Annotated in this window: 47 protein-coding genes (2 of these 47 cut by a window edge); 18 read left to right on the forward strand and 29 right to left on the reverse strand. The window is 73.7% G+C overall.

Translation table 11 applies throughout. The annotated features are described in order from the left end of the window. Positions 1 to 78, reverse strand: partial view of a cellulose binding domain-containing protein gene (locus WN71_RS10885; protein WP_079177800.1) — the beginning only. 1,404 nt of this gene lie to the left of the window's left edge; 78 of the gene's 1,482 nt are visible here — the first part of the coding sequence; the start codon lies at positions 76 to 78; the stop codon falls past the left edge of the window. A gap of 284 nt (positions 79 to 362) precedes the next feature. On the opposite strand from WN71_RS10885, the gene WN71_RS10890 reads away from it, so the two are divergent. Further along, positions 363 to 3,290 (forward strand): glycoside hydrolase family 48 protein, encoded by a 2,928-nt coding sequence (locus WN71_RS10890; protein WP_046586484.1) that lies wholly within the window; start codon positions 363 to 365, stop codon positions 3,288 to 3,290. 122 nt (positions 3,291 to 3,412) lie between these two features. Here the strand turns inward: WN71_RS10890 and WN71_RS10895 are convergent, their stop codons facing one another. Both WN71_RS10895 and WN71_RS10900 read right to left on the reverse strand, forming a co-directional pair. Beyond that, entirely contained in the window at positions 3,413 to 4,174 is a 762-nt protein-coding gene (locus WN71_RS10895) for a class I SAM-dependent methyltransferase (protein WP_046586482.1), read from the reverse strand. Between the two features lie 43 nt (positions 4,175 to 4,217). Further along, a complete protein-coding gene (locus WN71_RS10900) occupies positions 4,218 to 4,523 on the reverse strand; it encodes a 4a-hydroxytetrahydrobiopterin dehydratase (protein ID WP_046586479.1) in 306 nt (101 codons plus the stop codon). A 181-nt stretch (positions 4,524 to 4,704) separates the two neighbouring features. Here WN71_RS10900 and WN71_RS10905 point away from each other — a divergent pair, with 181 nt between their 5' ends. From WN71_RS10905 to WN71_RS10920, 4 genes are all read left to right on the forward strand, one after another. Further along, positions 4,705 to 5,529: a helix-turn-helix domain-containing protein gene (locus tag WN71_RS10905; RefSeq protein WP_046586478.1), complete on the forward strand. Its 825-nt coding sequence runs from the start codon at positions 4,705 to 4,707 to the stop codon at positions 5,527 to 5,529. A gap of 98 nt (positions 5,530 to 5,627) precedes the next feature. After that, on the forward strand, positions 5,628 to 6,488 hold the full coding sequence (locus WN71_RS10910) for a helix-turn-helix domain-containing protein (protein WP_046586477.1): 861 nt from the start codon (positions 5,628 to 5,630) through the stop codon (positions 6,486 to 6,488). 46 nt (positions 6,489 to 6,534) lie between these two features. Continuing rightward, on the forward strand, positions 6,535 to 7,350 hold the full coding sequence (locus WN71_RS10915) for an SAM-dependent methyltransferase (RefSeq protein ID WP_046586474.1): 816 nt from the start codon (positions 6,535 to 6,537) through the stop codon (positions 7,348 to 7,350). A 190-nt stretch (positions 7,351 to 7,540) separates the two neighbouring features. Continuing rightward, positions 7,541 to 8,023, forward strand: coding sequence for a nitrate reductase molybdenum cofactor assembly chaperone (locus WN71_RS10920; RefSeq protein WP_046586472.1), 483 nt, complete (start codon positions 7,541 to 7,543; stop codon positions 8,021 to 8,023). A gap of 9 nt (positions 8,024 to 8,032) precedes the next feature. Here WN71_RS10920 and dnaK read toward each other — a convergent pair whose 3' ends face one another. The 6 genes from dnaK to WN71_RS10950 all read right to left on the reverse strand — a co-directional run bounded on the left by dnaK (position 8,033) and on the right by WN71_RS10950 (position 16,644). After that, on the reverse strand, positions 8,033 to 9,904 hold the full coding sequence (dnaK, locus tag WN71_RS10925) for a molecular chaperone DnaK (RefSeq protein ID WP_046586469.1): 1,872 nt from the start codon (positions 9,902 to 9,904) through the stop codon (positions 8,033 to 8,035). A gap of 153 nt (positions 9,905 to 10,057) precedes the next feature. Then, on the reverse strand, positions 10,058 to 10,486 hold the full coding sequence (locus tag WN71_RS10930; RefSeq protein ID WP_046586467.1) for an OsmC family protein: 429 nt from the start codon (positions 10,484 to 10,486) through the stop codon (positions 10,058 to 10,060). A gap of 73 nt (positions 10,487 to 10,559) precedes the next feature. After that, entirely contained in the window at positions 10,560 to 12,380 is a 1,821-nt protein-coding gene (locus tag WN71_RS10935) for a vWA domain-containing protein (RefSeq protein WP_046586465.1), read from the reverse strand. Beyond that, on the reverse strand, positions 12,377 to 13,438 hold the full coding sequence (locus tag WN71_RS10940; RefSeq protein WP_046586462.1) for an ATP-binding protein: 1,062 nt from the start codon (positions 13,436 to 13,438) through the stop codon (positions 12,377 to 12,379). Before WN71_RS10940 ends, WN71_RS10935 begins: the two co-directional genes overlap by 4 nt. A gap of 195 nt (positions 13,439 to 13,633) precedes the next feature. Beyond that, the gene (locus WN71_RS10945; RefSeq protein ID WP_107469619.1) at positions 13,634 to 15,871 is read right to left on the reverse strand and encodes a phage holin family protein; all 2,238 of its coding nucleotides are present in this window, start codon (positions 15,869 to 15,871) and stop codon (positions 13,634 to 13,636) included. 371 nt (positions 15,872 to 16,242) lie between these two features. Beyond that, positions 16,243 to 16,644 carry a hypothetical protein gene (locus WN71_RS10950; RefSeq protein ID WP_046586460.1) on the reverse strand — a complete coding sequence of 134 codons (402 nt, stop codon included), beginning with the start codon at positions 16,642 to 16,644 and terminating at the stop codon, positions 16,243 to 16,245. A gap of 84 nt (positions 16,645 to 16,728) precedes the next feature. Between WN71_RS10950 and WN71_RS10955 the strand changes: the two genes are divergently transcribed. Then, entirely contained in the window at positions 16,729 to 17,502 is a 774-nt protein-coding gene (locus WN71_RS10955) for an MBL fold metallo-hydrolase (RefSeq protein ID WP_046586458.1), read from the forward strand. Further along, positions 17,502 to 18,137, forward strand: coding sequence for a DedA family protein (locus WN71_RS10960; protein WP_107469620.1), 636 nt, complete (start codon positions 17,502 to 17,504; stop codon positions 18,135 to 18,137). The genes WN71_RS10955 and WN71_RS10960 overlap by 1 nt, the downstream gene beginning before the upstream one ends. Positions 18,138 to 18,227: 90 nt before the next feature. Here WN71_RS10960 and WN71_RS10965 read toward each other — a convergent pair whose 3' ends face one another. The 6 genes from WN71_RS10965 to WN71_RS10990 all read right to left on the reverse strand — a co-directional run bounded on the left by WN71_RS10965 (position 18,228) and on the right by WN71_RS10990 (position 25,712). Continuing rightward, positions 18,228 to 19,292, reverse strand: a complete 1,065-nt coding sequence (locus WN71_RS10965; protein WP_046586455.1) for an MBL fold metallo-hydrolase — start codon at positions 19,290 to 19,292, stop codon at positions 18,228 to 18,230. Next, positions 19,289 to 20,599, reverse strand: a complete 1,311-nt coding sequence (locus WN71_RS10970) for an aminotransferase class I/II-fold pyridoxal phosphate-dependent enzyme (protein WP_107469623.1) — start codon at positions 20,597 to 20,599, stop codon at positions 19,289 to 19,291. Before WN71_RS10970 ends, WN71_RS10965 begins: the two co-directional genes overlap by 4 nt. Positions 20,600 to 21,062: 463 nt before the next feature. After that, a complete protein-coding gene (locus WN71_RS10975; protein WP_052743063.1) occupies positions 21,063 to 22,223 on the reverse strand; it encodes a hypothetical protein in 1,161 nt (386 codons plus the stop codon). 714 nt (positions 22,224 to 22,937) lie between these two features. Then, a complete protein-coding gene (locus WN71_RS10980; protein WP_046586453.1) occupies positions 22,938 to 23,186 on the reverse strand; it encodes a DUF6158 family protein in 249 nt (82 codons plus the stop codon). Between the two features lie 160 nt (positions 23,187 to 23,346). Next, the gene (locus tag WN71_RS10985; protein ID WP_046586451.1) at positions 23,347 to 24,966 is read right to left on the reverse strand and encodes an ATP-binding cassette domain-containing protein; all 1,620 of its coding nucleotides are present in this window, start codon (positions 24,964 to 24,966) and stop codon (positions 23,347 to 23,349) included. A 65-nt stretch (positions 24,967 to 25,031) separates the two neighbouring features. After that, positions 25,032 to 25,712: a histidine phosphatase family protein gene (locus tag WN71_RS10990; RefSeq protein WP_046586449.1), complete on the reverse strand. Its 681-nt coding sequence runs from the start codon at positions 25,710 to 25,712 to the stop codon at positions 25,032 to 25,034. A gap of 68 nt (positions 25,713 to 25,780) precedes the next feature. Here WN71_RS10990 and WN71_RS10995 point away from each other — a divergent pair, with 68 nt between their 5' ends. Both WN71_RS10995 and WN71_RS11000 read left to right on the forward strand, forming a co-directional pair. Beyond that, on the forward strand, positions 25,781 to 27,268 hold the full coding sequence (locus tag WN71_RS10995; RefSeq protein ID WP_046586447.1) for a bifunctional phosphatase PAP2/diacylglycerol kinase family protein: 1,488 nt from the start codon (positions 25,781 to 25,783) through the stop codon (positions 27,266 to 27,268). A 141-nt stretch (positions 27,269 to 27,409) separates the two neighbouring features. Beyond that, positions 27,410 to 28,237 (forward strand): class I SAM-dependent methyltransferase, encoded by an 828-nt coding sequence (locus tag WN71_RS11000; protein WP_046586446.1) that lies wholly within the window; start codon positions 27,410 to 27,412, stop codon positions 28,235 to 28,237. Positions 28,238 to 28,274: 37 nt separating this feature from the next. On the opposite strand, the gene WN71_RS11005 is transcribed toward WN71_RS11000, so the two are convergent. Both WN71_RS11005 and WN71_RS11010 read right to left on the reverse strand, forming a co-directional pair. Then, positions 28,275 to 28,937 carry a GvpL/GvpF family gas vesicle protein gene (locus WN71_RS11005; protein ID WP_046586444.1) on the reverse strand — a complete coding sequence of 221 codons (663 nt, stop codon included), beginning with the start codon at positions 28,935 to 28,937 and terminating at the stop codon, positions 28,275 to 28,277. A gap of 86 nt (positions 28,938 to 29,023) precedes the next feature. Then, positions 29,024 to 29,536, reverse strand: coding sequence for a phage holin family protein (locus WN71_RS11010; RefSeq protein ID WP_046586441.1), 513 nt, complete (start codon positions 29,534 to 29,536; stop codon positions 29,024 to 29,026). Between the two features lie 87 nt (positions 29,537 to 29,623). Between WN71_RS11010 and WN71_RS11015 the strand changes: the two genes are divergently transcribed. Beyond that, positions 29,624 to 29,971, forward strand: coding sequence for a VOC family protein (locus WN71_RS11015; RefSeq protein ID WP_046586439.1), 348 nt, complete (start codon positions 29,624 to 29,626; stop codon positions 29,969 to 29,971). A 7-nt stretch (positions 29,972 to 29,978) separates the two neighbouring features. Here the strand turns inward: WN71_RS11015 and WN71_RS11020 are convergent, their stop codons facing one another. The 11 genes from WN71_RS11020 to WN71_RS11070 all read right to left on the reverse strand — a co-directional run bounded on the left by WN71_RS11020 (position 29,979) and on the right by WN71_RS11070 (position 45,274). Beyond that, complete coding sequence (locus WN71_RS11020; protein ID WP_046586436.1) at positions 29,979 to 31,946, reverse strand: DUF5107 domain-containing protein; 1,968 nt, start codon at positions 31,944 to 31,946, stop codon at positions 29,979 to 29,981. A 405-nt stretch (positions 31,947 to 32,351) separates the two neighbouring features. After that, positions 32,352 to 32,900: a GNAT family N-acetyltransferase gene (locus tag WN71_RS11025; protein WP_046586434.1), complete on the reverse strand. Its 549-nt coding sequence runs from the start codon at positions 32,898 to 32,900 to the stop codon at positions 32,352 to 32,354. A gap of 39 nt (positions 32,901 to 32,939) precedes the next feature. Beyond that, positions 32,940 to 33,185, reverse strand: coding sequence for a LapA family protein (locus WN71_RS11030; RefSeq protein ID WP_046586432.1), 246 nt, complete (start codon positions 33,183 to 33,185; stop codon positions 32,940 to 32,942). 148 nt (positions 33,186 to 33,333) lie between these two features. Beyond that, positions 33,334 to 34,263 carry a S66 peptidase family protein gene (locus tag WN71_RS11035; RefSeq protein ID WP_107469621.1) on the reverse strand — a complete coding sequence of 310 codons (930 nt, stop codon included), beginning with the start codon at positions 34,261 to 34,263 and terminating at the stop codon, positions 33,334 to 33,336. Beyond that, positions 34,260 to 36,215, reverse strand: a complete 1,956-nt coding sequence (locus WN71_RS11040; RefSeq protein ID WP_046586429.1) for a S9 family peptidase — start codon at positions 36,213 to 36,215, stop codon at positions 34,260 to 34,262. The genes WN71_RS11035 and WN71_RS11040 overlap by 4 nt, the downstream gene beginning before the upstream one ends. An 18-nt stretch (positions 36,216 to 36,233) precedes the next feature. Further along, on the reverse strand, positions 36,234 to 37,538 hold the full coding sequence (locus WN71_RS11045) for a M20/M25/M40 family metallo-hydrolase (RefSeq protein WP_071369817.1): 1,305 nt from the start codon (positions 37,536 to 37,538) through the stop codon (positions 36,234 to 36,236). Further along, positions 37,531 to 38,364 carry a M55 family metallopeptidase gene (locus WN71_RS11050; RefSeq protein WP_046582213.1) on the reverse strand — a complete coding sequence of 278 codons (834 nt, stop codon included), beginning with the start codon at positions 38,362 to 38,364 and terminating at the stop codon, positions 37,531 to 37,533. Before WN71_RS11050 ends, WN71_RS11045 begins: the two co-directional genes overlap by 8 nt. A 196-nt stretch (positions 38,365 to 38,560) precedes the next feature. Further along, positions 38,561 to 39,286, reverse strand: a complete 726-nt coding sequence (locus tag WN71_RS11055) for a class I SAM-dependent methyltransferase (RefSeq protein ID WP_046582211.1) — start codon at positions 39,284 to 39,286, stop codon at positions 38,561 to 38,563. Positions 39,287 to 39,483: 197 nt separating this feature from the next. Next, a complete protein-coding gene (locus WN71_RS11060) occupies positions 39,484 to 41,958 on the reverse strand; it encodes an ATP-binding SpoIIE family protein phosphatase (protein WP_046582209.1) in 2,475 nt (824 codons plus the stop codon). A 210-nt stretch (positions 41,959 to 42,168) separates the two neighbouring features. Continuing rightward, entirely contained in the window at positions 42,169 to 44,571 is a 2,403-nt protein-coding gene (locus tag WN71_RS11065) for an MFS transporter (protein ID WP_046582207.1), read from the reverse strand. Positions 44,572 to 44,830: 259 nt separating this feature from the next. Beyond that, positions 44,831 to 45,274, reverse strand: coding sequence for an SRPBCC family protein (locus tag WN71_RS11070; protein ID WP_046582204.1), 444 nt, complete (start codon positions 45,272 to 45,274; stop codon positions 44,831 to 44,833). A gap of 178 nt (positions 45,275 to 45,452) precedes the next feature. Here WN71_RS11070 and WN71_RS11075 point away from each other — a divergent pair, with 178 nt between their 5' ends. From WN71_RS11075 to WN71_RS11085, 3 genes are all read left to right on the forward strand, one after another. Continuing rightward, positions 45,453 to 46,529, forward strand: a complete 1,077-nt coding sequence (locus WN71_RS11075; protein ID WP_046582202.1) for an Rv2578c family radical SAM protein — start codon at positions 45,453 to 45,455, stop codon at positions 46,527 to 46,529. Between the two features lie 148 nt (positions 46,530 to 46,677). Beyond that, on the forward strand, positions 46,678 to 48,261 hold the full coding sequence (locus tag WN71_RS11080; protein ID WP_046582200.1) for an alpha/beta hydrolase: 1,584 nt from the start codon (positions 46,678 to 46,680) through the stop codon (positions 48,259 to 48,261). Between the two features lie 190 nt (positions 48,262 to 48,451). Then, complete coding sequence (locus WN71_RS11085; protein WP_046582309.1) at positions 48,452 to 48,961, forward strand: GNAT family N-acetyltransferase; 510 nt, start codon at positions 48,452 to 48,454, stop codon at positions 48,959 to 48,961. Between the two features lie 21 nt (positions 48,962 to 48,982). Here WN71_RS11085 and WN71_RS11090 read toward each other — a convergent pair whose 3' ends face one another. Beyond that, positions 48,983 to 49,558 carry an adenylosuccinate lyase gene (locus WN71_RS11090; RefSeq protein ID WP_046582198.1) on the reverse strand — a complete coding sequence of 192 codons (576 nt, stop codon included), beginning with the start codon at positions 49,556 to 49,558 and terminating at the stop codon, positions 48,983 to 48,985. A 406-nt stretch (positions 49,559 to 49,964) separates the two neighbouring features. Here WN71_RS11090 and WN71_RS11095 point away from each other — a divergent pair, with 406 nt between their 5' ends. The 5 genes from WN71_RS11095 to WN71_RS11115 all read left to right on the forward strand — a co-directional run. Beyond that, positions 49,965 to 51,770: a 3-hydroxyacyl-CoA dehydrogenase family protein gene (locus tag WN71_RS11095; RefSeq protein WP_046582196.1), complete on the forward strand. Its 1,806-nt coding sequence runs from the start codon at positions 49,965 to 49,967 to the stop codon at positions 51,768 to 51,770. Between the two features lie 157 nt (positions 51,771 to 51,927). Further along, the gene (locus WN71_RS11100; RefSeq protein WP_046582308.1) at positions 51,928 to 52,743 is read left to right on the forward strand and encodes a TetR family transcriptional regulator; all 816 of its coding nucleotides are present in this window, start codon (positions 51,928 to 51,930) and stop codon (positions 52,741 to 52,743) included. Between the two features lie 546 nt (positions 52,744 to 53,289). Beyond that, the gene (gene ccrA, locus WN71_RS11105) at positions 53,290 to 54,633 is read left to right on the forward strand and encodes a crotonyl-CoA carboxylase/reductase (RefSeq protein ID WP_046582195.1); all 1,344 of its coding nucleotides are present in this window, start codon (positions 53,290 to 53,292) and stop codon (positions 54,631 to 54,633) included. A gap of 114 nt (positions 54,634 to 54,747) precedes the next feature. Next, entirely contained in the window at positions 54,748 to 56,742 is a 1,995-nt protein-coding gene (locus WN71_RS11110) for a protein meaA (protein WP_046582194.1), read from the forward strand. Then, positions 56,739 to 57,671, forward strand: partial view of an HpcH/HpaI aldolase/citrate lyase family protein gene (locus tag WN71_RS11115; protein ID WP_046582193.1) — the 5' portion only. Its footprint extends 27 nt past the window's final position; the window shows 933 of its 960 coding nt (coding positions 1-933); it begins with the start codon at positions 56,739 to 56,741; the stop codon falls past the right edge of the window. The genes WN71_RS11110 and WN71_RS11115 overlap by 4 nt, the downstream gene beginning before the upstream one ends.

Raw genomic sequence — 57,671 nt, forward strand, 5'->3', positions numbered from 1 at the left:
CACCGGCACCAGCGCGGCCCCGACCAGGGCGACCGCACCGGTGACGGCTAAAAGCATTGAACGCGGGGGGTGTCGCATGAGCGACTCCTTGCAGCTCGGGCGCGCCGTGACCGGCGCGTCGACTGATGGAACCGCTCCCACTGGTGCGGAGGAAGGTAGCGCCGAGTGACGTCAATGAACAGGGGATGCGCCTGACTTTTCCTCGAAGGGCCGAACGACGCGCCTCGAAGGGCCGAACGGTGCACCTCGAATCATTTCGAGTCTTCAAGCATCTTGACCGCTCCGGCCCCCGTCCCCACTATGGGAGCGCTCCCACTGGGTTCGAGCCTTGACCTCGCCGAGCCGCAAGGAGGACCCGCACCATGCATCCCCCCACTCGGACAGCGCGCAGACGCAGAGCCTCACGGCGATGGTGGACCGCCGCCGTCGCGGCGCTCGCCCTTCCCCTGTCCATGCTGGCGACGGGCGCGACGACCGCACGCGCGGCGTCGCTCCAGTGCAGCGTCGACTACAGGACGAACGACTGGGGGTCCGGCTTCACCGCGGACCTCACCCTGACCAACCGCGGCACCGCCGCGATCGACGGCTGGACGCTGACGTACGCCTACACGGGCAACCAGAAGCTCGTCAGCGGCTGGAACGGCACCTGGTCGCAGTCCGGCCAGTCGGTGACGGTGCAGAACGCGTCCTACAACGGGACCGTCGCCGCGGGCGGCGCGGTCTCGACCGGGGCGCAGTTCGGCTACAGCGGCACCAACACCGCGCCCACGTCGTTCGCCGTGAACGGCACCACCTGTGCCGGCGCGCACCAGCCGCCGATCGCCGTGCTGACCAGCCCCGCCGCGGGCGCGGTCTACACCCAGGGCGACGCGGTGCCGCTCGCGGCGACCGCGGCCGCCGCCGACAACGCCACCGTCAGCAAGGTGGAGTTCTACGACGACACCACCCTGCTCGGCACCGACACGAGCGCGCCGTACGCGCTCTCGGCCTCCGGCTTGACCGTGGGCAGTCATTCCCTGGTCGCGAAGGCGTACGACAGCCTGGGCGCGTCCGCCGAGTCCACGCCGGTCGGCATCACGGTCGCGGCGGGCCCCGCCGTGGTCGCCACCCCCGCCCAACTGGGCGTACGGCAAGGCACGTCGGGAACCTTCGCGGTGAAGCTGTCGACCCAGCCGAGCGCGAACGTCACCGTCGCCGTGGCCCGTACGGACGGCAACACCGGCCTCACCGTCACCGGCGGCGCCTCGCTCACCTTCACCCCGGCGAACTGGAGCACGGCGCAGACGGTGACGGTCACCGCCGACTCCTCCGGCACCGGCGCGGCCACCTTCACCGCCTCGGCGGCCGGGCACGCCGGGGCCACGGTCACGGTGACGGAGCTGGCGGCGTCGAAGGCGTACGACGCCCGCTTCCTGGATCTCTACGGGAAGATCACCGACCCGGCGAACGGCTACTTCTCCCCGCAGGGCATCCCCTACCACTCGGTCGAGACGCTGATCGTCGAGGCGCCGGACTACGGCCACGAGACCACGTCCGAGGCGTACAGCTATCTGCTGTGGCTGCAGGCCATGTACGGCAAGGTGACGGGCGACTGGTCCAAGTTCAACGGCGCGTGGGCCCTGATGGAGAAGTACATGATCCCCACCCACGCCGACCAGCCCACCAACTCCTTCTACAACGCGGCCAAACCGGCCACGTACGCGCCGGAGCTGGACACGCCGAACGAGTATCCGGCGAAGCTCGACACCTCGGTGTCCGTCGGCTCGGACCCGATCGCCGGCGAGCTGAAGAGCACCTACGGCACGGACGACGTGTACGGCATGCACTGGCTGGAGGACGTCGACAACGTCTACGGCTACGGCGACGCGCCCGGCTCCTGCGAGGCGGGACCCACCGCTTCGGGCCCGTCGTACATCAACACCTTCCAGCGCGGTGCGCAGGAGTCGGTGTGGGAGACGGTTCCGCAGCCGACCTGCGACGCCTTCAAGTACGGCGGCAGGAACGGCTATCTGGACCTGTTCACCGGCGACTCGTCGTACGCGAAGCAGTGGAAGTACACCGACGCCCCGGACGCGGACGCGCGCGCGGTGCAGGCCGCCTACTGGGCGGACGTGTGGGCCAGACAGCAGGGCAAGGGCTCCGACGTGTCGGCCACCGTGGCCAAGGCCGCGAAGATGGGCGACTATCTGCGCTACGCGATGTACGACAAGTACTTCAAGAAGATCGGCAACTGTGTCGGCCCGTCCGCCTGTGCCGCCGGCACCGGCAAGGACTCCTCCGACTACCTGCTGTCCTGGTACTACGCGTGGGGCGGGGCCACGGACACCAGTGCCGGCTGGGCCTGGCGGATCGGCTCCAGCCATGTCCACGGCGGCTACCAGAACCCGCTGGCCGCCTACGCGCTCAGCTCGTACGCCGATCTGGAGCCCAAGTCGGCGACGGGGGCGGCGGACTGGGGCACCTCGCTCAAGCGCCAGCTGGAGTTCTACCAGTGGCTGCAGTCCAGCGAGGGCGCCATCGCGGGCGGCGCGACCAACAGCTGGCAGGGCCGTTACGCGACCCCGCCGAGCGGGACGTCCACCTTCTACGGGATGTACTACGACGAGGCGCCCGTCTACCACGACCCGCCGTCCAACCAGTGGTTCGGCTTCCAGGCGTGGTCGATGGAGCGGGTCGCCGAGTACTACCAGCAGACCGGGAACGCCACCGCGAAGACCGTCCTCGACAAGTGGGTGAAGTGGGCGCTGTCCAAGACCACGGTCAACCCGGACGGCACCTTCCTGATCCCCTCCACCCTCCAGTGGTCCGGGCAGCCGGACACCTGGAACGCGGCGAGCCCCGGCAGCAACAGCGGGCTGCACGTCACGGTCGCCGACTACACGAACGACGTCGGCGTGGCCGCCGCGTACGCCAAGACGCTCACCTACTACGGCGCCAAGTCCGGTGACGTCACCGCCAAGTCGACGGCGAAGGCGCTGCTGGACGGCATGTGGGACAACGACCAGGACGCCCTGGGCATCGCCGTCCCGGAGACCCGCACCGACTACAGCCGTTTCGACGACTCCGTGTATGTGCCGAGCACCTTCAGCGGCACCATGCCGAACGGCGACGCGGTCACCTCGTCCTCGACCTTCATCTCGCTCAGGTCCTTCTACAAGAACGACCCGGCCTGGTCGAAGATCGAGAGCTACCTCGCGGGCGGCGCCGCGCCCAGTTTCACCTATCACCGCTTCTGGGCCCAGGCGGACATAGCCCTGGCCATGGGTTCGTACGCGGAGCTTCTCGAATAACCCCGCCAGGGCTCCGCGTACGCGGCCCCGCCACCTGACGGCGGGGCCGACCACCGGGCGGCCCCGCCCTCACACGGGGCCGCCCGGTCCTCGGGCGTGTCGTCACCTTCCCGTCGGCAGGCTCAGCCGGGCGCGGGCCGCCCCGGCTCCCTGCGAAACGCGCACAGCGTGAAGTGCGGGTCCGGGCGCGGGCGTTCCTGGTCCGGGAGGGCCGCCAGGCGGTGTGCGAAGTGCTCGGCGCGCGGGTCGCCGGGGGGCAGTCCGGTGAACCAGCCGCGCCGCAGGTCCGCGATCGTGTCGCGGGGGCTGCGGCCCTGGCCGGCCCCCACGAACCGGGCCCGTCCGGACGGCCGCAGCCCGTGCGCGGCGGCGTACGCCTCGACGGCGAGCGCGGCGTCGCGGGGGTGGCGGCGCGGACGGCCCGCCAGTACGGCGTCGATGTCGCTGCCCACGTCGTGTGCGGCCGCCTTGTCGACGGTGGTGACATAGACGCCGCCGGGCCGCAGCACGCGGGCGCATTCGGCGACGACCGCGCGGGCGTCGGCCGGATCGTCGACGAGGTGCAGCAGCCAGACACTGGTGACGGCGTCGAACGCGGCGTCGGGGAAGGGCAGTCGGCGGCTGTCGGCGATCACCACCCGGCCGGGCAGCCGGGCGGCGGCCATCCGCGCCATGCCCGGGGCCAGGTCGGCGCCGGTGACCCGGGCTGCGGGGCGCCCCGCCGCGAGGCGCCGGGTGACGATGCCCGTGCCGCAGGCGAGGTCGAGCAGCGCGGTGGCCCGCTCGGGCAGCAGGCCGAGCACGGCGTCGGCGGCCGCGGCGGCGCGCGCCTCACCGCCGCGCGAGGCGTCGTAGACCTCCGCCTCTTTGTCGTAGTCGAGCACGTCCGCTCTCTCCCCCCGCCCGCCGCCCCGCTGCCGCCGGTGGTCAGCTCGCGCCGTGCGCGGGCGCCAACGCGGCGATCCGGCCGGCCAGTTCGAAGTCCTTCACGGTGAGCGCGCCGCCCGCGCTGTGGGTGCTCACGCTCACGGAGACCGTGTTGTAGCCGAGGGTCAGGTCGGAGTGGTGGTCCAGCTCCTCCTGCACCTGGGCGATGTGCACGACCATGGCGGTCGCGGCGAAGTGCGAGGCCAGCCGGTAGGACCGGCCGAGCAGTCCCCCGTCGGCCGACCAGCCGGGCAGCTCGGCGAGCCGCTCCTCGATCTCCTTCGGCGCCAGCGGTTCGACGGGCATGGACTGCTCCTTCCGGTCGCGCTCGGGGGTGCGCCCTCCCAGCCTGCCACAGGGGTGGCGCGAGGGCCCGGGGCACAGGGCCGGGCGGGGAGACGGCCGGGCAGGTGGACGGGCCGCGGCACAAGGCTGGAGCGGGGAAACACCCGCGGCCGTTCGCGGCGCCTGGACTACCGTCGTACCCATGACCGCGACCACGCCACCCCAGGCCACCGCCCCCGCCGGGGTGGGCCCGCTGCTGCGCGCCTGGCGGGAGCGGCGCCGGGTCAGCCAGCTGGAGCTGGCGCTGCGGGCCGACTCCTCCGCCCGGCACATCAGCTTCGTCGAGACCGGCCGCTCCCGGCCCAGCGAGGAGATGGTGCTGCGGCTCGCGGAGCATCTGGAGGTGCCGGTGCGGGAGCGCAACGCGCTGCTGCTGGCGGCCGGTTACGCACCCCGCTACCCCGAGACCCCGCTCGACGACCCGGCGCTGGACGCGCTGCGCGACGGCCTGGAACGGCTGATCCAGGGCTATGAGCCCTACCCGGCGCTGGTGGTCGACGCGGCGTACGACGTCGTCGCGGCGAACCGGGGCGTGACGATGCTGCTGGAGGGGGTGCCCGAGGCGCTGCTCGCACCGCCGCTGAACGCGATGCGGCTGACCCTGCACCCGGAGGGTCTCGCGCCGCGCATCCGCAATCTGCGGGCCTGGCGCGGGCACCTGCTGGCCCAGATGGAGCGGCAGATCGCGCTGCACCGCTCGGCGCCGCTGCGCGCCCTGTACGAGGAGGTGGCGGCCTACCCGCTGCCCGGGCGGGAGCGGGCGGGCGAGGAGGACGAGGACGACGGGCCCGTGCCGTACTTCGCGCTGCCGATGCGGATCGAGCACGCCGGTCGGGTGCTCTCGTTCATCTCGTCCATCGCCACGTTCAACACGCCGATGGACGTCACGGTCGCCGAACTGGCCGTCGAGACGTTCCTGCCCGCGGACCCCGCGACGGTCAAGTACCTTCACTCTCTGGTGAACTGACAAGGCGTCGACTGGCCATTTTTCGCTCGATCACGCGTGCGGTCGAGGGGCGCATGGCACACTGCACGCAGACTTCGGCGCGTTCGGGGAGGCGTGGCGTGAGTGAACGACGGGCCGCGCCCACCGTCGGCCAGGTGGTGCTGGGCAAGCGGCTTCAGGAACTGCGCGAGGCGGCGGGCGTCAGGCGCGAGGACGCCGCCCGCGTGCTGCGGGTCGCCCCGGCGACCGTGCGCCGCATGGAGATGGCCGAGGTATCCCTCAAAATCCCTTACGTCCAGGTGCTGTTGACCGAGTACGGCGTCTCCGACGAGGAGGCCGGCGCGTTCGTCGCGCTGGCCGAGGAGGCCAACCAGCCGGGCTGGTGGCAGCGGTTCCACGACGTGCTGCCGGACTGGTTCAGCATGTACGTCAGCCTGGAGGGCGCGGCCCGGCTCATCCGGTCCTACGAACCCCATTTCGTGCCGGGCCTGTTGCAGACGGAGGACTACGCGCGCGCCGTCATGGAGGCCGGCACGATCGGCACCTCCGGCGACTCCATCGAGCGGCACGTGTCGCTGCGGATGGAGCGGCAGCGACTCCTGGAGGGCGACGATCCGCCGCACCTGTGGGTGATCATGGACGAGACGGTGCTGCTGCGGCCGGTGAGCATCCGCGGCCATGTGATGGGCGAACAGCTGGACAAGCTGCTGGAGTTCGCCGAGCGGGACCGGGTGACGCTGCAGATCGCCGAGTTCCGCGAGGGCCCGCACCCGGGGACGTACGCGCCGTTCTCGCTGTTCCGGTTCGCCGAACCCGAGCTTCCCGACATGGTGTTCACCGAGTATCTGACCGGCGCCCTCTATCTGGACTCGCGGGGGGAGGTCTCCGCGCATCTGGAGGTCCTCGACCACATGACGGCGCGCGCCGCGTCCGCCCAGCGCACCAAGAAGCTCCTGCGCGAGTACCGCGAACGCTTCTGACCCCCGCCCACCCGCCTGCGACCGCACGCCGAGGAGCCCTGCCCGCATGAGCGCACCGGAATCCGCGCCCACCCACGTCGACACCAGCCGCCCGCACCCCGCGCGGGTCTACGACTGGTGGCTGGGCGGCAAGGACAACTACCCCGTGGACGAGGAGCTGGCCCGCCGGATCCTGGAGGTGGACGGCACGGTGGTGCGCGGCGCGCGTGCCAACCGCCGGTTCATGCACCGGGCCACCCGCACGGCCGCCGAGGCCGGGGTCCGCCAGTTCCTGGACATCGGCACCGGCATACCCACCGAGCCCAATCTGCACCAGGTCGTGCAGGCCGTCGCGCCGGAGAGCCGGGTGGTGTACGCCGACAACGACCCGATCGTGCTGCGGCACGCGCAGGCCCTGCTGCGCGGCACCGCCGAGGGCTCCACCGAGTACGTGCACGCCGACGTCCGCGACCCCGACACCATCCTGCGGCTGGCCGGGGCGAGCCTGGACTTCGCACGGCCCGTCGCGCTGTCCCTGGTGGCGCTCACCCACTACCTGGACGAGAAGCCGGACGGCGACGACGTGTACGGCCTGCTGGGGGGTTACGTCGACGTGCTCGCCCCGGGCAGCTACCTGATCCTCTCCCAGGTCACGCCGGACCTCAGCCCCGAGGCCATGGAGAAGGCGGCGGCCCTGTTCCGCCGCAGCGGCACCCCGTTCCACCCGCGCAGCCTCGCCGGGTTCACCCGGTTCTTCGAGGGCCTGGAACTGCTCGGACCCGGTGTGATCCCGGTCTACGGGTGGCGGCCGGACGCGGAGGACGTGGCCGCCCAGGCCGAGGGCATCGTCCCGGTGTACGCGGGGGTGGCCCGCAAGCCCTGACCCGCCCCGCCGTTCCCCGGCCCGCCGTCAACCCGGACGGGTGCGAAGAACGGGTGCGTCGTGCGGCCCGCCCCTAGCGTCGGAACAGGCCTGGTTCCGGCGCGGGGGCGAGCCAGGGCCCCTTCCTGGCCATGCCGGTCTGCCCCGCGCCGCGCAGACGCCGGCCCCCGGACGACGCGAAGGAGGCGGGATGCCCTCGGACACCGTGCTGTACCAGGCGGCCGCGCTCTGCCTGACCTACCCGGGCGAGGACTTCCACGCCCGGCTGCCGCTGCTGCGCGAGGCCGCCCCCCAGCTGCGGGGGTTCACCGACCACGCGGCGGTGACGGAACCCGCCGAGCTGGCCGCGCACTATCTGCGGGTGTTCGACATGGAGCGCGGGCACAGCCTCTATCTGAGCCGGTGGCAGAGCGGCGGCAGCGGCCCGGACGCCGCCTCGGCGGGCCGCTTCGAGGACGCCTACCGCGCGCACGGACTGGACGTCGGCGAGGAGCGGCCCGACTTCCTGCCCGCCGTTCTGGAGTTCACCGCCCGTACCGGCGAGACGGGGCTGCTCACCGAGCACCGCACGACGCTGGAGCGCCTGCGCGGCCGGCTCACCGAGGACGGCACGCCGTACGCCTGTGTCCTGGACGCGGTGTGCGCGGCCCTGCCCACGGTGCACCACCCCTGACGGGCCGCGCTACGCGGCTCCCCCGCGCGTGTCCCGGTCGTCGTCGACGATCTCCGCCTCGACCACGGTCTCGTCGTCGTCCTGCGGCACGTCGTGCTGCTCGGTGCCGCCGTTCGCCGGGGTGTCGGGCCGGGCCTGGGCGTACATGGCCTGGCCCATCCGCTGACTGACGGTGGCGAGTTTCTCGACGCCCGCGCGCAGGGCGGCGGTGTCGGTCTCCTGCTCCAGCAGGGTCTTCACCTCGGAGACGGCGGCCGCCACCTCGGCGCGGGTGTCGGCGGGGATGCGGTCCTCGTTGTCCCGGACGAACTTCTCGGTCTGGTAGACGAGTTGCTCGGCCTGGTTGCGGGTCTCGACGCCCTCGCGGCGCCTGCGGTCCTCCTCGGCGTACTGTTCGGCCTCGCGCATCATGCGGTCGATGTCGTCCTTCGGGAGGGCGGAGCCGCCGGTCACGGTCATCTTCTGCTCGCGGCCGGTGGCCAGGTCCTTCGCGGAGACGTGCATGATCCCGTTGGCGTCGATGTCGAACGCCACCTCGATCTGGGGCACCCCGCGCGGGGCGGGCGGCAGCCCGGTCAGGTCGAAGACGCCGAGCTTCTTGTTGTAGGCGGCGATCTCGCGTTCGCCCTGGTAGACCTGGATGCCGACCGAGGGCTGGTTGTCGGTGGCCGTGGTGAAGATCTCCGAACGCCGGGTCGGGATGGTCGTGTTGCGCTCGATCAGCCGGGTCATGATGCCGCCCTTGGTCTCGATGCCCAGGGACAGCGGGGTGACGTCGAGCAGCAGGACGTCCTTCACGTCGCCGCGGATCACGCCCGCCTGGAGGGCGGCGCCGACGGCCACCACCTCGTCCGGGTTGACGCCCTTGTGCGGGTCCTTGCCGGTGAGTTCGCGCACCAGGTCGGTCACCGCGGGCATCCGCGTGGAGCCGCCGACGAGGATCACGTGGTCGATCGCGGAGAGCTTCACCCCGGCGTCCTTGACCGCCTGGTGGAAGGGGGTCTTGCAGCGGTCCAGCAAGTCGGCGGTGAGTTCCTGGAACTGAGCGCGCGTCAGTTTCTGTTCGAGGTGCAGGGGTCCCTCGGCGGAGGCGGTGACATAGGGCAGGTTGATCGACGTCTCGGACGACGAGGACAGCTCGATCTTGGCCTTCTCGGCGCCTTCGCGCAGCCGTTGCAGCGCCATCCTGTCCTGGCCGAGGTCGATGCCGTACTGGCCCTTGAACGTCTTGACCAGGTGCTCGACGATCCGCTGGTCCCAGTCGTCGCCGCCGAGCCCGGTGTCGCCGTTGGTGGCCTTGACCTCGATGACGCCGTCGCCGATCTCCAGCAGCGACACGTCGAAGGTGCCGCCGCCGAGGTCGAAGACGAGCACGGTCTGCTCCTCGCCGCGGTCGAGGCCGTAGGCGAGGGCGGCGGCCGTCGGCTCGTTGATGATCCGCAGCACCTTCAGGCCCGCGATCTCCCCGGCCTCCTTGGTGGCCTGCCGCTGGGAGTCGTCGAAGTAGGCGGGCACGGTGATCACGGCGTCGGTGACGTCCTCGCCGAGATACGCCTCGGCGTCCCGCTTGAGTTTCTGGAGCACCCGTGCGGACAGTTCCTGCGCCCGGTAGCGGGTGCCGTCGACGGCGCCCTGGTCCGGGAACCGCCAGGAGGTGTCGCCCATGTGCCGCTTCACCGAGCGCGCGGTGCGGTCCACGTTGGTCACGGCCTGCCGCTTGGCGACCTCGCCGACCAGCACCTCGCCGTTCTTCGCGAAGGCCACCACCGACGGGGTGGTGCGCGCCCCCTCGGCGTTGGCCACGACCGTGGGGTCACCGCCCTCCAGGACGGCCACCACCGAGTTCGTCGTCCCGAGATCGATCCCGACCGCACGTGCCATCTGCGTCCCCTTCCGCCCGGCGGTGCCCGCACTCCAGGACAGAACGGGCGCGGCGCCTTGTCAATGCCGGGTACCCCGTCGATCGGGGTGAACGACGACGGCGCCGCGCTCCCCTCGCGGGGGCGCGGCGCCGGGGCCGGTCGGGACGCGGGCTCAGGCGAGCTTCGCCGACAGGGTGATCGTGGTGCCGGTCAGGGCCTGGCTGACCGGGCAGTTCTTCTTGGCGTCCTCGGCGGCGGCCACGAAGCCGTCGTCGTCCAGGCCGGGGACGGTGCCCTCCACGGTGAGGTGGATGCCGGTGATGCCCTCGCCGGGCTGGAACTTCACGTCGGCGGAGGTGGTGAGCCGGGTGGGCGGGGTGCCGGCGCCGGCCAGGGCGTGCGACAGCGCCATCGAGAAGCAGCTGGAGTGCGCGGCGGCGATCAGTTCCTCGGGGCTGGTCTTCCCGTTCGCGTCCTCGGCCCGGGAGGCCCAGGTGACCGGCTGGTCGGCGATGGCGCCGGAGGAGTCGAAGGAGACGACGCCGTTGCCCTCCAGCAGGCTGCCTTCCCAGACGGTGTGTGCGGTGCGCGTGGTGGCCACGGTTCTTCCTTTCGCATGGAATCACTGCTGGGCCCATCCGATCACATCCGGGCCCAGGGCGTGCGGACACGCCCTACTGCACCGTGAAGACGGGCCCACGCGGGGTGAACGGCAGCCGGGCGCCCCGCGGAACGAGATAGGCGTGCTCGCGCCGCACCCGCAGCACGTCGCACCAGCCGTCGGTGATGACCAGCACCGGCGCGCCCGGCGGGAAGTCGTCCGCCCGGTGCAGCAGGTCGACGCCCGGCTGGAGGACGGTGCCGCCGCGCCCGCGCACCCGCACCCGGCCGGCGATCTCGGTGACGGGCAGATACCCGGCGTCGTACGGCGCCGCGTCGCAGAACACCACGCGGGCCGCGGGCACGTCGCGGGCCTCGGCGTAGGAGGCGATCGCGCCGAGCGCCTTCCCGAGCAGGGTGCGGTCCATGGAGCCGGAGGTGTCGAGGACGACGCCGAAGGTGCAGCGGGCGACCTCCTCGGGCGGGAACCAGCGGCCCGCGCGCGGGATGTCCGGCGTGGACGCCTGGCGGCGCGAGGGGCGCGCGAAGGACCGTACGGCCTCGGGGCGGGGCACGAACTCGTCGAACCAGCGCGCGAGTTGCGCGTCCCAGGGCAGCGGCGGGTGGGTGAGGGCGCGGATCTCCTCGACCAGGCCGCCGGGCAGCAGGCCGCGCTCCTGGTGCTGGTGCAGGTCGAGACCGTGGCCGAGGCCCCGCCGGTAGAACGCGTCGAGGTCGACGTAGGGGCCCGGCGGGCCGAGCGGGCCGCCGAGCACGTCGGGGGCGCCCCGGCCGCGCAGCGTGGACAGGCGCCTGATCCGCCGCAGGTCGCCGGCGATGCGGTCGTAGACCTCCTCGGCGGACAGTCCGTGCAGCTCGGGGTCGTGCAGCAGCCCCTCGGGCATGGTGCCGACGTCCATCTCGCGCAGCCAGCCGTTGATGACGTAGTCGCAGGCGACGTTGAAGAAGTACGGGTCCCGGGGGCCGCAGCGGTCGCCGTGCCGCAGCGCGGCGTGCAGCATCTCGTGGGCGAGGACGAACCGCCATTCCTCGTCGTCGAATTGGACCAGCGGGTTGACGTAGATCTCGGCGGCCCCCGCGTCGACGGCGGCCACGGCGATGTCGTGGGCGCGGGCGAGTTCGGCGTCGGCGACCAGGGTGATGCCGGCCGCGATGCCGCCGAGCAGCGGGTAGGAGGAGACGAACCAGCTCAGGGCGCGCTCCCAGGGCTGGAGCGGGGTCCTGCCGCCGCGCATCGAGGACCGCCGCCCGCCGGCCAGGTCCATGGCCGTGGCGACGGTGCGGGTGAGGGCGTGCGCGAACTCCAGCTGCCAGTCCTTCAGGGCCCCGCCGCGCCAGCTGTCCCAGGGCACCAGCAGTTGGTCGGGCTCGCCGCCCGCGGTGCCGCAGCGGTCGTGGGCGGCGGGGATGCCGTCTCGGCGCCAGCGGGCGGCGAGCCGGTCCTCGTCGCCGTCCGGGTACGACGCCGGCAGGTCGTCCGGGGTGCGGCCGACGGGGAAGCCGAGCAGGAAGCGGTTGACGACGGCGCAGCGCGCCGCGAGGTCGTACCGGTCGGGCTGGGTACGGCGGCCGGTCGCGGCCGGGACGTGCCCGAAGCCGAGGTGGATGATCGCGTGCGCGAGGGCCCAGGCCCAGGCGTCCGGTTCGGCCCGGCGGGCGGGGTCGACGTGCAGGACGCCGTCGGAGTCCACCCGGACCAGGCCGGCGCCGGGCGAGGCGGCGCAGTCCTCCTGGCGGCACACGCTGAACCCCACGGCGGCGAGCGCCCGGTTGGCGCGCACCAGGCGCAGGCCCGCCTCGAACGCCTCCGCCGCCGGGTCGGACTTCTGCTTCTGCTTCTGCTTCTGTTTCTGCCGGTCGTGGCCGCGGCTCACTGGCGCGCCTCGACCAGGCGGGGCATGTCGCGGGCCGCCTCGATCAGGAACCAGGCGGGCAGCAGCGGGTTGCCGTCGGTGTCCGGGGCGATGACGCTCTGCGCCACCTCGACGGAGATCTCGGCGAGCTGCACCAGCAGCGACTTGGCGCGGTACGCGGTCTGCCGGCCGCTCGGCGAGAGATGCTCACGGCTCGCGGGCAGCTCCTTGACCAGCCGGCCGCGGAACGACTCGGCGAGGTAGTACAGCAGGTCGCGGTCCTGGAGGCGGTGCGGCCAGCCGGCGTCGCCCTTGAGGATTGCCTCGATGCCGAAGCGGCTGCGCACGATCTTGGCGTAGCCGCAGAAGGCGACGGCGTGCGCGGGCGTCAGCGTGCCGTGCGCGACGACCTTCAGGGTCTGCTCGTCGATGCCGTCGCCGAAGGAGTGCAGGGCGTCGGAGAGCATGTGCCAGGAGCGCGGCGAGGAGAACGGCTCCTCGGTCTTGGGCGGCGCGGACCACAGGTGGTCGGGCCGGTCGGTGAGGTGGTCGAGGATCCAGGGGTGGATGCCGTGGCCCGCGGCCCACGCCAGCCAGTCCTTCGCGGACGCCTCCAGGTGCACGTGGGTGAGCCGGTTGACCAGCGCGGAGGCGATCGGGCGGGCGAGCGCGTTGTCGGTCGAGCGGTTGCCCGCGCCGATCACGATGGAACCCTTCGGCAGCTCGTAGGTGCCGATGCGGCGGTCGAGGATCAGCGAGTAGAACGCCTTCTGCACGTCGGGCGTGGCCGCGTTCAGCTCGTCGAGGAAGAGGCAGTACGGCTCGTCGCGGGCGATCGCCTCCGGCGGGCAGAACACCGAACGGCCGCCGCGGATCTGCGGCACGCCGATGAGGTCCTCGGGGGCGAGCTGGGTGCCGATCAGGCTCACGCACTCCAGGCCCAGGGACTCGGCGAACTCCCTTACCAGGGACGACTTCCCGATGCCGGGAGCACCCCACAGGAACACGGGCCGCACGGTCGCGAGGCCGAGCAGCAGCTCGGGCACGCGAGCGGGAGTGACGGTGACGGCAGCCTGCAAGGCGCGGCTCCTCGACGGGGGTTCGGGCACGAAGACTCGAACAGTGTGGGCGTACGGCCGGGTCGGCGCAGCCGAATTTCCGGGCGGGCGCCATGGGTTGGCGACCACGGGACGCGCGACCGGGCTTCCGGGCAGCGCGGGCGGGCTTCCGGAGGGGGTGGGCGCGGGCTTCCGAGGGGGTGGCGGCGGCCGGGGTCAGGCGGCGCGCTCGTCGTCGGGGGTGCCGGGCTCGTCGTCCAGGGTGCCGGGCTGTTCGTCGAGGGTGCGGGGCCGGTCGCCGGGGACGCTGAGGACGGCCTCGCCGAGGTCGTCGGTGAGCGGCACCTGGGGACCGGCCGGCTCGCGCAGCCAGCGGCGCAGGACCTGGTGGACCTGTTCGGCGCCCACGAGGTCCGCACCGTCGGCGGTGGGCTCGGACAGGGCGAGCGGCGACAGCAGGAACGGCCGGGTCTGCGCGCCACCGAGGCCGCCGTGCGAACCGATCTGCTCCTCGAAGGACAGGACCTCGCCGTCCTTCGGGTCGTGGAAGGAGTTGACCATGATGTCGGCGGTGTGCGGGAAGGAGTGCGTGCGCCGGACCGCGTCCGCCGCGCCCGGCCCGAACTCCGCGAGCGGGCCGGGCTCCTCGTCGAGCCGGTCGAGCGGGATCTCCACGCCGTAGGGCCCGAGCACCACGCCGCCGTGCCGCTCGCTGCGCACCAGCAGGAAGCCGATGCCGGGGTGGTTGGCGAGGGTGGTGAGCAGGGCGGGATGCCGGGCGTCGATCTCCTCCCTGGTCATGCGGTGGGAGACGTCCGGGAAGGAGACCAGGCCGAGGTTGCCGGAGGCCAGCACGATCGGCTCGCGGTCGCGGCGCGCGGGCAGGTGGGCCCCGCCGCCCTCCTCCACGGGCCGGCGCAGCGCGGCGCGGACCGCGGCGCGCGCCTCGGCACCGCTTCTCGTGCGCCGGGCGCGGCGCGGCACGGGCAGCCCGCAGCCGGCCCGCACCAGGTCGCCGAGGGTCAGGCCGTAGCGGGCGCGGAAGGTCTCGCCGGGGCTCTGGCCGTGGTCGGAGAGGACGACGATCCGGTACGGCCGCGGGGCGTGCTCGGCGGCCTTCTCGATCAGGGCGAGCGCCCGGTCGAGCCGCGCCAGCACCTGTTCGGCGTCCCGGCCGAGCGGCCCGGAGTGGTGCGCGACCTCGTCGTAGGCCACGAGGTCGGCGTAGACGGCGGTGCGTCCGGCGAGCAGGTCGCCGACCACGGCGGCGACCACGACGTCCCGTTCGACGACGGTCGCGAAGGCCCGCACGAACGGGTACAGCCCGCCGCGCGAGACGCGCGGGCGGCGGCCGCGCGCCCGGGCCCGGACGGACTGGCCGATCTCGCGGCCGACCTCGGCGACGAACGACATGGCCGTACGGACCGCGTTGGCCGGGTCGGAGAAGTAGGCGAAGTAGCCGGCGCGGGAGCGGTTGTCGCGGCCGCGGCGGCGGGTGGCGATGGACAGCACCAGGGCCTGTTCGTCGGCGCCGCCGCTGAACAGGTTGCCGCGGGACGCGCCGTCCAGGCTGAGCAGCCCGCCGTCGCCGGTCGCCGCGACGGCCCGGCGTTGCAGCTCGGCGGCGCTGGTCGGCCGGTTGGAGACCATCACCTCGCGGCTGTCCTTCTCGTACCAGCGGAAGGCCGGGACGTCGTGGTTGGAGCCGTGCAGGATGCCGAGCTGGCTGGCGCCGGTCTGGCTGGACCAGTCGGTGCGCCAGGGGGTGAGGCGGTGGGTGGCGCCCTCGCGGGCGCCGGTGCGGGTGCCGGTGCTGGTGCCGTTGTCGGTGCTGGTGCCGGTGCTGGTGCCGTTGTCGGTGCCCAGCCAGCGGGCGACCGTCGGCAGCACCCCCTTGCGGGCGGCGGCCAGCAGCACCTCGTGGCCGACGCCGTCGAGCTGGAGGAAGACGGTGCCGGGGGTGGAGGGGCCGGGCGGCTGTCGGCGTCGGCGGCGGTCGGCGAGCCGGGAGAGCCTGCGGCGGTAGGCGTCGTCGTCGCGCACCGCGAGGGCGGCGCCGGTGGCGGAGGCGACGGCGGACATCACGGCGGCCACGATCACCGCGGTCTCGGGGGCGGCCTCGCTCTGGCCGGAGGGGTTGATGCGCAGCGCGACCAGCAGCAGCGAGCCGTTGAGGAAGAACACCAGCAGGCCGAGTACGAACGCGGGCACCAGCAGCAACAGCCGTACCAGCAGGGGCCAGACGACGGCGGACAGCACGCCGAACGCGCCGGCGCCGAGGGCGGCGGTCACGGCGATGCGGGTGGCGCTGTCGCCGCTCGGCGACTGGAGCCGGAAGTCGGGCAGCAGGCCGGCCAGGGCCAGCATGGTGACCGTGGACACCGCCCACACCGCGACGCTCCGCCCGATCTGACTGGCGGCCCGTCGCCACCACCGTCCGCCCACGCCCCGCACCCCTCACCATCGGGCCCGCCCACGGCACGGGCCTGCCCTCCACGGTAGCCCTCCGGGGGTTCGGCGGTTCGGCCACGGAGGCGGGCCCTCCCGGGTGCGCCGCCCCCAGCCCCCACCCCGGGTCCCGCGCAGGACCATCACGCGGACACCCGCCCGCGGCCCGGTGGGGCCCCTTCGCGCAGTTCCCCGCGCCCCTGACGGGGCACGCCCGCAGCACACCAAAGGGGCGCGGGGAACTGCGCGGGCGGCCACGACGGACCCGCACGGGACCATCACGCCGACACCCGTCCGCGGCCCTTCAGGGGCGCGGGGAACTGCGCGGGCGGCCACGACGGACCCGCGCAGGGACATGCAACCCGGCCCCCGGGGGGTCAGCGGCCGTCGTAGCCCGCCGTCGGCATCGACAGGCGCCGATGCACCCGCGCCTTCGCCTGCGCGTCGTACGACGGTTCCGCGCTGCCCACCGTCTCCACCCGCACCCCGCGCCGCGCGCACTCCGCCGTGAACTCCTCCACCGACGACAGCGCGCTCTCCAGCACCCGCCGGCTCGGCGCGACGAACAGGTCCCCGCCCGCGCGGACCCCGTCCCACAGCACGCAGTGGTCCGGCCTGAGCCCGCGCACCAGCAGCTCCCGGCTGATCACGTACCCGCGCTCGGCCGCCCAGCGGGCACACATCGCGTGCTGCCCGCGGGAGTCCACCAGGAAGGGATCCGCTTCCAGTTCCTCCAACGGCGTCAGACTCGCGATCGCCGTGACCCGCAGCGGTCCCATGGCGCCCCCTCACCTCCGGGTCTCGCCGCAGACCCTACTCCTGCCCGTAGGCTTCGGGGGAGTCGCGCGAAGGAGGCGAAGAAGGTGCCCGTGGAGATCACGTGGTGGGGTCACGCCACCTGTGCGATCCAGGACTCGGGCGTACGCCTGCTCACCGATCCCCTGTTCGCCCGCCGGCTCGCACACCTCAGGCGCCGCCGCGGCGAGCTGCCGCCGCCGCAGGCCCGCCGCGCCGACGTGGCCCTCGTCTCCCACCTGCACGCCGACCATCTGCACCTCCCCTCGCTGAGCGCGCTCACCCCGGGCACCCGCCTGCTCGTGCCCCGGGGCGCGCGCCGGTCGGTGCCGGGACTGCGCCGGCTCGCGCACCTGCGCCTCGAAGAGGTGGCGCCCGGCGACCAGCGGCGCATCGGCGACCTGCTGGTGCGCGTGGTGCCGGCCCGGCACGACGGACGGCGGCTGCCCGTCGGACCGCACCGCTCCCCCGCCCTCGGCTACGTCGTCCAGGGCGAGGCACGCACCTACTTCGCCGGGGACACCGGCCTGTTCGAGGAGATGGCCGACGAGGTCGGCCCGGTCGACCTGGCGCTGCTGCCGGTCGGCGGCTGGGGCCCCTATCTCGGCGAGGGACACCTCGACGCGGGCCGGGCGGCGCAGGCGCTGGCCCGGCTGGCACCGGGCAGCGCGGTGCCGGTGCACTACGGCACGTACTGGCCGATCGGCCTGGACGCGGTGCGCCCGCACGAATTCCACGCGCCCGGCGAGGAGTTCGTACGGCTGGCCGCGGAGCGCGCCCCGTCGGTGGCGGTGCACCGGCTCGGGCACGGCGAGAGCGTACGGCTGGAGGTCGCGAGGTGATGTGGCTCGCGGACGCCGCGACGACCGTCCCGGGTGAGTCCACCCAGCAGGCGATCGGCTATCCGACGCTGTTCCTGCTGGTGCTGTTCGGGGCGCTGGTCCCGGTGGTGCCGACGGGCGCGCTGGTGAGCACGGCCGCCGTGGTGGCCTTCCACCAGACGGCGCCGTACTCCCTCGCGCTGGTCCTCGTGACCGCGTCGGTCGCCGCGTTCCTCGGGGACGCGGCGCTGTACTGGCTCGGGCAGCGCGGGATGGGCTCGAAGAACGGGTCGCGCTGGCTGGAGGCCATCCGGTCGCGGGCCCCTGAGGACAGGCTGGAGCAGGCCCAGGAGAAGCTGGCCGAGCACGGGGTGGCGGTGCTGGTGCTGTCCCGGCTGGTGCCCGCGGGGCGGATCCCGGTGATGCTGGCCTGCCTGATGGCCAGGTGGCCGCTGCGCCGGTTCGCCCGGGGCAATCTGCCGGCCTGCGTGGCCTGGGCGGTGACGTACCAGCTGATCGGGATCCTCGGCGGCTCGCTGTTCCCGGAGCCCTGGGAGGGCGTGGTCGCGGCGATCGCGCTGACGGTGCTGGTCGGCGCGGCCCCGAGCGCCTGGCGCCGGCTGCGGGCCCGGCGGGCGGCGCGGGCGAAGGCGTGAGGGCCGCGCCGTCGCACCCGCCTACGTCAGCACGTCAGCACGTCAGCACGTCAGCACGTCAGCACGTCAGCACGTCAGCACGTCAGCACGTCAGCACGTCAGCACCCGGGAGCCTCCCACCGGCAGGTCCCACAGGTTCTCGCGCGCCAGGGCCGCCTGCTTCCACGCCGCCCGGACCCGGATGAGCGGCTCCAGGACCGGCTCGGCGGACAGCACGAACGTGCCCCAGTGCATGGGCGCCATCCGTCGCGCGCCCAGGTCGAGGGTGGCGCGGACCGCCTCCTCCGGGTCGCAGTGGACGTCCTTGAGCCACCAGCGCGGGTCGTACGCGCCGATCGGCAGCAGCGCGAGGTCGATGCCGGGGTAGCGGGCGCCGATGCGCGAGAACCAGTGGCCGTAGCCCGTGTCCCCCGCGAAGTAGACCCGCTGTCCGTCGGGCGCGGTGAGCACCCAACCGCCCCACAGGCTGCGGCAGGTGTCGGTGAGGGTGCGCTTGGACCAGTGGTGGGCGGGGACGAAGTCGAAGCGCACACCGCCCAGTTCGGCCGCCTCCCACCAGTCCAGCTCGGTCACCCTGGTGAAGCGCCGGCGGCGGAACCAGCCGCCGAGCCCCGCGGGTACGAACACCGGTGTGTGGCGCGGGAGTCGGCGCAGGGTGGGGGCGTCGAGATGGTCGTAGTGGTTGTGGCTGATGACGACGGCGTCGACCGGCGGCAGCGCGCTCCAGGCGACGCCGACCGGGGTGACCCTGGCCGGGGTGCCGATGATGCGGCGGGACCAGACGGGGTCGGTGAGCACGGTCAGACCGCCGATGCGCACCACCCAACTGGCGTGCCCCGCCCAGGAGACGGCGACCGTGCGGGCGTCGACGCGGGGCAGCGGGGCGGGCGCGAAGGGCAGCCGCGGGATGTCGGCGAGGCCTTCGGGCCGGGGCCGTATCGCGCCCTCGCGGGCGAAGCGGGCCATGGCCCTCAGGCCCGACAGGGGGGCGGTGAGACGGTCGTGGAAGGTCCGCGGCCACACCCGGCGCCCGCCCGGCGGGCGGGGCTCGGCGAGCGGCGGGAAAGGGGGTGCGAGGGGTGACGCGGCGGCCCGCGGATCGGCGTTCGGGGCGGGCGAGCTCGTGGTGGTGGTCGACTCGGACTGCTGCGTCATCGGGGGGACTCCCGTCGCTGAGCGTCGTCACGGAGATCGTCGAAAACCGACCTCAAGGACATCAACGCGCGTTGCACGTGTGGCAGTTCCAACGGTGAGGGTGACGTGAGGCATTCCGTGCGCTCCTCGTCCGTGTCGCCGAGCAGCGGTCCGGTGGCGAGCCGCACCCGCAGCGCGCCGAGGTCGTCGCCGAAGCGGTGGCCGCCCGGCGCGGGCATCCCGAGCCGGGTGGTGAGAAGGTCCTCCAGTTCCTGCGCGTCGCCGACGCCGTGCGCGGCGAGCCCCGCGCGGAGCGGGCCGAGATCCACGTAGAGGTGACGTCCGGCCTGCGGCGGCCGGGCGAACGCCCCGGCGGCGACGACGGCGGCGTGCGCGGCGGCGGCCACACTCGCGTGCAGCCGTACGGCGGCGGCGCGGCGCTCCACCACGTCCGCGGGCTCGCCGAGCGCGTGACCGGCGGCCGCGGCGACCGGCTCGGCGACCCGCGCGCCGAGCGCGGTCAGCACGTCGAGGACGCGCGCGTGCAGGTCGCGCCCGGTGGCGTCGGCCGGGAACCGGGCGACGGCGGCCGGCCAGCTCGGCGGCAGCAGGGCCCCGGCCAGGTCGGTGACCACGGTGACCTGGCCGGGCAGCATCTCGGCCGGGCTGAGCAGCACGGTGTCGTGCGGGGAGTGCAGGGTGTCGCGCCAGGTCTCGTCGCTGACGAGGTGCAGGCCCTCGCCGGCGGCGGCCTCCGCGGTCGCGTGCAGCAGTTCGGGCGGGGCGACCGTGGCGGTCGGGTCGTCGGCGACCGACAGCACGAGCAGGCGCGGGTCGCCGCCCTCGTCGCGGACCCGGCGCACGGTCTCCAGCAGGGCGTACGGGTCGGGCACCCCGCCGCTCTCGGCGGGGGTGGGGACGTGGAAGACGGGCCGGCCCAGGAGGCGCGCGTACGGCGCCCACCAGGCGGCGCAGGGCCGGGGCACCAGGACGTCGCCGCCGAGGGCCGCGGTCAGCGCGACCAGCAGAGCCGGGGCGCCGGGGGCGGCGGCCACCCGGCCGAGCCGGGTGGGCAGTCCGCGTCGTTCCCAGTAGCCGCAGGCCGCCTCGCGCAGCGCGGGCGCGCCGCCCACCGGTTGCTCGGCGGCGCGCCCGGCCGCCGCGGCGAGGACGGCCGAGAGCCCGGCCGGCACGGGCAGTCCGTCGCCCGGCAACGCCGGCCCGTACCGAACGGGCCCATGCCCTTCCGCTTCCGCGGAGGGGCGGTCCGCCGGGTCGGTCCGGCTGTGGCGTCCGGGGGCCGTCGGGACGGGGTGACCGCCCGACACCGACCGACCGCGCTGTTCCGAAGCCGACGGGTCGCGGACTTCCAACGCCGACCGACCGCCGGGCTCGGCCTCCGACCGGTCGCGGTGCTCCGGGTCCGACCGGCCGCCCCGCTCCGGTTCCGTCCCGTCGTGGTTCTCCGGGACCGAACGGCCACCCCGCTCCGGTTCCGTCCGACCGCGGTCCTGCGGGACCGACCGGCCGCCCTGCTCCGGGTCCGACCGGCCGCGGCTCTCCGAGTCCGACCGGCCGCCCCGCTCCGGTTCCGTCCCGTCGTGGTTCTCCGGGTCGGTCGGGGCGTGGTCTTCCGGGTCCGTACCCCGCATGGGCGCCTCCGCGCAGTTGGTGGTGGTGCGTTGCGCTGCCGGGCCGAGCCGACGCGGGCTCCGTGTACCCGGAGTTCCGGTTCCGCCTGGCGTCCCGCGCGGGTCGCGCCGGTCACATCCCACCCGTGCCGCCCGCCGGTCAGCCGCGTGCCGCTCCCCTCCGGCGCCGCATCCGGTACACGGCGCCGCCGGCCGCGCCCAGGACCAGCAGGCTCCCGGCTGCCACGGCCGGGACGGACCCGTCGAGCGAACCGCCGGTGCCGGCGTCGACTCCGCGCTGGACGGAGGCCACCGGGTCGTCGGGCTCCACGGGGGCGACGGGCGCGAGGGAGGCGCAGTCGCCGCTCGGGGCGGTGGTGCGGCCGCCGGTGCCGGGCTCCCTGCCGTTCGGGGCGGTGGTGCCGTCCGGGTCGCCGGTACCGCGGCCGGCACCGGTACCGCCCTGGTCGGTCGTGCCCAGGTCTGCGGCGGCGTTCGGGTCGGTGCCGTCCTGGCCGCGGGTCGGGTCACCGAGCGTCGCGGCGTCGGTCGCGGCACCGTCGCCGAGGGGGTCGTCGCCCAGCGGGTCGTCGCCGGTGGCGGCGCTGTCACCGAGGACGCTGTCCTCGATGGCGGCACCGCTGTCGGCGGCCGAGGCGGCGGGATCCCGGGACGTGTCGTCGTCGTCCGCCCCGATGCCCTCGGGGCCGCGCGCGCCGCAGCCGGTTCGGCCGCCGCCGGTGCCGCCCGGGTCGTCGTCGGGGCACACCTCCCCCGGCACGGTGCCGCACGCGGCGCCGGAGTCGGCGGGACCGAGGGCCGTACTGTCGACCGTGCCGTCGGCCGTACTGTCGGCCGTGCCGTCGGCGGCGCCGGTGGCGGCTCCGTCGGTGGCACCGGTCGCGGAGCCGCCCCGGCCGACGCTGAAGTTCGCGTTCCACGGCTGCCCCTGCGCACCGGGCGCGGCCGGGCAGGTGCCCTGCACGGTCCACGCGGCGTCGGCGCCCGACGGGTCCGTGCCGTCCCCCGCCGTGATCCGGGCGGTGCCGCGGTACGACGGTCCGGCGACGTCGTCGTCATCGGCGGGCACCCGCTTCAGCCGCACGGTGCCGGGGTCGAAGGCCTCGGAGGTGGCGTCGACGGAGTCGGGCGCGGCCCCGCCGACGGGGTCGCAGGAGACGGTGACGGTGAGCGTGCCGCCGGGCTGCACGGTGCCCGGACCGACCTCGGCGTCCGGGTCCGCGACCGCGGTCGGCACCGCGCCGCCGAGCACGGTACCGGCCAGGACGGCGACGGACAGGGCTCGGACGATGGGACGCATGAGCGGGACTCCTCGCGGGGACGGGACGGCTGCCGGGCACGGGGTTCGTGCCTCTCAGCCATCACAGCCCCCGCCCCCGCCCGGCGCGCGCGGCCGGACCCATTCGCGGGACGCGCCGCGCCGAACGGGTGAATCCGCGGGCGACCCTCGACCGATCCCACGGGCGAACCTCGACCGATCCACGGGCGAACCTCGGCCGATCCGTGGCCGCCGGGTCCGGATCCGGGCGCCCGGGGACTCCGGGGTTCCGGGCCCCCGGGACGTCTCCGCGATCGGGGCGCCCCGGACACTCCGCGATCCGCGCGCTCGGGCGACTCCACGATCCGGGCGCTCGGGCGACTCCGCGATCCGGGTGCTCGGGCGACTCCGCGAACCGCGGGCCCGGGACGGCTCCCGCGATCCGCATGCGCGGGGCGGCTCCACGACCCCGGACACCCGCCACGGCACCACGACCCCGGACACCCGGCCGGCCCCTCGATCCGCCCGTCCGGGCGGCGGCACCGGTGTCCGGGCAGCCGCCCGTCCGGGCGGCGGCACCGGTGTCCGGGCACACGCGACGGCTCTGCGGTCCGGGTGCCGCCACGGCTCCGCCATCCGCAGGCCCGGGGCGGCTCCGCGGTCGAGTTCCGGGCCCGCCCGACGAAGACGCACAGGGCTCACCTCGTGAAGGAGGCCGCCGACGCCCGACGGACCTCCGGAGGCGGCGGGTGCGGCTCAGCCGCCGGGCGTCACCGACTCGCCGCAGCCGCGCTCCCGGGCGCCCTCACGGGTGCGGCCCGCCGCGACCGGGCGGCGGGGATTGCGCCGCAGCCATTCGCCCTCGAGCCGGGCCATGCGGTCGTTGTGCGCCCGCAGCGCGTCGTTCGAACCGTAGAGCAGCGTGTCGTGGCGCGTGCGGTGGATCGTCTCCAGCTCCTTCATGAGCTGCTGGTCGTCCAGCCGACTCGGATCGACTCCGATCATCGTCGTACCCCGCTCGTCGAGTTCTGTCTGGGGTCCGGGCAACCGCCCGGGTGCACCACCCCCGAGCGGCTTCGGGGACGGCGGGACCAGGGATCTCGCTTCTCTCCATCCACTGTACGAACATTCCGGCCCCCGGGCCGCCCAGGCGCCGGCGGGCCCGTCAGCGCGCCCGTTCGACCCGCCGTTCGTCCCAGACCGGCTCCGCCGTCTCGCGCACCCTGCCGTCGCTGCCGAAGACCAGGTAACGGTCGAAGGAGCGGGCGAACCAGCGGTCGTGGGTGACCGCGAGGACCGTGCCGTCGAAGGCCTCCAGCCCTTCCTGGAGCGCCTCGGCGGACTCCAGGTCGAGGTTGTCGGTGGGCTCGTCGAGCAGCAGCGCGGTCGCGCCCTCCAGTTCGAGCAGCAGGATCTGGAACCGGGCCTGCTGGCCACCGGAGAGCCGCTCGAAGGTCTGTTCGGCCTGCTGGGTCAGCTCGTAGCGGCGCAGCCGGGACATGGCGGCCCCGCGGTCCTGGGCGTGCTCCTTCCACAGGATGTCGAGGAGGGTGCGGCCCTGGAGCTCGGGGTGCGCGTGGGTCTGCGCGAAGTGGCCGGGCACGACCCGCGCGCCGAGCCGCCACTGCCCGGTGTGCGCCACGTCGTCGCCGGCCAGCAGGCGCAGGAAGTGCGACTTGCCCGAGCCGTTGGAGCCGAGCACGGCGACCCGCTCGCCGTAGTAGATCTCCAGGTCGAACGGGTGCATCAGGCCGGTGAGTTCGAGCTGTTCGCAGGTGACCGCGCGGACTCCGGTACGGCCGCCCTTCAGGCGCATCCGGATGTCCTGCTCGCGCGGCGGCTCCGGCGGCGGGCCCGCCTCCTCGAACTTGCGCAGCCGGGTCTGCGCGGCCGCGTACCGCGAGGCCATCTCATGGCTGACGGCGGCGGCCTGACGGAGCGTCAGCACCAGCTTCTTCAGCTGGGCATGCTTCTCGTCCCAGCGCTTGCGCAGCTCCTCGAAGCGGGCGAAGCGTTCGCGCCGGGCCTCGTGGTAGCTGCCGAAGCCGCCACCGTGCACCCAGGCGTCGGCGCCCGCGGGCGAGGGCTCCACGGAGACGATCTTCTCGGCGGCGCGGGAGAGCAGTTCGCGGTCGTGGGAGACGAACAGCACGGTCTTGCGGGTCTCCCGGAGGCGCTCCTCCAGCCAGCGCTTGCCGGGTACGTCGAGGTAGTTGTCCGGCTCGTCGAGCAGCAGCACCTCGTCGGTGCCGCGCAGCAGCGCCTCCAGCACCAGCCGCTTCTGCTCGCCGCCGGACAGCGTGCGCACCTGCCGGAACTGCGCCTTGTCGTACGGCATCCCGAGCGCGGCCATGGTGCACATGTCCCACAGCGTCTCGGCCTCGTAGCCGCGCACCTCGGCCCAGTCGGCGAGGGCCTGCGCGTAGGCCAGCTGGGCGGCCTCGTCGTCGACGGTCATGATCGCGTGTTCGGCGACGTCGACGGCGCGGGCGGCCTGCTGGATGCCGGGCGGCGCGACCGACACGAGCAGGTCGCGCACGGTCGTCTCGTCGCGGACCGAGCCCACGAACTGGCGCATCACGCCGAGGCCGCCGCCGACGGTCACGGTGCCGCCGTGCGGCTTCAGCTCACCGGAGATCAGCCGGAGCAGCGTGGTCTTGCCCGCGCCGTTGGGCCCGACGAGGGCGACCACGGCGCCCTCCCCCACGCGGAAGGAGACATCGCCGAGCAGTGCCCTCCCGTCGGGGAGGTGGTATTCGAGGTGCGCTGCTTCGAGATGTCCCATGAGGCCGCATTCTGCGGTCGCCCGCCGACCAGGGGCAAACCGTTATCACCGGGCAGGGCCCGGACTCAGGTCTCGCGGTCCGCCGGAGCGCCGTCCGCCGGGTCCACCGGGTGTCCCGTCGGCCCACCCTCGCCCGTCGCGGCGACGGCCGCGCCCGCCCAGGTCAGGGCCTTCCACCCGTCGGCCAGGGAGCCCTCCAGGACCACCACGCCGGTGTTGTCCAGGGGGCGGGCGGCGGCGTAGGCGATGTCCACGTTGTCCGCGCGGGCCGCGGTCCACAGGCGGATGGCGGCGCCGTGGCTGACCATGGCGACCGCGGCGGCCCCGCTCGCGGCGGCCTCGGCCACCACGGCGTCGTAACGGCCGAGGGTCTCCTCACCGCTCTCCCCGCCCGGCATCCGCAGCGCGGTGTCCCCCGCGGCCCAGGCGAAGACCGTGCGCATGTACCGCTCGCCGCGCGCGCAGTCGCCGCGCAGCATCTCCAGGTCGCCCGCGAAGACCTCCCGGATGCCGTCGCGGACCAGCACCTCCAGGCCGCGGGCCGCCGCCAGCGGGGCGGCGGTGAGCTGGGTGCGCAGGAGGGTGGAGGCGTAGAGGGCGTCGATGTGCTCCCCGGCGAGGGCCGCCGGGAGCGCCTTCGCCTGCCGCCGTCCGAGTGCCGTGAGCCCGGGGCCCGGCACGGCGGTGTCCAGGAGAAAGTCCACGTTGGAGGGGGTCTGGCCGTGCCGTACGAGGAGCAGGCGCATACGGTCGTCCCTTCCTGTCACCCGGTCCGCCGGTCGGCATTCGGCCACTTCAGGGTAACCGTCCCTGCATGAGCCCTGACGTCGACCTCACCGCCCTCAAGCCCGGCGCGCGTTCCTTCAGCCGGCGGCTGCTCGCCCTGGACGGCCGGCTCTTCGAGGTGGCCGCCGAGCGCCACTGGCCGGGGGCGGAGCGCATCCTGCCCCGGCTGAGCCGCTCCGCCAACCACGGCGTGCTCTGGTTCGCGACGGCGGCCGCGATGGCGGCGACCCGTACCCCGCGGGCCCGCCGGGCGGCCGTCCGCGGTCTCGCCTCGCTGACCCTGGCCTCCCTCACGATCAACACCCTGGGCAAGCGGTCGGTGCGCCGGGCGCGCCCGGTGCTCGACCCGGTGCCGCTCGGGCGGCAGCTCAAGCGGCAGCCGATCACCACGTCGTTCCCCTCCGGGCACTCCGCCTCCGCCGCGGCCTTCGCGACCGGGGTGGCGCTGGAGTCGCCCGCGTGGGGCGCGGCGGTGGCGCCGGTGGCGTTCTCGGTCGCGATGTCCCGGGTGTACACGGGTGTGCACTTCCCGAGCGACGTGCTCGCGGGCGCCGCCCTCGGCGCGGCGGCCGCGTTCGCGGTGCGCGGGATGGTGCCGGGCCGCGCCGCGCTCGTGCCGCCCGCGCGGCCGCGCGTCGAGGCGGCGGCGCTGCCGGACGGCGCGGGCCTGGTGGTCGTGGCGAACACGGCGGCCGGTACGGCGGACCGGGTGCGGGCGCTGCGTGCCGAGCTGCCTGCCGCCGAGGTCGTGGAGTGCGGCCCCGAGGACGTGGCCGGCGAGCTGGCGAAGGCGGCGGCGCGGGCCCGGGTGCTCGGCGTGTGCGGCGGCGACGGCACGGTGAACGCGGCGGCGGCCGTCGCCCTGCGGCACGGTCTGCCGCTCGCGGTGCTGCCGGGCGGCACGCTCGACCATTTCGCCCGCGACCTCGGGGTGGCGGACGCCCGTGACCTCGGCCGGGCGCTGCGCCGGGGCGAGGCGGTCCGGGTGGACGTGGGCCGGTTCCGCAGCGGGCGGCGCCACGGCGTCTTCCTGAACACGCTGAGCCTGGGCGTGTATCCGGAGCTGGTGAAGGTGCGGGAGAAGTGGTCGCCGTGGATCGGCGGCTGGCCCGCGGGGGTGCTCGCCGCGAGCCGGGTGCTGCGCGCCGACCGCGCTCCGCTGGAGGCCGAAGTCGCGGGCCGGGCGCACCCGTTGTGGCTGCTGTTCGTCGGCAACGGCGGCTACCACCGGACGGGGCTCGCGCCGGACCGGCGCCAGGACCTCGCCGACGGGATGCTCGACGTGCGGGTGGTGCACGGCGGGCGGCACCCGGCGCTGCGGCTGCTGTCCGCGGCCGCCGCGGGCCCGCTGACCCGCTCCCCCGTGCACTCGGCGGCGCGGCTGACCCGGCTGGACCTGGCGGGTGTCGCCCCGGGCACGCTCCTCGCCTACGACGGCGAACTGACCGAGGTGGAGGGCGAGGTGACGCTGGACAAGCTGCGGGAGGCGCTCACGGTGTACCGGCCGATGCCGTGACCGCGACCCGCAGGAGCCGCCGCCCCCGATCTCGTTCCTGATGATCCGTCAGTCCACTATTCAAAACGCAGGTCTCATCATTCGGCATGCGCGCGTACGGTTGCCACAACGCCGGCGAACGGTACGAGAAGGGGCACAGTCATGCCGAAGGCGCAGGAGACAGCCGTCTACACGCACGGGCACCACGCGTCGGTGCTGCGATCGCACACCTGGCGCACCGCCGCCAACTCGGCGGCTTATCTGCTCGGTTCGCTCAAGCCGCACATGAAGGTGCTGGACATCGGATGCGGTCCCGGCACCATCACCGCCGACCTGGCGGAGCTGGTGCCCGAGGGCCATGTCACCGGCGTCGACCACGCGCCCGGGATCGTGGCGACCGCCCGCGCCACGGCGGCCGAACGGGGCCTGGCCAACGTGGACTTCGCGGTCGCCGACGTCCACGCGCTGGACTACCCGGACGACACGTTCTGCGTGGTCCACGCGCACCAGGTGCTCCAGCACGTCGGCGACCCGGTGCAGGCGCTCAGGGAGATGCGCCGGGTCACCGCGCCGGGCGGTCTGATCGCCGTACGCGATTCGGACTACGCGGCCATGACGTGGTACCCGCAGCCGCCCGGGCTGGACGACTGGCTGGACCTGTACCGGCGGGTCGCCCGCGCCAACGGCGGCGAGCCGGACGCGGGGCGGCGGCTGAAGTCGTGGGCGCGCGCTGTGGGCCTCACCGACATCACGGCCACCTCGGCGACCTGGACGTTCTCCACACCGGAGGAACGGGCCTGGTGGAGCGGACTGTGGGCGGAGCGCACGGTCGCCTCGGCCTACGCGAAACTGGCCGTCGAGGGCGGCCACGCGACCGCCGAGGAGCTGGCGGCCGTGGCGGACGCCTGGCGGACGTGGGGCGCGAGCGAGGACGGCTGGTTCGCGGTCCTGCACGCCGAGATCCTGTGCCGCAAGGAGCCGAAGGAGTGAGGTGCGTCCAGGCCGATCTCGCGGCGTGCGACGGCGGTCACCGCTCCTCCCCCGTGAACGAGTAGGCCGCCCAGGGCCCGGTGAGCTCGATCCGCAGCCCCGGGGTGTCCTCCCGGGCCCGGTCCACGAGCTCCACGAACCCCTCGGACGCCGCGCGCGGCACGAGATAGGCGGCGTTCAGCACGTTCGGCCCGGCCGCGCCGGAGAGCGCGGCGTTCTGCGGGGCGTGCAGCCTGGTGTCCTCCGCGTGCCGGGCGAGCAGTTCGTGCAGCCGTACGGCGGCCTTCTCCGTCGCCTCCCGCGATGACCCGCCGTACGCCTTCACGCCCCACTCGACCCGGCCCGCCAGCCGGTCCAGTGTCCGGCGGAAGCCGTCCTCACGCGCCTCGATCATGGCGCGTACGCCGCTGTCGTCCCGGAACACGGTGGCGAGCGGCATCGGCAGCGGCGTGGTCACGGTGGTGAGCGCGCCGATCACACCCTGATGGGCGCGGGTCGTCGCGGACAGCCAGTCGAGGTCCTCGAAGCGGACGCGGAGGGCGTCCTCGGCGAAGTCCGCCTCGGGGACCGAGCTGACGACCGCGATCAGCCCATGGTGGGCAAGGAGCCGCGGCGGCACCCCGTCCACACCGCTGAGCTGCACCTGGAGGGGTGTGCCGAAGGGTCGGCAGACGGCGTACACGTACCGCAGTCGGCTCATCGGGTCTCCTTCCGCGCGGGCCCCCCACCAGTCGATACCCATCGCGGCGTCCTTGTCGACCGAGGCGCCGGCGGGCCGCGCGACGCTCAGGCGCGCTGGCCCCGCTCCGGGTCGATCTCGTCCATCGGCGGCGCCGTGCCCTGCCACGCCGTGCCGGCCGGACCGCCCGCCGCTCCGGTGCCGCCGCCGGGGGCCACCGGGGGCATGGGCGGGTACGGCATCCCGAGGCCGCTCGGCGGGGCGGCCGGCGGGGTGCCGCCGACGACCCGGTGGTGGCCGGGCTCCGCGAGTCCCGTCGGGTGGGCGGGGTGCGGCCGGGCCGCGCCGCGCAGCGCGTAGGCGGCCGCGGCGAGGACCGCCGCGGTGATCAGGGCCGCCGCCCAGCCGGGCAGCACGATCGCGAGGGTGAGGCCCACGGCGAGCGCGACGGCCGCGCCCGCGTACAGGGCGACGGCGCCGGAGGCGGCGTACAGCACGGCCGTCCGGCGCTGCTTGCGGGTCTGCTCGCGCAGTTCCTCGCGCACGGTCTCCCGTGTCACCTGCGCCAGTTCCTCGACCAGGTCCTTGTCCAGATGCTCCAAGTGATCCAAGGGCTTCATGGGCCCCGGGTACCCGCGCCCCGGAGCCGGTAACGCCGCCCGCCCGCCGGGAGGGTCGTACGGGCCGCCCCAACTAGGCTCGTACGCATGGAGATTCTGGGAACCACGCTGCGTGTCTGCGTCGACGACCTGGAGGCCGCGGTCTCCTTCTACGAGCGGCTGGCCGGTGCCGCCGCCCTCCGCTTCGAGCGCGGCGGCGTCCAAGTGGCCGCCGTCGGCTGCTTCTTGCTGATGAGCGGGCCCGAGGCCGAGCTGGACGTGCTGCGCACGGTGGCCGCGACGATCGCGGTGAAGGACGTCGAGGAGACCGCCGCGGTCCTCACCGAACTGGGCGCGCGGGTCGTCGCCGGGCCGGTCGCGACCCCGGCGGGCCGCAACCTGATCGCGGTGCACCCCGACGGCTCGGTGTACGAGTACGCCGACCGCCGGGGCTGACGGCGGGTCAGGGCAGGTCCGGCCGCATCCGGAAGTCGTAGGCGGCCGGCAGCGGCCGGTCGTCGAGCCGGGCCCAGAGCCGGTCCAGGTCGACCGCGCCCTCGCGCAGGTCGGCGACCTCGAACCCGGCGTCGAAGACGGCCCGCGCCTGCGCCGTCCGGCCCTCGGCGAGCAGCAGCCGGGCTTCGAGGAGCCGGAACCGGCCGCGCGTGCTGACCGCCGGGCGCAGCCGCTCCCAGACGGCGCGGGCGTCGGCGACGCGCCGTACCCGCAGCAGGGCTTCGAGCGCCTCCCGGCCGAGCGCGGCGGTGGCCGCCGTCCAGCGTTCGCCGTCGTCGCGGCGCTCCTGGCACAGGTCGTCGAACGCCTCCGCGTACCGGTCCGCGGCCCGCGCGTGATGGCCCGCCTCCTGGTCGGCCACGGCGAGGCAGCGCAGCGACGGCCAGAGCGACGGGGCGAGTTCGAGGGCGCGCTCCCAGCTGCGTACGGCCTGGGCCCGGTCCCCGGCGTGCCACTGGGCGACGCCGAGGTGGTACTCGGTGTGCGGGGTGGCGGGCGCCGTCTCCAGCATGTCCCGCCAGTGCGGGGCCACCAGGGTCTCGCCGGGCGGGCGGACCCGGCGCGGCTCGGGCAGGGAGCCGGTGCGCAGGAGTTCCAGCCAGGGCGCCTGCGCGTCGTCGAGAGTGGCCTCGTCGAACGGGGTGCCGGGCAGTTTCCAGTCGGCGCGCAGCACTTCGAGGGCGCCCCAGCCGGAGCCGGTGGCGAGCCGTTCGCCGGGCTCGGTGTCGGCGTGGGCCCGCCAGGCGGCGTAGGCGGTGTCGACGTCGGCGCGCGGCAGGGCGGCTTCGAGGCGGGCCTCGGCCGTCGCGACGGCCTCGTCCCAGTCGCCGTCGCCGGGTGTGTCGAGCGGGCCGTACGCCTCCAGCCAGGACACCTCGCTCTCGGCGTCGAACCGGACGTGTTCCAGCTGGGTGCGGGCGAGTCCGGCCTGGATCTCGCAGTAGCCCCCGGTGCCGGGTTCGGTGAGCCACTCCTGCCAGCGCCGGCCGCCGCTGCCACTGCCCCACACGAACAGCTTGCGGCCGCGCAGGGCGTCGGTGGAGGTCTGGGCCAGCCCGTGGCCGTCCGCGTCGACGGCGGCGATCCAGGGGCGGTGGCCGTCCGGCACGTCGTAGAAGTAGTCGGCGGCGTACTCGCTGTCCGCGGGGCGGCTGCGGTCGATGTCGTCGTACACGGGGACGGGGACCTTGCGCAGGTGGCGCTCGTAGCCGAAGTGCCAGGCGGAGTGGGCCGGGACCAGGACGCGGCGGTCCTCGGGGACGGCGATGTTGGACCACCAGTAGCCGGGCACGGGCCGCTGGTGCGGGTTGCGGACGCGGACGCCGACGTAGAGGAAGTCGGAGCCGTCCGGGAGCCAGAGGTCGACCTGGAAGGGCAGGTCGCGCAGCCGTTCCCACTCCCACAGGCGCAGCATCTCGCCGCCGTCGGGGGCGGCCACGCGGGCCGCGTGCACGGGCGAGCAGGAGAGGGTGGTGTGGCCGGTGGCGCCGATGTTCCACTCGATGCCGCCGGAGAACCAGGCGCCGTTGAGCGCGAAGTTCGCGGGCTGGAACACCGGGTTGGAGTAGAGCAGTTCGCGGCCGGTGGGCTGGTGGACGAGGGAGTGGACGCGGCCGCCGAGGCCGGGCAGGACGGTGACGCGCAGCCGGTCGTTCTCGATCACGACGGCGTCGACGGCGCGGGGTTCGCGCGCTCTGCCGTAGCCGTCGCGCACGCGCACCGGGAGCAGGCTGCGCAGCGGTTCCCAGCCGAGCTGGCGGGCCATGTCGCGCGGCATCTCCGCGGCCTGCCGGGCCCCGTCGTCGATGTGGTGGACCTCGTCGAGCGGGCGCAGCGGGGGCAGCGGGTTGTCCTCGCCCAGCTCGGCGGCGGGCAGGGTCAGTACCTCACGTCGGATGGTCGTCACGATGACCATGCAATCCGGTACGGGGTCTGCTGACCAGGGTCTGCACCGGTCAGGATTACGCAAAGGCGCACGCACGGCTCGGCGGGGGACGGGTGCGGGCCCGTCGTGGCTGATCGCGCAGTTCCTCGCGCCCCTCAGGTGGTTGCGCCCCAGCCAGGCTTCCGACGCGCGCAGGGAATCCAGCGCCCCGACAGGGGCGCTGGGAACTGCGCGAAGGGGCCCCACCGGCCCGCGGCCGCACATCCCGCACGGTGCCCCCGTGGAGGCGCATCGTGGCCGGTCGCGCAGTTTCCCCGCACCCCTAGGGGGCAACGCGCACCCCCGCCCCTTCAGGGGCGCGGGGAACTGCGCGAACGGCCCCAACGGCCCGCAGGCGGAGAACCGGCCCCCAGCCGGGCACGGCACCCGCAGCCGTCAGCCGACCCCCCGCATCTCGGCCGTCAGCGCCCAGCGCTCATGGTCCCGCCACGCCCCGTCGATGAAGATCATGTTCGGTGAGAAGCCCTCCAGGCGGAAGCCGCAACTGCGGGCGAGGGCGATCGACGCGGTGTTGCCCGGCTGGGCGTTGATCTCCAGCCGGTGCAGCCGCAGCGGCCCGAAGGCATGCCCCACGACCAAGCGGAGCGCCTCCCGCATCAGACCGCGGCCGGCCGCGTGCGCGAAGGCCCCGTAGCCGAGCGCGCCGCACTGGAAGCCGCCCTCGACGATGTTGTTGATGTTGATGAACCCGGCGATCGCGCCGTCGGCCTTCTCGCAGACGAGGAACCCTGCCTTGGTCCGGTCCTCGATGAGCCGGGAGGCGTACGCCGTGTACGCGTCGACGTCGACCGGCGGGAACAGCCACGGGTGGTGCAGGTCCTTGCTCTCACGGGCCCGCGCGGTGAACTCCGCGCCGTCCTCGTGGGTGAAGTGACGTATGCCCACGCGGGGGCCTTCGGCGAGATAGCGGGAGGGGTGCGGCATCCGGACACCCTACCGCCGGGGCGGGCGGGGCCCCGAGGGTCAGCGGCGGCGTCTGATGCTGAAGAATCCGCACAGGAAGCCGATGACCCCCGTCCCCAGCAGCGCCATCCACAGGGGCATGGTCACCACGGGGATCAGCAGCCGGATCTGGGTGTCCTTGGTGTTCTCGAAGATGAAGACGAGGCCCAGGACACCGAGCACCAGGACGGTGATCTGGCCGGGGGTCGGTCTACGGCGCGCGCGACCGCTCTTCGCCCCGGCGCTCTCGGAGGTCTTCGGGGTCATGGACCCATCATGCGCCGCCCCAGCCGGGTCGGCGACCGGAGCCGGGGCCCTGGGAAGGGCCCCGGGCGGGGCCCACCCGTCCGTCGCCCGGGAGGCCGGGCCGCCGTCCCGCAAAGCGCGCCCGCCCGCCACCGCGGCGCCCGCGGGCTCAGCTCAGCGCCGGCTCCGTCAGCGTCAACCGGCCGCTCTCCGCGTCCAGTTCGGCGCCCACCCCCAGCGGCAGCGTCAACGCGTCCGGGCAGTGTCCGAAGCCGAACTCCTCGACGACGGGCACCCCGAGGGCGCCGAGCCGGTCGGCGAGCAGGGGGCGCAGCCGCTCGTAGGGGCCGCAGCGGTCCCAGGAGCCGAGGGCGATGCCCGCGACCCCGTCGAGCCATCCCGAGCGCAGCAGTTGGGTCAGCATCCGGTCGATGCGGTACGGCTGTTCGCCGACGTCCTCCAGCATCAGCAGCCCGCCGCGGGCGGGGCGGCCGGCGTGCGGGGTGCCGAGGTCGGAGCCGATCAGGCTGAGGCAGCCGCCGAGCGTGACGCCCCGGGCCCGCCCGGGCACCAGCGCGCGGCCGCCGGGGGCGGCGTGGATCACCCGCACGGACTCCGGGTCGAAAAGGGTGGCCCGCAGATGCTCCCGCGCCCGCTCGCTCTTGACGAAGTCGACGCCCGCGGCGGCCGGGCCGTACAGCGTGACCAGGCCGAGGCGGGTGGCGATGGCGGTGTGCAGGACGGTGACGTCGCTGAAGCCGACGAACACCTTCGGCCCGGCCGCGCGCATCGCCGTCCAGTCGAGCAGGTCGACCATGCGCTGGGCGCCGTAGCCGCCGCGGGCGCACAGCACCGCGTCGACGGCCGGATCGCACCAGGCGTTCTGGAGGTCGGCGGCGCGGTCCGCGTCGTGGCCCGCGAGATAGCCGAACTCGGGGTGCGTGGCGAGCACATGGGGCGCGACGACCGGGTCGAGGTCCCAGCCGCGCAGGATGTCGAGCCCGGCCTGGAGCCGGTCCTCGGCGACCGGTCCCGCGGGCGCGACGATCGCGACGCGGGCGCCGGGGGCGAGACGGGCGGGCCGGACCAGGGGGTTCACGGTGTCAGCTCCAGGGTCGGGACATCAGGCGATTCGATCCCGAACACCTGCGCGTACAGGGAGAGTTCGGCCTCCAGCGCGCGGACCATGGTGTCGGCGCGGCGGAAGCCGTGGCCCTCGCCCGCGAAGGCGAGGTAGGCGTGCGGCACCCGGCGTCCCACGAGCCGGGCGAGGAAACGTTCGCTCTGGGCGGGCGGGCAGATGACGTCGTCGAGGCCCTGGAGCAGCAGGAAGGGCGCGGTGATCCGGTCGGCGTGCTCGACCGGGGAGCGCCCGGCGTACCGGCCGGGCACCTCGTCGAGGGGTCCGACCAGGGACTCCAAATAGCGGGACTCGAAGTCGTGGGTCTCGCCGGAGGCGAAGGCGACGAGGTCGAGGACGGGGTAGATGATCGTGCCGCAGGCGTAGACGTCGGTCGTGGTGAGGGAGGCGGCGGCGGTCCAGCCGCCCGCGCTGCCGCCGCGCACGGCGAGCCGCGCCGGGTCGGCGGTGCCCTCCTCGGCGAGGGCGAGGGCGACGGCCGCGCAGTCCTCGACGTCGACGACGCCCCACTGCTCGCGCAGTTGGTTGCGGTAGGCGCGGCCGTATCCCGTGGAGCCGCCGTAGTTGACCTCGGCGACGCCGATGCCGCGGGAGGTGAAGTAGGCGATCTCCAGGTCGAGGACGAGCGGGGAGCGGCTGGTGGGGCCGCCGTGCGCCCAGAGGACGTACGGCGGCAGCTCGCCGCCGGGCGCCGCGCAGCCGGGGTGGTGCGGCGGGTAGACGTGCGCGTGGATCTCGCGGCCGGCGGGGCCGGTGAAGACGCGGATCTGCGGTTCGGGGTAGTGGGCGGGATCGACCGGGTCGTCGTGCGGGGCGCCGACCACCCGGGTCCGGCCGGTCCGGGAGTCCAGTTCGACGACCTCGTACGCGCTGCGCGGGCTGGCGCCGACCCCGACGATCCGCTCGCCGCGCACCGCGAGGGTGGCGGCGAACTCGGTCCAGGGGCCGGCCGCGTCGACGACCTCGCCGGTCTCCGGGTCGAGGATGCCGAGGGCGGTGGCGCCGCGGCCGTGGACGACGGCGATCAGCCCGCTGTCCAGGGGCGCGAACCAGCGTTGGCCGAGCTTCCACAGCGGTCCGCCGAACTCCTCCTCGCGGGGGCAGAGCGGGGTGCCGTCGCGGTAGAGGTTCCACCAGCCGCTGCGGTCGCTCGCGTACAGCAGCCGGCCGTCGGCGGACCACTCGGCCTGCGCGACGGACTCCTCGGGGCCGCCCGCGACGGTCCGCGGCTCGCCCAGCACCCCGCCCTCGGTGACGTCCGCGACCAGCAGTTCGGTGCCGTCCCACGGCATCCGCGGGTGGTCCCAGGCCAGCCAGGCGGCCCGCCGCCCGTCCGGCGTGAGCCGCGGCCCGGTGACGAACCGGTGCCGTGCGGGCGCGAGTTCGCGCAGGGCGGCGCGGTCGTCGTGTGCGCTGCCGTCCAGCGGTACGGCGACCAGCGTGCGGCGTACGTCCGTCGGGGCGTCACCGGTGAACTCCTCCAGGACGCACCAGACTTCGTCCCGGTCGGGCAGCACGGCGAGGTCGGCGAAGCGCAGTCCGCCGCCGACCGGGGACAGCGGGGTGAGCGGCCGGGGTTCACCGCCCGGCTCGTACCGGTACAGCCGCTGGTCGGCGAAGTGCGCGAAGACCACGAGGGGTTCGGCCCCGGGCCGGGCCACGCCGGTCCAGGGCGTGCCGCCGTACTCGATGACGCGGCTGCGCACGTTCCACGGTGCGGGGAGGACGGACTGCTCGGTGCCGTCGGGCAGCAGGCGCACCAGGGTGCGCCGGCCGCCCTCGGCGGGCCGGGGCGCGGTCCACCAGACCTCGTCGCCGACGAAGCCCACGCTCTCGGGATGCCCGTCGTGCGCGGCGGCGAGCGCCGCGTCGATCGGCGAGGGCCACGCACCGTACGGCAGGGTCTGCACCTTGTCCCCCCAACTCGCCTAGGCGGTCCGCAGGAACCGGTCGAGGACGCGGACACCGAAGTGCAGCGCCTCGACCGGGACACGCTCGTCGACCCCGTGGAAGAGGGCCTGGTAGTCGAGGCCCTCGGGCAGCTTCAGCGGGGTGAAGCCGTAGCCGGTGATGCCGAGCCGGGAGAACTGCTTGGCGTCGGTGCCGCCGGACATGCAGTACGGCACCGTGACGCCCTCGGGCGCGAACTCCTCGACGGCGGCGCGCAGTCCGGCGTACGTGGCCGAGTCGACGGGTGCTTCGAGGGCGACCTCGTGGTGCTCGAACTCCCAGTGCACGTCGGGCCCGGTCAGCAGGTCCAGGGTGGCGCGGAACTCGTCCTCGCCGCCGGGCAGATACCGGCCGTCGACATATGCGACGGCCTCGCCGGGGATCACGTTGACCTTGTAACCGGCTTCCAGCATCGTCGGGTTGGCGCTGTTGCGGACGGTGGACTCGACCAGTTTGGCGGCCGGGCCGAGCTTCTGGAGGAGTTCGTCGACGTCGTCGAGGCCCGCGTCCAGGCCGTACAGCGCCGCGAGTTCGGTGAGGGCGGCGCCCACGGTGGCGGTGATCCGCAGGGGCCACTCGTGCTCGCCGATGCGGGTGATCGCGGCGGCGAGCCGGGTCACGGCGTTCTCGCGGTTGACCTTGGAGCCGTGTCCGGCGCGGCCGCGCGCGGTGAGCTTGAGCCAGGCGGTGCCGCGTTCCCCGGCGGCGATCGGGTAGATCTGCCGGCCGCCGCCGTCGTGGAAGGTGAACGCGCCGGACTCGCTGATGCCTTCGGTGCAGCCCTCGAAGAGGCCGGGGTGGCTGTCGGCGAGGAATCCGGAGCCGTCGACCGCGCTGGCCTCCTCGTCGGCGGTGAACGCGACGACGACGTCCCGGCGGGGCCGTACGCCGTCCCTGGCCCAGTCGCGGACGACGGCGAGGATCATCGCGTCCATGTTCTTCATGTCGACGGCGCCCCGGCCCCACACGACGCCGTCGCGGATCTCGCCGGAGAACGGGTGCACGGCCCAGTCCTCGGCCCGCGCGGGCACCACGTCCAGGTGCCCGTGGACGAGCAGCGCGTCGGCGCCGGGGTCGGTGCCCTCGATGCGGGCGACCACGTTGGTACGGCCCGGGGTGCGCTCCAGCAGGACGGGTTCGAGCCCGGCGCCCGCGAGTTGCTCGGCCGCGTACTCGGCGGCGGGCCGTTCGCGGCAGTCGCCGCCGCCGCGGTTGGTGGTGTCGATCCGGATCAGGTCGGAGGTGAACCGGACGACCTCGTCCAGTGCCTGCTCGTCAGCCATACTGCTCCTCCACGGCGGCGGACACGATCGTGGTGACCGCCTTGAAGCTGCGGATGCCCTCGTACATGGTGGCGCTGGTGTAGGCGACCCTGCGCTCCCCGGTCTGCTCGACGCCGGGCACGACCGTGGCGGCCATCGCCAGGTGCTCGGCGTCGAATTCGAGGGCGATGGTGAACGGGCCTCCGTCCACCGGTTCGTGACGGACCGCCAGACGTGTGGCGTCCTTGGCGGCGGCGCGGATGTCGGCGGCGGTGCGGGCCGGGGTGCGGCAGACGGCGGCGTAGCGGGAGACGTGGTCCTTGACGGCCACCTTCTGCGCCTTCGGCGCGTAGCCGAGGGCGTCCTCGCAGGCCACGTCGTCGCCGGTGACGAGGATGACGGGGACGCCGTACTCCGCGACGACGTGCGCGTTGAGCAGTCCCTCGCTGGCGCGCATGTCGTTCAGCCAGACGCCGGTGATGGAGTTGGCGAGGTAGGTGTGGGCGAGGACGCCCTCCATCCCGGCTCCCGCGTGGTAGCCGATGAACGCCACCCCGTCCACGTCGCCGTGCTGCACGCCCTCGACCATGGACAGCGTCTTGTGCCGTCCGGTCAGCATCTGCGCCCGCTCGTCGAGGTCCTCCAGGAGGAGGTTGCGCATCGTCCAGTGCGCCTCGTTGATCAGCACCTCGTCGGCGCCGCCGTCGTGGAAGCCGCGGACGGCGGCGTCGACGTCGGAGGTGAACATCGACCGGCAGCGCTCCCACTGCGGGGTCCCCGGCAGCACGTCGGCGGGCCAGGTCACCCCGGTGGCGCCCTCCATGTCGGCGCTGATCAGGATCTTCATGGTTCGCCACGTTACGCGGTGCGGGGAGATGCGGCTACGAAGCACGGCACACCGGTTTCCCCGCCGGCGCGCACGACCCCAGGCCGTGCGCCCCCTCCGCGCGCCGGGCGCGCGCCCGGCGGCCCGGCGGATTGCGTCCGGTGGGCCGCCGGATGGGTCCGGTGGGCCGCCGGGTGCGTCCGGGGCCCCTCGCGGGCTATCCCGCGCGGCCCGCCACCAGCCACTGCGACGGCAGTTGGATGCGGGTGCCGTCGTCCGTGTACTCCGTGGTGAACAGGGGGAGCTCGCCGCGCGCGATGATCGTCAGACCGGCCGCGGTGAGGTGCTCCGGCACCGCGTCATCGGCCACCTCGGCGGGAGCGATGCCGTGGCGGAAGATCGGGGCGAGCTTGGCGGGCGGTCCCGCGGGGCCCTGCGCGAGGCCGCCGAGGATCGCGCCGGCGGCCTGGGACGGCTCGACCAGGAAGGCGCGGCCGCGCGCGCCGACGAGGGTGGCGAGTCCGTCGACGAGCGGCTGCCGGTCGTCGGGCTCGCACTGGTGCAGCACGCCGCGCATGTAGACGTTCGCGTCGCCGAGCTCCGCGTGCAGGGTCTCGGTCTCGGCCTTCTCGACCACGTCGAGCACCCGGTAGGCGGCCTGGCCCGCGGGGTCGGCGCGCCGGGCGTGCGCGAGCGCGCTGTCGGCGATGTCGGCGCCGAGGACCTGCGGGAAGCGCTCGGCGAGGAAGCGGGTCTGGGTGCCGTTGCCGCAGCCGAGGTCGATCATCGGCAGCTGGGGGTCGGTGAGGTGCGGCTCGAACAGGGCGAGGTGGCGGACGGCGGTCAGCGCGGGCTCCGCGTCCCAGAAGACGGCTCCCTGTTCGTCGGCGGCTTCGCGCCAGAACCCTTCCCACGCCTCGCGGTACCGACTCGTCACGCTCATACCCAACTCCCCAGGTGCGACGCCGCTCCGCCGTAGGTGACGGGCCAGTACGGTCTACCGCGACGGAGTCCGGCGCGACAAGCGCACGGCGCATTCCTTCACCGCGTATTCGAAGGACGTACGCCCCCTGCGGACCCGTGCGCCCAGGGGCACCTGGGGACCCCGGCCGGGGTGCGCCGCGGTGGCCCGCGGACCGGTCAGCGGCGCGGCAGCGTCAGTTCGAACCACACCGTCTTGCCGGCGGTGGTCCGGCTGGTGCCCCACTCCCGGGCCAGGGTGCTGACCACGCGGAGCCCGCGCCCGAACTCGGCGCCGGGTTCGGCGCTGAGCAGGGTGGGCAGCTCGTGGTCGTCGTCCTCGATCTCGCACAGCAGCGTCTCGCCGCGCACCAGGCGCAGTTCGACCGGGCGGCGGCGGGAGTGCCGTACGGCGTTGGTGACGAGCTCGCTGACCAGCAGCTCGGCGGTGTCGGCGAGCCGCGCGAGCCCCCACTCGTGCAGCTGCTCGCGGACCGCCGCGCGGGCCCGGCCGGCCTCGGCCGGTTCGAGGGCGAGCCGCCACTCGGCGACGTCGTCGGGCTCGATGCCGTTGAGCCGGGCCATCAGCAGGGCCACGTCGTCCTTGCGGCCGCCGCGGGTGTTGAGCGCGCGGATGATCGTGTCGCAGGCGTCGTCCATGGAGGCGGCCGGGTGCGCGGCGGACTCGCAGAGCGTGGCGAGGCCGACCCCGATGTCCTCGCCGCGCACCTCGACCAGGCCGTCGGTGCACATGACGAGCCGGTCGCCGGGCTCGACGCGCACGGTGACCGCCTCGAAGGGCACCCCGCCCACGCCGATCGGGGCGCCGGTGGGCAGCGCGAGCAGCTCGCTGCGGCCGCCCTCGGCGCGCACCAGGACGGGCGGGATGTGGCCCGCGTTGGCGATCAGCAGCTCGCCGGCGATCGGGTCGTAGACCGCGTACAGGCAGGTGGCGAGGTAGCTGTCGCCGAGCCGCTGGGCGAGGTCGTCGAGGTTGCGCAGCAGTTGGGCGGGCGGCAGGTCGAGCGCGGCCATGGTCTGCACGGCCGTGCGCAACTGTCCCATCATCGCGGCCGAGTTGAGGCCGTGGCCCATCACGTCGCCGACGACGAGGGCGGTGCGGGCGCCCGGCAGCTTCACCGAGTCGAACCAGTCGCCGCCGACCCGGCCGAGCAGGGTGCCCGGCAGGTAGCGGGTGGCGATGTCGCAGCCCGCCATGCGCGCGGGGATGTGCGGCAGCATGCTGTCCTGGAGCGTCTCGGCGACGGACTCCTGGTAGGTGTACATGCGCGCGTTGTCGAGCACCAGGCCCGCGCGGGCCGCGAGTTCGGCGCCGGTGACCCGGTCCATGTCGTTGAACTCGACGCGCTCGGGGTGGCGCAGCAGGATCATGAAGCCGAGCACGACGTTGCGCGCCTTCAGCGGCACGACCAGCATCGAACGGCCGGTGATCAGGGGCCGGATGTCGCGCTTTTCGAACTGCGCGGCGATCGCGTGGCCCATCTGCTCGCTGATCCGGGGCACCAGCACCGGCTGTCCGCTGGTCATGCACTGGAAGAACGGGGTGTGCGCCGGGAACGGCATGGCCTCGCCGACCGGCACCACGTCGTCCCAGCGGCCGGGTTCGTCGGTGTGCTCCAGGGCCACCCGGTGCCACATGGTCGTCGTGTCGGGCACGCCGTCCGGGAACCCCTCGCCCGCGACGACCTGTTCCCGCAGATAGGTGCCGGCGACGTCGGTGAAGCGGGGCACGACGGCGCGGCTGACCTCGACGATGGTGCGGGCGAGGTCGAGGGAGGTGCCGATGCGGCCGCTCACCTCGTTGAGGAACTCCAGGCGTTCGCGTACGGCGGCGTACTCGAGGTCGTCGGCGTCGTCGTCCCCGCCGTCCCCGTCCCGCTCCGCGGCCACGGGCAGCCCGCGCGCCGCCGCGAGGGCGGCCCGCTGCCTGCGCTCCTTGCGCTCCAGGCGCCGGGCCACACCCCAGTCGGGGGTGACGGGCACCCGGTCGTTCTGACTGAACTCCAGTACGGGATAGCCCAGTTCGAGGATCTGCGCGACGATCCGGGAGCCCTCGTCGACACTCATGCTGGGCAGGATCTCGGGCAGCCGGCGGGCGAGTTCCTCGGCGCCGGGGAAGTCGGTGTGCAGCGCGAAGCCGGGCGCGATCCGCTCGAACGCGACGTCCGGGCCCGGCGCTTCGGGGTGCAGGGCGGCCGCGTCGGCGGCGAGCACGAGCAGCCGTTCGGTGCCGGGGCCCACCAGCGGGTACGCCCACCACAGCACGTCGAGGCGGTCCTGCTCGGGCACGGTCAGCCGGGCGCGGCCGGCCGCCGGGTAGGACAGCCCGCCGTCCAGGGACGACTCCAGGTCGGGGCCGAGGCCGTCGTAGGCCGTGTAGCCGCCGTACGGCGTGGTCTCGTCGCGGTCGGGAAGGGCGCCGGAGACGGGCAGCAGGTCGGCGACGGGCTGGCCGATCGCCTGCTCCTTGGCGCTGCCGAACAGCCGGCGTGCGCCCCTGCTCCAGTGGGAGACGAGTCCGTCACGGTCGACCACGACGACGGCCAGGGGGATGCGCCCGGACGCGGCGCCGCCGTCCGGCGCGCCGTCCCCGGCGCGGCCGGGCACTGCGTCCCGTTCGGTGCCATGGTCCATGACCCGGGCCCTCTCTCCCCACGGCTCGCCAAGATCTGTCCAGCCTTCACTACCGTACGGCGACCGCCGGTTGCGATGTGTGGCAATTCTGGAATTGGTTCCAGTCGTTCGCGCCCGCGGTCTTCGGCCACCGGCCGGTCCGTGCGACCGGCCGGTGGAGAGCCGAAGCGCCGGTCGGGCCGCCGAGCGGAGCCGCAGCAGTCATCGCTGTCAGTCCTCGTGGCCGAGTTGCAGGTCCCGTTCGGTGCGGCCGCCGCCCCCGAGCTGGAGCACCGTGGCGACCGGCGGGTATCCCGCGGCGATGACCGTGTACTCGCCGGAGGACAGGTCGACGAACCGGAAGACGCCGTCCGCGCCCGTGGTGAGGGAGTCCACGACATTGCCCGCCGCGTCGAGCAGGGTGACCCGGGCGTCCTCCACGGGGCGGCCCCCGGCGGCCCGCACGGTGCCGCGCAGCACGGCCCCGCCCGCGAGCTCGACGTCCTGCCGGGTCTCGCGGGCGGCCTGCACGCCGACCGGCACGGCGGCGGGCCGGAACGCGGGGGCGCTCGCGGCGAGCGTGTACTCGCCCGCCACCAGCTCGGTGATGAGATATCCGCCCTCGTCGCCGGTGCGGGTGGTCGCGACGACCTCGCCGTGCGCGTCGGTGAGGGTGACGGCGGCCTCCCGCACGGGCGCGCCGTCGGCGGTGAGCACGCTGCCCGCGAGGCGCCCGGCGCCGCCGAGGACCAGGTCGAGTTCGACGGGCCGCTCCCCGACGGTCACGGAGACCGCCTGCGGCTGGTGGCCGCCGGCCGCGGCGATGAGGACGTACGCCCCCGGTCCGGGCGTGGACAGCGTGTACCGCCCGTCCTCGCCGGTCGCGCCGCGCCCGATCTGCTGCCCGGCGACGTCGATGAGGGTGAGCGCCGCGCGCGGGACCACGGTCCCGTCCGGGTGCTGCACCGCGCCGCGGACCGCCGCCCCCGGGGTGAACGGCGCGCGGGAGCGCGGCAGCGGGTCGTACGACGGCGCGGAGTCGGCGGCGGTCAGCGGACTGTCGGGGGATGCGGCGCTGGTCAACAGGGGTGTCTCCTTGAGGAAGCAGGCGATGAGCAGGCCGAGGGCGAGCACCGGGACCAGGTAGAGGAAGATCCGGGGCATCGCGTCGGCGTACGCGCGGATGTAGGCGTCGCGCAGGGCCGCCGGCAGGGCGTGCACGAGCTGCGGGGTGAGCGACTCGGCGTCGGGCAGCCGGGCTCCGGCGCGCGCGGGCAGTTCGCGGCGCAGGGCGGTGGCGAGCCGGTCGGCGAAGAGGGTGCCGAAGACGGCGGCGCCGACGCTGCCGCCGATCTGCCGGAAGTAGTTGTTGGCGCTGGTGGCGGTGCCGAGGTCGGCGGGGCGCACGGAGTTCTGCACGGCGAGCACCAGCACGGGCATCACCATGCCGATCCCGGCGCCGAGGACGGCCATCCAGAGGCTGTAGTGCAGCCGGGGCGTGTCCGTCTCCAGCCGGGACAGCAGCCACATGCCGACGGCGGACAGCGCGCCGCCGAGGACGGGGAACACCTTGTAGCGGCCGGTGCGGGAGATCAGCTGGCCGGAGACGATCGACGCGACGACGATCCCGGCCATCATCGGCAGCATCAGCAGCCCGGACGCGGTGGCCGAGGCGCCGTCGACCATCTGGAGGAAGGTCGGCAGATAACTGGCCGCGCCGAACAGGGCCATGCCGATCACGAGGCCCACGAGCGCGGTGACGACGAAGACCGGGTTCCTGAACAGCCTCAGCGGGATGAGGGGTTCGGCGGCGAAGCGCTCGGCGACGAGGAAGAGCGCCGCGGCGGCGACCGCGCCCGCGCCCAGCCCGAGGACGACGCGGGAGCCCCACGCGTACTCCGTGCCGCCCCAACTGGTCAGCAGGACCAGGCAGGTGGAGGCGGCGGCGAGCAGCAGCGCGCCGAGCACGTCGAGGCGGCCCCGGGTGGCCGGCCGGGGCAGCTTCAGCACGACCGTGACGACGGCGAGGGTGAGCAGACCGAAGGGCACGTTGACGTAGAAGCACCAACGCCAGGAGAGGTGGTCGGTGAAGTAGCCGCCGAGCAGCGGTCCGGCGACCGAGGCGAGGCCGAAGGCGGCGCCGATCAGGCCCATGAAGCGGCCGCGCTGCCGGGGCGGCACGATGTCCGCGATGATCGCCTGGACACCGATCATCAGGCCGCCCGCGCCGACGCCCTGCACGGCGCGGAAGGCGATCAACTGGTCCATGCTCCGCGCGCGGCCGGCCAGCGCGGAGCCGATGACGAAGACGACGATCGCGAACTGGAAGACGCCCTTGCGGCCGACGAGATCGCCGAGTTTGCCGTAGACGGGCAGGCCGATGGTGGAGGTCAGCAGATAGGCGGTGATCGCCCAGGACATCCGGTCCAGGCCGTGCAGTTCACCGACGATGCGGGGCAGCGCGGTGGCGACGATCATCTGGTCCAGCGCGGCGATCAGCAGCGCGAGCATCAGCCCGACGAAGACCAGCCGGACCTGGCGCGGGGTGAGCGGGGCCGCCGGCGCGGGCCCCGGTTCGGGGGCCCAGGGCGCCTCGGCCGCCGGTTCGTCCTGCACCAGAGTCGTTGCGCCCACCGGTCCGTTCCCCTCGCCGCGCTGCCTCGTCGTTGTCACCGGGGGTGACAACTGCGGGCAAGTGCGGCGAGTTACGGCGGAACGGCATCGCGGGCGATGATCCACCCGATCCGGTGAGCGAGGTCAACGTCTTTCCGGCGTACGGCCTTTGGGGGCGACGCCGGGTGTCGTGGCTCCGGCACCCGTGCCGGGCGGCCGCCCCCGCTCCGCCCCGGCGACGGGCGAAGGCTACTTCTCTCCGCCCCGGCCCGGGCGAAGGCTACTTCTCCACCTCGGCGGCGAGGCGCTCGAGCACGGCGTCGTAGATCCGGCCGAGGCCCTTGGGCGCGAAGGTCCGCTCGAAGAAGCCGCCGACGCCGCCCGCGCCCTGCCAGGTGGTGGTGACGACGACCCGGGAGCCGCCCTCCCCGGCCGGGGTGACGCGCCAGGTGGTGACCATCGAGGAGTTGCGGTCCTTCTCGACCAGCTCGCCGTCGGAGGGCTCGGAGACCTCCAGGAGGCAGTCGCGGACCCGCTTGCTGGTGGCCTGGAGCTTCCAGTGGACGACGGTGCCCTCCCCGTCGCCGCCCTCGCGCACCTCGTACTCGCTGAAGTGCTCGGGCAGCAGCTTCTGCCGGGTGCCGCTGTAGTCGGCGAGGGCGTCGAACACCTTCTCCGCGTCCGCCGCGACGACCCGCTCCGTAGTGGCCTCGACCTGCGCCATCGGATTCCTCCCAGACCTTGTTCTCGAGTGGGGGCAAGCCAACCACCCGGGCCGCCACCCGCCCAAATCGGGGTGCCCGAAGCGATCGGATCCCGGCGCGCACCGCGATCGGAAACGAGCTCGCACGATCAAGGGAACATGTGTTCTATTCTGTGGGCAGTGCTACCGAGGAGGCGTCATGCGCTGGGAGAACCTCACAGTGGAGTCCGGCGGCCGGGACCCGGGTGACCACGGCCGGGTGCCGGACGCGGCGCTGTTCGGCGCGGTCGCGGTCACCAGCCGCACCATCGACACGCCCGAGTTCGCGGGGATCACCTTCCACGAGATCCGCGCGCGGTCGATCATCAACCGGGTGCCGGGTGCCTCGCGGATGCCCTTCGAGTGGACGGTGAACCCCTATCGCGGCTGCTCGCACGCCTGCGTGTACTGCTTCGCCCGCAAGACCCACAGCTATCTGGACCTGGACACCGGCCTCGGCTTCGACAACCAGATCGTGGTGAAGGTCAACGCGCCGGAGCTGCTGCGCCGCCAGCTCGGCTCGCCCCGCTGGACGGGCGAGCACATCGCGATGGGCACCAACGTCGACTGCTACCAGCGCGCGGAGGGCCGCTACCGGCTGATGCCCGGCATCCTGGCCGCGCTGCGCGACCACGCGAACCCGTTCTCGATCCTGACCAAGGGCACGCTGATCCTGCGCGACCTCGACCTGCTGACCGAGGCGGCCCGCGTCACCGATGTCGGCATCTCGGTGTCGGTGGGCTTCACCGACCCGGTGCTGTGGCGCTCGGTCGAGCCGGGCACGCCCGCGCCCGAGCGCCGGCTCGACGTCGTGCGCACCCTGGGCGAGCGCGGCATCGGGGTCGGCGTGCTGATGGCCCCGGTGATCCCCTTCCTCAGCGACCACCCGGCCCAGCTGCGGCAGACCGTGCGGGCGATCGCGGCGGCCGGGGCGACCTCGGTCACCCCGCTGGTGCTGCATCTGCGCCCCGGCGCCCGCGAGTGGTTCATGGCGTGGCTGGACCGGGAACACCCGCATCTGGTGCGCCGGTACGAGCGCCTGTACGCGGAGGGCGCCTACGCGCCGAAGTGGTACCAGCGCCGGATCACCCGTCAGGTGCACGAACTGGCGCAGGAGTACGGCATCGGGCCGAGCCACGCGGGCCCGCGCCGCCGGATCACGGAACCCGAAGCGCGTCCCGTGGACGACCCGGCCGGGCGCGCGGCGACCGACCCTGTTCAACTCACGCTGATCTGAGCGCGGTTCCGAGGGCGTTCGAGGGCATCTGACGGACCATATGGGTCAAATATCATCAGAACGGGTTCCTCGACGGGGACTTTCCGGGACGATGCGGCGAGGACCGTGACACGCGGTCCGAAACCCCTCCGTCCTGGGAGGACTTTCCATGAAGAAACGCGCAGCCGTGCTGTGCGGTGCCGCGGTCGTCGTGGCCGGTTCGTTCACGGCCGTGCCCGCCGACGCGAGTGTCCCGCACCCCGCGGCGGCCGCCGCCCCGGTGGCGAAACCGGTCTGGAAGAAGTGCGCCACCGCCGACTACCCGACGCTCCAGTGCGCCTCCGTGAAGGTGCCGCTCGACCACGCGCGCCCCGAGGGCACGCAGATCACGCTGGCCCTGTCCCGCGTCCCGCACACCGCGAAGACGTACCAGGGACCGCTGCTGGTCAACCCCGGCGGCCCCGGCGGCAGCGGCCTGACGCTCGCCGGATATGTGGCGTCCGCGCTGCCCAAGAGCGTGGCGGCGCAGTACGACGTCGTCGGATTCGACCCGCGCGGGGTCGGCAAGAGCAGGCCCGCCCTCGACTGCGAACCCGGCTACTTCAAACCGGTCCGCCCCGACACCGTCCCGTCCACGCCCGCGCTGGAGCGGGCCGGCCTGAAGCGCGCGCGGGGCTTCGCCGCCGCCTGCGGCACCAAGTACGCGAGCCTGCTGCCGTACATGGACACCATCAGCGCGGTCCAGGACATGGACTCCATCCGGCAGGCCCTGGGCGCCCGGCGGATCAACTACTTCGGCTACTCGTACGGCACCTACCTCGGCTCGGTGTACGCGCGGCTCTATCCGCAGCGGGTGCGCCGACTGGTGCTGGACTCGATCGTCGACCCGACCGGCGTCTGGTACGACGACAACATCGCGCAGGACTACGCGTTCAACGACCGCCACCGCGCCCTCATGGCGTGGATCGCGAAGTACGACGCGACGTACAAGCTCGGCACCGACCCGGAGAAGGTCGAGGCGAAGTGGTACGCCATGCGCGCGGCCCTCGCCAAGAAGCCGGCCGGCGGCAAGGTGGGCGCCTCGGAGCTGGAGGACACCTTCATCCCGGGCGGCTACTACAACGGCTACTGGCCCTATCTGGCCGAGGCGTTCGCGGAGTACGTCAACCACAAGCAGACCAAGGCGCTCGTCGACGCGTACGACAACTTCGCGGCGATCGACGCCTCCGGGGACAACGGCTACAGCATCTACACCTCGGTGCAGTGCCGTGACGCCTCCTGGCCGCGCGGCTGGGACAAGTGGCGCGACGACACCTGGGAGGTGTACGAGAAGGCGCCGTTCATGGCCTGGAGCAACGCCTGGTACAACGCGCCGTGCGCGTTCTGGCCGACGCGCGGGCTGCGGCCGGTGAACATCGCCAACGGCCAACTGCCGCCGGTGTTGCTGTTCCAGGCGACGAACGACGCGGCCACGCCCTACGAGGGCGGGGTGACCGTCCATCGTCTGCTGGCCGGCTCCAGCCTGGTGGTGGAGCAGGGCGGCGGCAACCACGGCATCACGCTGAGCGGCAACTCCTGCCTCGACGGCTACCTGTCGGCGTATCTCGCCACCGGCAAGGTGCCGCGCGGCCACGGCGAGGCCGACGCGGTCTGCCGGAAGTCACCCGACCCGAAGCCGCTCGCCGCGAACAAGGCGGCGGCCACGACGGCCCGCGGCTCGGCCCTGCACAGGCTGCTCGGCTTCCGCGGCTGAACGACCCGCGCCGCCCCCTGAACCGGGCGGCACGGACGGCGGCGCCCCCGGCAACCGGCCGGGGGCGCCGTCGTCGTCGTACTCCCGGTGGATCATGATGAGCCCCATGAGCGATCCGACGACGCCCGCCACGGACAGTCCCGCGACCCGCGGGGCGGCGCCCGCGGCGGCCGGACCCGTGATCCGCCCCATGACGCTCGCCGACTGCGACCGCGTCGCGGAGATCCGCGTCGCGGGCTGGCGCACGGCGTACCGGGGGCTGATGCCGCAGCCGTATCTCGACGGCCTCAGCGTCGCCCGGGACGCCGAGCGGCGCCGGGAGGTGTTCACACGGGACCGGACCGACGTGGTGAACCTGGTGGCCGAGCACGGCGGCGAGGTGGCCGGGTGGGCCGCGCACGGCCCCTACCGGGACGACGAGTCGGGGCTCACCGCGGACGCCGAGCTGTACACCCTCTACGTCGACCCGGCCCGCCAGGGGCGCGGCATCGGCCACGCCCTGCTCCAGGAGGTCCTGCGGCAGCGGGCCGGCCTGGGCCACGACCTGATCATGCTGTGGGTAGTAAAGGGGAACACCCCCGCCCGCCGCTTCTACGAGCGGGCGGGCTTCGCCGCCGACGGCGCCGAGGAACCCTTCGAGGCGGGCGGCGCGTCGGTGCCGGAGGTGCGCTACGTGCGACACCTGGGGCCCGGGGCCTGACCCCGGTCCTCCGCCGGGGTGTCACCGCTGACCGGGTATCAGCCCCAGCGCCCGTACCGCCGCCTCCGCGAGCGCGGGATGCGCGAGCGCCTCGTTCAGGACCGGTCGCGCGCGCGGGTCGCCGAGTGAGCCGAGCCCCTCGACGCAGGCCAGGGCCACCCGGCGGTACGGGTCGTGCGGGCGCAGCCGCCGCTGGAGCGTGGTGATCAGCGCGGGCACCGACTCGGGGGCGCGCAGGAGCACCAGCAGGCGCACGGGGTGCAGGGCGTACGCGACGCGCAGTTCGTTCGTGGCGAGGGCGGCGGCGGCGCGGGCCGTGCGCGGGTCGCCGAGGCGGGCCAGGGCGTGCGCGGCGGCGGCGCAGCGGGGCGGGTCGCGGTGGTTGAGCAGCAGGACGAGGGCCTCGAAGGCGCGCCGGTCGCCCGCCACGCCCAGCCGGTAGGCGGCCAGTTCGCGGGCCCACAGCGGCCGCCCGGGTTCGGTGAGGACCCGGGCCAGGCCGTCCGGGTCGTCCGTCGCCACGAGCCGTTCGTACGCCGCCGAGCCGCCGGCCTCCTGCCGTAAGCGCTCCGTGAGTGATCGCAACTCTTCGTCCATGAAGCCGAGCCTATGGGGGTGTCCGGAGCCTCGTGGGCTCCCTCCGAAACTCGGCGGGATCACTCGACTCGGGGGGCTGGCGCGCTCGTTACCGACGAGTTAAGCTCAGACGAGCGAGTAACCCACTCGCCACCCCCTTGCGGCGGCCTGGTGACGCAGCCGCCGCGAGTGCAGTCGGTTCGGTACACGAGTACCGCAGTACGACCCGGTCCCGGGACAGGGCCGGTCGGAAGAGCAGCCGTTCCCCGGGCGTGTGCGCGCCCCCACGACGGCACCGGGCGTGTGCGCGAGGTCCTGACGGGGCCTGGCAGCCCGGCAACACCCGCACTCCTTGGCACCCGGTGCGCCTTCGTCGGCGCACCCGGGCGCGTTTCCCAGTCGTCACCCTCATTCCTGGAGTCCCGCGATGGCCACTCCCCTGTCCGACCCTTCCCTGTCCCCGCTCGCCGTCGTCGCCGTCGTCGGCCTCGGCACGATGGGCACCGGCATCACCGAGGTGCTCGCCAAGGCGGGCCGCGAGGTCGTCGGCATCGACATCAGCGAGGCCGCCGCCGCCCAGGCCGTCGCCGCCCTGGAGTCCTCGACCGCCCGCGCCGTGGCGCGCGGCCGGCTCACCGAGGAGGAGCGCGCCGGTCTGCTGGCCCGCGTGCGCACCTCGACCGACCTGAGCGCCGCGGCCGACGCCGACCTCGTCATCGAGGTCGCCCCGGAGTCGTACGAGATCAAGCAGGAGATCTTCCGGGCGCTGGACGGCATCGTGCGGCCGGAGACGATCCTCGCGACCGGCACCAACGCCCTGTCGGTCACCCGGCTCGCGGCCGAGTCGGCCCGTCCCGAGCGCGTGCTCGGCCTGCACTTCTTCAACCCGGCGCCGGCCATGAAGCTGGTCGAGGTGGTGTCCTCGGTGCTGACCGCGCCGCAGGCGGTGGCGCGCGTCACCGACCTCGCGATCGAGCTGGGCAAGGAGCCGGTCGCGGTCGGCGACCGGCCCGGATTCGTCGCCGACGGGCTGCTGTTCGGCTACCTCAACCAGGCCGCCGCGATGTACGAGGCCCGCTACGCCTCCCGCGAGGACATCGACGCCGCGATGCGGCTCGGCTGCGGCCTGCCGATGGGCCCGCTGGCGCTGCTCGACCTGATCGGCGTCGACACGGCCCGTACGGTCCTGGAGGCCATGTACGCCGAGTCCCGCGACCGGCTGCACGCCCCCGCGCCGATCCTGAAGCAGCTCAGCGAGGCGGGTCTGACCGGCCGCAAGGCGGGCCGCGGCTTCTACAGCTACGCGGCCCCGGGCAGCGCCACGGTCGTCCCGGACGCGCTGACCCCGGCGGCCGACGGCGGGGCGGCCGCGGGGCGCGAGGTGCGCTCGGTGGGTGTCGCGGGCTCCGGCACCATGGCGTCGGGCATCGCCGAGGTGTTCGCGAAGGCCGGGTACGCCGTCGTGCTGGCCGCCCGCAGCGAGGAGAAGGCCGAGGCCGCCAAGGCCCGCATCGGCAAGTCCCTGGCCCGCTCGGTCGACCGGGGCCGGCTGACGGCCGAGGCCGCCGCCGCGACCCTGGACCGGATCACCGCGGCCGGCTCCTACGACGCCTTCGCCGACGTGGACCTGGCCGTCGAGGCGGTCGCCGAGGACCTGGAGGTCAAGCAGCAGCTGTTCGCGACCCTGGACAAGGTCTGCAAGCCCGGCGCGGTCCTCGCCACCACCACCTCCTCGCTGCCGGTGGTCGCCTGCGCCCGCGCCACCTCGCGCCCGCAGGACGTCATCGGGATGCACTTCTTCAACCCGGCGCCCGCGATGAAGCTGGTCGAGGTCGTCCGCACGGTGCTGACCGCCGAGGACGTGCACGCGACGGTCCGCGAGGTCTGCGCCCGGATCAAGAAGCACGCGGTGGACTGCGGCGACCGGGCCGGCTTCATCGTCAACGCGCTGCTGTTCCCGTACCTCAACAACGCGATCAAGATGGTCCAGGACCACTACGCGTCCCTGGACGACATCGACGCGGCGATGCGGCTCGGCGGCGGCTACCCGATGGGCCCGTTCGAGCTGCTGGACGTCGTCGGCCTCGACGTCTCCCTGGCCATCGAGAAGGTCCTGCACCGGGAGTTCCGCGACCCGGGCCTCGCCCCGGCGCCGCTGCTGGAGCACCTGGTGGCGGCGGGCTGCCTCGGCCGCAAGACGGGCCGCGGCTTCCGCGAATATGCCCGCCGCTGAGCGTCCGGGCGACTGGTTCGCCGGGCCCGCCGGGCCCGGCGGCGACGCGGACGACTGGGGCGGGCTGCTCGATCCCGCCGGCGGCCCCCCGCCCGTGATGGGCGGGGGATACCCCGGGCCTGCGCACCGAGCTGCGCACATGCAGTACGTTCGGGTCATGTCCCAGCCCGCCAAGTCCGCTCGTACACCTGCCACGCCCGACGCCCCGGAAAGTGCCGCGGGCAGTCGCGCCGCCGCCCAGCGGCTCAAGATGCGCCGGGAACTGGCGGCCGCCGCGATGGAACTCTTCGCGACGAAGGGGTACGAGGCGACCACCGTCGACGAGATCGCGGCCGCGGCCGGGGTCGCCCGCCGCACGTTCTTCCGCCACTTCCGCTCCAAGGAAGAGGCGATCTTCCCGGACCACGACGACACCCTGGTCCGTGCCGAGGCGGTGCTGAACGCGGCCCCCGCGCACGAGCACCCGCTCGACACGGTGTGCCGCGGCATCAAGGAGGTCATGCGGATGTACGCGGCCCGCCCGGAGATCTCCGTGGCCCGCTACAAGCTGACCCGCGAGGTGCCCACCCTGCGCGAGGCGGAGATCGCGTCAGTGGCCCGCTACGAGCGCCTCTTCACCCGGTATCTCCTCGGCCACTTCGACGAGCACGCGCACGACGACGACGCCAACGACGACCCGCTGCTGGCCGAGGTCGCCGCGTCGGCCGTGGTCACCGCCCACAACCACGTGCTGCGGCGCTGGCTGCGGGCCGGCGGCCAGGGCGACGTGGAGGCGCAGCTCGACCACGCCTTCGCGATCGTCCGCAAGACGTTCGGGACCGGCATCGGGGCGGGACGGGAGACCGCCCCGCGCACCCGCACCACCGCCGCGGGCCCGTCGGGGTCCGGCGAGGTCCTGGTCACCGTGACCCGGACCGACGCGCCGCTCGACGAGGTGATGCGCACGATCGAGCAGGCCCTCAAGGACCGCTGAGCCCCGCTCGGAAGCACCCGGAGCCCTGCGCCGGGAGCCCCCGGAGCCCCTTCTGAGCGTGTTCCGGACCACCCCGCCCCTGTGATGACGGCCACCCGCCCGGGTGGCCGTTTTGGCATGTCAGGGGCCTTTATCCGACGACTCTCCACCGCCGTTCGATCGATCATCGCTCATTTGTTACGTAAAGATTTCACTTGAGAGGAACTCCTGGCACTCAGTGCCTTGCCAGGTGACACGCGGTGTCATACGTTGAAGGAGTCCGGGCGGCCGGCGTGCAGAGATCTCTCGTACGTCGGCTGTCCCCGCAAGCCACGGTTTGCGCGCCCGGACGCCTGCGTCACAGGCACCCTCTCGCGCCACAAAGCGCTGCCGAAACAGCACCACCGCCGAACCGACGGCACACCGGAAAGCAACCGTCCCGGAAGCACCGAACACCGGACAGCACCCAGCACCGGAAGCAACCGGAAGCACCGGAAAAAACCCTCAGCAGCACCGACGCAACCCTCAGCGTCTCCCCTCAAGACGCCATTCGCCGGAGGCAACACCGTGACCGTGAAGGACATCCTGGACGCGATCCAGTCGCCGGAATCGACCCCGGCCGACTTCGCCGCTCTGCCGCTCCCCGAGTCGTACCGCGCGATCACCGTGCACAAGGACGAGACGGAGATGTTCGCGGGCATGCAGACCCGCGACAAGGACCCGCGCAAGTCGATCCACCTCGACGAGGTGCCGGTGCCCGAACTGGGCCCGGGTGAGGCCCTGGTGGCCGTGATGGCCTCCTCGGTCAACTACAACTCGGTGTGGACCTCGATCTTCGAACCGCTGTCCACCTTCGGGTTCCTGGAGCGCTACGGCAAGCTCTCCGAGCTGACCAGGCGCCACGACCTGCCGTACCACATCATCGGCTCCGACCTCGCGGGCGTCGTCCTGCGCACCGGCCCCGGCGTCAACGCCTGGAAGCCCGGTGACGAGGTCGTCGCGCACTGCCTGTCCGTCGAGCTGGAGTCCTCCGACGGCCACAACGACACGATGCTCGACCCCGAGCAGCGGATCTGGGGCTTCGAGACCAACTTCGGCGGCCTGGCAGAGCTCGCACTTGTCAAGTCCAACCAGCTCATGCCCAAGCCGCAGCACCTCAGCTGGGAGGAGGCAGCGGCTCCGGGTCTGGTCAACTCCACCGCCTACCGGCAGCTGGTCTCGCGCAACGGTGCCGGCATGAAGCAGGGCGACAACGTCCTGATCTGGGGCGCGAGCGGTGGACTGGGCTCCTACGCCACCCAGTTCGCCCTCGCGGGCGGCGCCAACCCGATCTGTGTGGTCTCCAGCCCGGAGAAGGCCGACATCTGCCGCGCGATGGGCGCGCGGAACGTCATCGACCGCAACGCCGAGGGCTACCGGTTCTGGAAGGACGAGCAGACCCAGGACCCGCGCGAGTGGAAGCGGTTCGGCAAGCGCATCCGTGAGCTGACCGGCGGCGAGGACATCGACATCGTCTTCGAGCACCCCGGCCGCGAGACGTTCGGCGCCTCGGTGTTCGTCACCCGCAAGGGCGGCACCATCACCACCTGCGCCTCCACCTCGGGCTACATGCACGAGTACGACAACCGCTACCTGTGGATGTCGCTGAAGCGGATCATCGGCTCGCACTTCGCGAACTACCGCGAGGCGTGGGAGGCCAACCGCCTGATCGCCAAGGGCAAGATCCACCCGACCCTCTCCAAGGTCTACTCCCTGGAAGACACCGGGCAGGCCGCCTACGACGTCCACCGCAACCTCCACCAGGGCAAGGTCGGCGTCCTGTGCCTCGCCCCCGAGGAGGGCCTCGGCGTCCGCAACCACGAACTGCGCGCCGAACACCTCGACGCCATCAACCGCTTCCGCAACATCTGAGGACATCCGAGGTCATCGATGACTGAGCGTCAACCAGCCCCGGGTCAGCGGGAGTCGGCGCCCGCGCAGCGGGATTCGGCGACCGCGCCGAGGGAGAAGGACCGGCCGTGGCTCATGCGGACCTATGCCGGTCACTCCACGGCCGAGGCGTCCAACGAGCTGTACCGGCGCAACCTCGCCAAGGGCCAGACCGGCCTGTCGGTGGCGTTCGACCTGCCGACGCAGACCGGCTACGACTCCGACCACATCCTCGCCCGCGGCGAGGTCGGCCGGGTCGGCGTGCCCGTCGCGCACCTCGGTGACATGCGCCGGCTGTTCCAGGACATCCCCCTGGAGCAGATGAACACCTCGATGACGATCAACGCCACCGCCATGTGGCTGCTGGCGCTCTACCAGGTCGTCGCCGAGGAACAGGGCGCCGACATCACCAAGCTCCAGGGCACCACCCAGAACGACATCGTCAAGGAGTACCTCTCGCGGGGCACCCACGTGTTCCCGCCCGGGCCCTCGCTCCGCCTGACGACGGACATGATCGCGTACACGGTCTCCCACATACCGAAGTGGAACCCGATCAACATCTGCAGCTACCACCTGCAGGAGGCCGGGGCCACGCCGGTGCAGGAGATCGCGTACGCGATGTCCACCGCCATCGCGGTGCTCGACGCCGTGCGCGACTCGGGACAGGTGCCCCAGGAGAAGTTCGGCGACGTCGTCGCGCGCATCTCGTTCTTCGTGAACGCGGGCGTCCGGTTCGTCGAGGAGATGTGCAAGATGCGGGCGTTCGGCCGCATCTGGGACAAGGTCACCCGCGAGCGCTACGGCATCGAGAACGCCAAGCAGCGCCGCTTCCGGTACGGCGTCCAGGTCAACTCCCTCGGTCTGACCGAGGCGCAGCCGGAGAACAACGTCCAGCGGATCGTGCTGGAGATGCTGGCCGTGACCCTCTCCAAGGACGCCCGCGCGCGGGCCGTGCAGCTGCCCGCCTGGAACGAGGCACTCGGCCTGCCGCGCCCCTGGGACCAGCAGTGGTCCCTGCGCATCCAGCAGGTCCTGGCACACGAGAGCGACCTGCTGGAGTACGAGGACATCTTCGCCGGCTCGCACGTGATCGAGGCGAAGGTCGCGGCCCTCGTCGAGGACTCCCTCACCGAGATCGACCGCATCCAGGAGATGGGCGGCGCGATGGCCGCCGTCGAGTCGGGCTACCTCAAGTCGCAGCTCGTCGCCTCGCACGCCGAGCGCCGGGCCCGCATCGAGTCCGGCCAGGAGAAGATCGTCGGCGTCAACATCTTCGAGACGACCGAGCCCAACCCGCTGACCGCGGACCTCGACACGGCCATCCAGACCGTGGACCCGGCCGTGGAGGCCCGCGTGATCGCCTCCCTCCAGCACTGGCGGGACACCCGCTACCAGCCGCCGTTCAACCACCCGCGCCCGTGCAAGGCGCTGGAGCGGCTGAAGGAGGCCGCCAAGGGCACCGCCAACCTGATGGAGGCGACCCTGGAGTGCGCCCGCGCCGGTGTGACGACCGGCGAGTGGTCCGGGGCGCTGCGCGAGGTGTTCGGCGAGTTCCGGGCGCCCACCGGGGTCTCCTCGGCGCCGGTGGCGGTCCCGGCGGCGGCCGGTTCGGCGATGGCCGAGGTCCGCGCCAGGGTCGACGCGACCGCCCGCGACATGGGCGTGGGCAAGCTGCGCTTCCTGGTCGGCAAGCCGGGCCTGGACGGGCACTCCAACGGCGCCGAGCAGATCGCCGTGCGCGCCCGCGACGCCGGCTTCGAGGTGGTCTACCAGGGCATCCGCCTGACGCCCGAGCAGATCGTGGACGCGGCCCTCGCCGAGGACGTGCACGCGGTCGGCCTGTCCATCCTCTCCGGCTCGCACGCCCAGTTGGTCCCGGACGTGCTGGAGCGGCTGCGCGAGGCGGGTGCGACCGATATCCCGGTGATCGCCGGTGGAATCATCCCGAACGGCGACGCCGAGCAGCTCAGGGCCGCGGGAGTGGCCGCGGTCTTCACCCCGAAGGACTTCGACATCACCGGGATCATCGGCCGTATCGTCGACGAGATCCGCACCGCCAACAAGCTCGACCCCCTGGAGGTCCCCGCATGACCGTCAACCGTCTCCGCCCGCGGCGCTCGTGTCTGGCCGTGCCGGGCTCGAACCCCCGCTTCCTGGAGAAGGCGCAGGGTCTCCCGGCCGACCAGGTCTTCCTCGACCTGGAGGACGCGTGCGCGCCGCTCGCCAAGCCCGAGGCGCGGCACACCATCGTCAAGTTCCTCAACGAGGGCGACTGGACGGGCAAGACGCGGGTCGTGCGCGTCAACGACTGGACCACCGAGTGGACGTACCGCGACGTGGTGACCGTGGTCGAGGGCGCGGGCCAGAACCTCGACTGCATCATGCTGCCGAAGGTGCAGACGGCCGAGCAGGTCGTCGCGCTGGACCTGCTGCTCACGCAGATCGAGAAGACGATGGGCTTCGAGGTCGGCAAGATCGGCATCGAGGCGCAGATCGAGAACGCGCAGGGCCTCAACAACGTCAACGCGATCGCGCAGGCCTCCCCGCGCGTCGAGACGATCATCTTCGGCCCGGCCGACTTCATGGCGTCCATCAACATGAAGTCGCTCGTCGTGGGCGAGCAGCCGCCCGGCTACCCTGCGGACGCCTACCACTACATCCTGATGAAGATCCTGATGGCCGCCCGCGCCAACAACCTCCAGGCGATCGACGGCCCCTACCTGCAGATCCGCAACGTCGAGGGCTATCGCGAGGTCGCGCGGCGCGCCGCCGCGCTCGGCTTCGACGGCAAGTGGGTACTGCACCCGGGCCAGGTCGAGGCGTCCAACGAGATCTTCTCGCCGTCGCAGGAGGACTACGACCACGCCGAGCTGATCCTGGACGCGTACGACTACTACACGTCCGAGGCGGGCGGCAAGAAGGGCTCGGCGATGCTCGGCGACGAGATGATCGACGAGGCCAGCCGCAAGATGGCGCTGGTCGTCTCCGGCAAGGGCCGCGCCGCCGGCCTGCAGCGCACG

The organism is Streptomyces mangrovisoli, from assembly GCF_000974985.2.
GTDB classification, from domain to species: Bacteria; Actinomycetota; Actinomycetes; order Streptomycetales; family Streptomycetaceae; genus Streptomyces; species Streptomyces mangrovisoli.

Coding starts and splice junctions, on each gene's coding strand:
- WN71_RS10890 (WP_046586484.1), top strand. CDS start 363: ATGCATCCCCCCACTCGGACAGCGCGCAGACGCAGAGCCTCACGGCGA.
- WN71_RS10900 (WP_046586479.1), bottom strand. CDS start 4,523: ATGCCCGTCGAACCGCTGGCGCCGAAGGAGATCGAGGAGCGGCTCGCC.
- WN71_RS10905 (WP_046586478.1), top strand. CDS start 4,705: ATGACCGCGACCACGCCACCCCAGGCCACCGCCCCCGCCGGGGTGGGC.
- WN71_RS10915 (WP_046586474.1), top strand. CDS start 6,535: ATGAGCGCACCGGAATCCGCGCCCACCCACGTCGACACCAGCCGCCCG.
- WN71_RS10920 (WP_046586472.1), top strand. CDS start 7,541: ATGCCCTCGGACACCGTGCTGTACCAGGCGGCCGCGCTCTGCCTGACC.
- dnaK (WP_046586469.1), bottom strand. CDS start 9,904: ATGGCACGTGCGGTCGGGATCGATCTCGGGACGACGAACTCGGTGGTG.
- WN71_RS10950 (WP_046586460.1), bottom strand. CDS start 16,644: ATGGGACCGCTGCGGGTCACGGCGATCGCGAGTCTGACGCCGTTGGAG.
- WN71_RS10960 (WP_107469620.1), top strand. CDS start 17,502: ATGTGGCTCGCGGACGCCGCGACGACCGTCCCGGGTGAGTCCACCCAG.
- WN71_RS10965 (WP_046586455.1), bottom strand. CDS start 19,292: ATGACGCAGCAGTCCGAGTCGACCACCACCACGAGCTCGCCCGCCCCG.
- WN71_RS10975 (WP_052743063.1), bottom strand. CDS start 22,223: ATGCGTCCCATCGTCCGAGCCCTGTCCGTCGCCGTCCTGGCCGGTACC.
- WN71_RS10980 (WP_046586453.1), bottom strand. CDS start 23,186: ATGATCGGAGTCGATCCGAGTCGGCTGGACGACCAGCAGCTCATGAAG.
- WN71_RS10985 (WP_046586451.1), bottom strand. CDS start 24,966: ATGGGACATCTCGAAGCAGCGCACCTCGAATACCACCTCCCCGACGGG.
- WN71_RS10990 (WP_046586449.1), bottom strand. CDS start 25,712: ATGCGCCTGCTCCTCGTACGGCACGGCCAGACCCCCTCCAACGTGGAC.
- WN71_RS10995 (WP_046586447.1), top strand. CDS start 25,781: ATGAGCCCTGACGTCGACCTCACCGCCCTCAAGCCCGGCGCGCGTTCC.
- WN71_RS11000 (WP_046586446.1), top strand. CDS start 27,410: ATGCCGAAGGCGCAGGAGACAGCCGTCTACACGCACGGGCACCACGCG.
- WN71_RS11005 (WP_046586444.1), bottom strand. CDS start 28,937: ATGAGCCGACTGCGGTACGTGTACGCCGTCTGCCGACCCTTCGGCACA.
- WN71_RS11010 (WP_046586441.1), bottom strand. CDS start 29,536: ATGAAGCCCTTGGATCACTTGGAGCATCTGGACAAGGACCTGGTCGAG.
- WN71_RS11015 (WP_046586439.1), top strand. CDS start 29,624: ATGGAGATTCTGGGAACCACGCTGCGTGTCTGCGTCGACGACCTGGAG.
- WN71_RS11020 (WP_046586436.1), bottom strand. CDS start 31,946: ATGGTCATCGTGACGACCATCCGACGTGAGGTACTGACCCTGCCCGCC.
- WN71_RS11025 (WP_046586434.1), bottom strand. CDS start 32,900: ATGCCGCACCCCTCCCGCTATCTCGCCGAAGGCCCCCGCGTGGGCATA.
- WN71_RS11030 (WP_046586432.1), bottom strand. CDS start 33,185: ATGACCCCGAAGACCTCCGAGAGCGCCGGGGCGAAGAGCGGTCGCGCG.
- WN71_RS11045 (WP_071369817.1), bottom strand. CDS start 37,538: ATGGCTGACGAGCAGGCACTGGACGAGGTCGTCCGGTTCACCTCCGAC.
- WN71_RS11050 (WP_046582213.1), bottom strand. CDS start 38,364: ATGAAGATCCTGATCAGCGCCGACATGGAGGGCGCCACCGGGGTGACC.
- WN71_RS11055 (WP_046582211.1), bottom strand. CDS start 39,286: ATGAGCGTGACGAGTCGGTACCGCGAGGCGTGGGAAGGGTTCTGGCGC.
- WN71_RS11060 (WP_046582209.1), bottom strand. CDS start 41,958: ATGGACCATGGCACCGAACGGGACGCAGTGCCCGGCCGCGCCGGGGAC.
- WN71_RS11070 (WP_046582204.1), bottom strand. CDS start 45,274: ATGGCGCAGGTCGAGGCCACTACGGAGCGGGTCGTCGCGGCGGACGCG.
- WN71_RS11075 (WP_046582202.1), top strand. CDS start 45,453: ATGCGCTGGGAGAACCTCACAGTGGAGTCCGGCGGCCGGGACCCGGGT.
- WN71_RS11080 (WP_046582200.1), top strand. CDS start 46,678: ATGAAGAAACGCGCAGCCGTGCTGTGCGGTGCCGCGGTCGTCGTGGCC.
- WN71_RS11085 (WP_046582309.1), top strand. CDS start 48,452: ATGACGCTCGCCGACTGCGACCGCGTCGCGGAGATCCGCGTCGCGGGC.
- WN71_RS11090 (WP_046582198.1), bottom strand. CDS start 49,558: ATGGACGAAGAGTTGCGATCACTCACGGAGCGCTTACGGCAGGAGGCC.
- WN71_RS11095 (WP_046582196.1), top strand. CDS start 49,965: ATGGCCACTCCCCTGTCCGACCCTTCCCTGTCCCCGCTCGCCGTCGTC.
- WN71_RS11100 (WP_046582308.1), top strand. CDS start 51,928: ATGTCCCAGCCCGCCAAGTCCGCTCGTACACCTGCCACGCCCGACGCC.
- WN71_RS11110 (WP_046582194.1), top strand. CDS start 54,748: ATGCGGACCTATGCCGGTCACTCCACGGCCGAGGCGTCCAACGAGCTG.